Source organism: Bradyrhizobium sp. USDA 4461 (assembly GCF_054055655.1).
This window is the reverse complement of the sequence record NZ_JBSRXM010000001.1, coordinates 1-56,192: the sequence shown is the minus strand read 5'-3', so window position 1 is coordinate 56,192 and position 56,192 is coordinate 1. Positions and strand designations below refer to the sequence as shown.

Here is a 56,192-nt window from a genome sequence, read left to right as displayed (position 1 = left end):
CCCGGCTACTTCTCCTACACCGAGGTGGTGGAGATCGAGCTCGGCAAGGCGCTGGCCGGCCAGACCACGCCGCAGGCGGCGCTCGACGCGATGGCCAAGGAGTGGAACCGGCTGACCGACGAGTTCGGCCGGGCCAAGCAGCTCGCGGCCTATCGCGCGGCGATGGGCCTGCCGCCCAAGAACTAGCTTTCAACCGAGACATCCCGGATGATGCGCAAGTGTCATCCGGGACTTTATCTGCCGTCGACGAAGGGACGGAAAAGGATTCCATGGCGCACGTCGAGATCGAGAACGTCAGCAAGGCATACGGGCCCTACAAGATCATCGAAGGGCTCGACCTCAACGTGGCCGACGAGGAGTTTGTCGTGCTGGTCGGTCCGTCCGGCTGCGGCAAGACCACGACATTGCGCATGATCGCGGGACTGGAGGCCGTCACCGGCGGCACCATCCGCATCGGCAACCGCGATGTGACGCAGCTGCGGCCGGGCTTGCGCAATTGCGCGATGGTGTTCCAGAACTACGCGCTCTATCCGCATATGACGGTCGGCGAGAACATCGGCTACGGCATGAAGGTGCGCGGTGAATCGCGCGTCAGCATCGAGAAGGCCGTCAACGACGTGGCGCGCGTGCTTGACCTCGAGCAATATCTGCAGCGCAGGCCCAAGCAGTTGTCCGGCGGCCAGCGCCAGCGCGTGGCGATCGGCCGCGCCATCGTACGCAGCCCGGATGTCTTCCTGTTCGACGAGCCTTTGTCCAATCTCGACGCCAAGCTGCGCATCGAGATGCGGACCGAGATCAAGGCGCTGCACCGCCGCCTCGCCAAGACCATCGTCTATGTCACGCACGACCAAGTCGAAGCCATGACGATGGCGGACCGCGTCGTGGTGATGAACAAGGGCCGGATCGAGCAGGCGGCCGATCCGATCACGATCTACGAGAAGCCGAGCAATCTCTTTGTCGCGGGCTTCATGGGCGCGCCCAGCATGAACTTCATTCATGGCGAGATTGTCGCCCGCGACGGCGCGCTCACCTTCACCGAGCCGTCGGGTACGGCGTTGCGATTTCCGAAGTCGCGTGAGGCGGCCTATGCCGGCAGCGTCGGCAAGCCGGTGGTGCTCGGCGTGCGGCCCGATCATGTGTTGCGCGAAGGCGCCCCGGCGGGCTCGTCCATCCGCATCCTTGTGAAGGACGTGGAGCCGCTCGGGCCGCACACGCTGGTGATCGGGACGGTCGGCGCGTTCGCGTTCACGGCGCAAATGCCGGTCGGCGTCGCCGCCGCGCCGGATCATGCGATCGACGTCGCGCTCGATCTCGAGCGAACGCATTTGTTCGACAAGGCGTCGGGGATGGCGATTTGCTGATCGGCCTGCCCGCTCAACGGCTCCGGGTGAGGGCTCTTGCTCCCTCGATAGACCATAACCCTCACCCGATTTGCTGCGCAAATCGACCTTTCCCAAGGGAGAGGTGAACTTTCGATGCCGTTGCAGCTCAACCTAATCTCATCATGCGCTAGCTGCTGAACCCTCGCACGCGCCGGACGGTATCGGACGGATATAGGCCGAAAGCCGAGCGGTACACCGCTGCGAAACGGCCCATATGGGTAAAGCCCCACTTCAGGGCGACTTCGCTGACCGGAAGCATGTTCTCCGGTCGCGACAGCTCATCGTGGATTGCCTCGAGGCGAATTTGCCGCAGGTAGGCGACCGGCGTCGTGTCGTGGATCTTGCGGAAACCCAGTTGCAGCAGCCGGCTGCTGACGCCGACCGTCGCGGCAATGTCAGATACCGTCAGCGGCAGATGAGGATTGGCGCGCATATATTCGACCGCCTGCCGGATGTAGCGCGGCGGCGTGTCCAGCGGGTGGCGGTTCAGGCGGTCGGTCAGCCGGTGGGGAACATTCTCGAGGATCAGCTGTATCGCAGCCTCGGACAGCAGCGCGCTGGCCTTCGGGGAGCGCGCCAGGGTTCCGTCGTACAAACCGGTCGCGCTCGTGCGAACCAGTTGAAGAAGCGTTTGCCCGGCTCCGGTGGACACGTCGACGATCGGCGTCAAATTGAGATCTTCGAGCGCTGCGCTCCCGAAAGTCGCAGACAGCACCTTTGTGACGATGCCCGTATGCAGCGTCAGCGTGACGCTTGAGTATCTTCGGTCGACTACTTCGACGCGCTGCGCCTGCATCGTCGGGAGGGGGACGATGGCGATCTCGGACGGGGTTCGCTCGATGCTCTTTCCTGCAATCAGCGTCTCGGCCTTGCCGACATTCAACAGGCCTATTGCGAGCTCTCCGGCGGAGTCCTCGTAGGAGTAGCGCCAATCCCAGCCTGCGGAAAGGTCCGCCCGCACGACGTCGATTTCCGCTCCAATTGCGATATCGGCATGCCAGCGAAACGATTCGTCAGACTGCGGCGAGGAGTGGGCACTGATCCCGTGCGGTCTGAGCATTTCGAGGAGATCTTCAAACGAAGACCCCGATCGTGTGGGGGGTGCAGCGAGTACGTCTTCGACCATTAATCCCAACCAGTTGCTGTGCGCGACATGACCCGATCCATCCGGACCGCGGTCCATCATTCAGGACGCCTGCCACACGCACAACCCGCACGATCACAATAGCACAGCCTTGGGGAATACAGCTCGCGTTCTCTTTTTCTTCTCCCTCAATATCCAATTGCCGAACGGAATATCCAGCACGCGAACATCGAGCCGCGAAAGGTAAGATTTGATCCAATTCCTCGCCTCGATTGACGGCGATGCCGCACCGACCATCGCCCGCCGCGCCTTCGCTGCGGTGCTGATGTTCTGAAGCTCCAGCGAGCGTGACGTGTGAGTGATCACTAGCCGAAATCCGAACGCGCCCATCCGGAATGCGATGGCATCCATGGACTCGTAGCCCATTTGGCCTACATCGTCCCGACCAACTCAAACGGGTTATGAAAGCATGCTTACAAGGATTACTTGCGTATTCGCGCTTACGGTTGTTTCGTCCATACCTGCGCTGGCCGATAGCTGCGCAGATCACGTCCAGAGCACCGGCGTTCCGATGGTATCGGGCATGACGCACAAGACCTGGATGACCTTCCCGTCGGTCAATCCCGGTGTCGCCCTCGACAAGGTGTCGCGCGCCGTTCTGGCGGAGGGCTTTGTCGGTGTGAACGTCGACAAGAAGCTCGGCACGGTGACCACCCAGCAGGAGACCACCGGATCCGGCCGGCCCCAAACCTTGCAAGTCGTCGTCCGCAAGGACGGCAAAGGCAGCCGCGTCGATGCGAGCTTCATCTTGCCGCCGGGACAGCTAGCTCCAGGCGTCGGCGATAATCTCTGCCGCGTCGTGAACGCAGCCGGCCAGTGAACTCCGCCCATCCGTGAAGCTAGGCTGACGCGCGAATCGTAACCGGCCGCGCGTGCAAGGGTGTCGTCCGGTCCCGCACCGGACGAACCATCCATGTTGAGGGAATTGGGACGCCGGTGCCGGCCTGCGCCCACAGCAATGAAGCAGGAGATATGATGCGTAGGGCTCGCTTTCTGAAAGTCGCTTTGACGGCCACCACCGGCGTTATGATGTTGTCCGCCTCCGCGATCTCGGCTCCGCTGCAGCACGGCGCCGGTGTTGCGGCCGCGGTGCCGCCAGCGGCCGAGCAGGTCTGGTGCCGTTACGGGAATTGCTACGACAATGGCGGTGGTGCGGCCGTCGGCGGACTGGTCGGTGGCCTCATCGGCGGCGTCATCGCGGCCGGTGCAGCCAATGCCGCCGCGCAGCAGGAAGCTGCTGCGGCCCAGCAGCACGCGGCGTCTTGCGCGCAGCGCTATCGCTCGTACGACGCCGGATCGAATACCTTCCAGGCAAAGGACGGCCGGCGCTATCCCTGTCAGTAAGTGTTGAAGCTTTAGTCGCGACCATATTGCGTTCGGGCTGCGGTGTGGCACCGCAGCCCGTTTTATTTGTCGGGATCGCCACAAAACAAGCCGTGCGGAGTCAATCCGCCGAGAAGCCGAACGGCACGCTCGAGGTTCTGAAATCGTCGGGCAGAATCTCGCGCCCGATCGGGGGCGCCGACCGCGCCGCGCATCGCGGGCGATGGCAGACCCGGCAGGCGACGCCGATCGGGGTCGGCTCGTCCGCGTTCGGTCCCCGTCCATCGCGGGTGTAGATCAACTGGCTCGCATGCTCGGCGGCGCAGCCGATCGCGATCGCACGCTCGACCCGGATGGCGCCGAACGCGCCGCCGCCGGCGGTCACGGTGCGGGCGATCGAGAAGAATCGCTGACCGTCCGGCAATTCCAGCCATTGCGTGACGATCTGGCGCGGCGTCTTGAAGATATCGTGGACCGACCACAGCGGGCAGGCGCCGCCGTGCTTCGCGAACGGAAATCCGGCGCCATCGAGCAGCTTGGAGACGTTGCCGGCGGGATCGACGCGGATCAGGAAGAACGGCACCTTCTCGAGACCCGGCCGCTGCAAGGTGGTGACGCGGTGCGCGGTCTGCTCGAAGCTGGTGCCGAATTGACGCGCCAGCGCCTCCAGATCGTAGCGCCGCGTCTCGACCGCTTTCGCAAACACCGAGTAGGGCATGATGAGCGCGGCCGCAGCGTAGGCTGCGAGTGCGCGGCGCGCCAGCAATTCGGCGCTCTTGCTGCTGAACTTGCCGTCTTCCACCGCCGCGCTGATCTCGCCTTCGAGTTCCAGATAAGCGAGTTGCTTGGCGAGTTGGAAATTGAGGCCTGCGGTATCGAGCGAGTCCTCGAGCAGCAATTGCCGGCGATGCAGGTCGAGCCGCCTGACCGAACCGAGCATGACGTTCGGCGGCAGGTAGCGGACCTGGAGCTTGTGACGCTCGCGAAGCCGCTCGATGAACCCGGCTGGTCCGGCCGGTTCATGGACGAGACGCTCGGCGGCATCGTCGAGATTGGCGAAATTGTTGCGGCGCGCGGCGAGGAAGCGCCGGACTTCCGCAACGGGATCGTTGGCATCGAAATTCTCGCCCGGCAGCAAGGCCGCACCTGCCAGGTCGGGCGCGCGCCGCTCCGCCAGCGCCAGCTGCTCTTCGCGATAGGCGGTGTAGAGGCGCAGGAACGCCTCGGTCATTCCGGGATAGCTCACCGCGAGGTCGCTGACCTCGAGCGCGGGGATATCGATGTCGGCAAACATCGGTTCCTTCAGGACCGACTGCATCCGCGCGGTGTGATCGGCACCGCCGTCGCCGGCGAGATCGGCCAGATCGATCTTGTAGGTGCGGGCGAGGCGCAGCAGCATGTCCGCCGTCACCGGACGCTGGTTGCGTTCCAGCAGCGCGACATAGGGGGCGGAGATTTCGAGATCGGCGGCCATATCCGCCTGGGTCAGCCCGAGGTCGCGCCGTAGCCGGCGCAGCCGCGGGCCCATGAAAACCGAACGGGCGGTTGAGGTGACCATCGCCTAATCCATGTAAAATTCTTACAACAATACAACGGTTTCTTGTAAGTTATGACAAGTTTTCCGCGCCAGGTCTAGCTCCCGACGGCGCCGCGGGTCACAAACGGTGCAGTTATTTCGTCACCGAAGGGATCACGGACATGAACTTCCAACCGCGCGGGATCAGCGACCGGGCCATCCAGGGACCGGCTTCGTATCAGAGCGAGATCGAGGCGGCCGAGGCGCTCCTCAAGACCAAGGATACCTGGAACGGCGTCACCGCCGAAGCCGTGGCGCGCATGCGCCTGCAGAACCGCTTCAAGACTGGTCTGGATATCGCCCGCTACACGGCTGCGCTGATGCGCGCCGACATGGCCGCCTACGACGCCGACAGCACCAAGTACACCCAGTCGCTCGGCTGCTGGCACGGCTTCATCGCCCAGCAGAAGCTGATCTCGGTCAAGAAGCACTTCGGCAATACCGACCGCCGCTACCTGTATCTGTCGGGCTGGATGATCGCGGCGCTGCGCTCCGAGTTCGGCCCGCTGCCGGATCAGTCGATGCACGAGAAGACCTCGGTGCCGGCCCTGATCGAAGAGCTCTACACCTTCCTGCGTCAGGCGGATTCGCGTGAGCTCAACGACATCTTCCGCGCGCTCGATGCGGCGCGCAAGGAAGGCGACAAGGCCAAGGAAAAGGCGCTGATCGAGAAGATCGACAACTTCCAGACCCACGTCGTGCCCGTGATCGCCGACATCGACGCCGGCTTCGGCAACGCGGAAGCGACCTATCTGCTCGCCAAGAAGATGATCGAGGCGGGCGCCTGCGCCCTGCAGATCGAGAACCAGGTCTCCGACGAGAAGCAGTGCGGCCACCAGGACGGCAAGGTCACTGTGCCGCATGAGGTGTTCATCGCGAAGATCCGCGCCTGCCGCCATGCGTTCCTCGAGCTCGGCGTCGAGGACGGCATCATCGTCACCCGCACCGACTCGCTCGGCGCAGGTCTCACGCAGCAGATCGCCGTCAGCCACAAGCCCGGCGACATCGGCGACCAGTACAACAGCTTCCTCGATTGCGAGGAAGTGACGGCGGCCAATGCACGCAACGGCGACGTCATCATCAACCAGAACGGCAAGATGATGCGTCCGAAGCGGCTGCCCAGCAATCTCTACCAATTCCGTCCCGGCACCGGTGCGGACCGCTGCGTGCTCGACTGCATCACCTCGCTGCAGAACGGCGCCGACCTGTTGTGGATCGAGACCGAGAAGCCGCATATCGAGCAGATCGCCTCGATGGTCGATCGCATCCGCAAGGTCATTCCGAACGCCAAGCTCGCCTACAACAACTCGCCGTCCTTCAACTGGACCCTCAACTTCCGTTGGCAGGTCTACGACGCGATGAAGGAAGCGGGTCAGGATGTCAGCAAGTACAACCGCGCCGAGCTGATGAAGGCGGAGTACGACGACACGCCGCTGGCGAAGGAAGCCGACGAGCGGATCCGCACCTTCCAGGCGGACTCGGCCAAGCGCGCCGGCATCTTCCACCATCTGATCACGCTGCCGACCTATCACACGGCTGCGCTGTCGACCGACAATCTCGCGCGGGAATATTTCGGCGAGCAGGGCATGCTCGGATACGTCAAGAACGTGCAGCGCGCGGAGATCCGTCAGGGCATCGCCTGCGTCAAGCATCAGAACATGGCGGGATCCGACATCGGCGACGATCACAAGGAATACTTCGCCGGTGAAGCCGCCCTCAAGGCGGGCGGTGCCCACAACACGATGAACCAGTTCGGCTAACCGAACGGATCATTCCGATCCTCGGCTGGACAGGCTGGCTTGCGAGCAGCCACCTGTCCGCCGACTTGACGGGGCGATTTCGACCACTGGTCGAGATCGCCCCGCAACGTTTTGCAGAGCCGCTTAGTCGCGATCCGCGGCAGCATTCACCGCTGTCGTCCCTGCGAAAGCTATCAAGTCCGTTATCCTGAGGAGCGCGTAGCGCGTCTCGAAGGATCGACGGCCACCGGCCGCGCATCCTTCGAGGCTCGCCCAGCGGCGCAATCGCGCCGCAAGGCTCGCACCTCAGGATGACGGTCTAGGTCGGCAAGTCGGAGAAGTTCATTCCCCCGCAACGAGGTGGCCGACCGGCTGATGCGCGAGGCGGCGGTGCCTGCGGCGCGACAGATAGAGCAGCAGGCCAGTCACGGCGAACAGCGGCATCATCGCGGCCGCCAGCATGAAGGCGAGCTTGCCCGGCCAGCCCAGGATGGCGCCGCGGTGGATGTCGAGCACGCCTGCCAGCACGCGCTCGCCGAAGGTCTTGTCGGCGTAGCGATCCGAGGAGATGACGCGCCCGGTGACCGCATCGATGCGGAATTCGTCGCGCACGCTCTCGAGCGATGAATCCCGTGGCCATGACCGCACGCGCACCGCCGTGCCTGCGCCGGCCGGCAGGGTCAGCAATGCGCGTCCGTAATCGTTGTTCTCCTGCTGCAGGAACGCTGACCAGACGTGATCGAACACCAGCGGTTTTGCCTCGGCCTTCGCGTGCGCCCCGGCTTCAGCCTTGCCCTCTGCAGCGACCGTGCCGCGTGGTGATTTGGGTTGCACCGCTGCGGCCGTGGCCTGAGGCCGCGCGAACAGCCAGTTGGCGCCGGCCTTGTACCATTCGAACGAATACCACAGCCCAGTCAGCGTCATCACCAGATAGACCGGCAGCGCCCAGGTGCCGATCACGGCATGCAGCGAGCGGTGCAGGCCACGCCCGCGCAGGCCGACATTGGGCTTCAGCCACATCTTCACGCTGCGCGCGCGATGCGGCCAGCGCAGCACGAGGCCGGATATCAGCATCACGATCAGGCAGATTGCGGCCGACCCGGTGATCTTGCGGCCAACGCCATTGCCGTCGCCCGGCAGCAGCAGCCAGCGATGCAGCTTGCGGACGGTGGCGAAGAAGTCCTCAGCCCGCGGCGAACCGAGCACATGTCCGTTGTAGGGATCGACATAGACCGAAGACGGCCGCGCGCCGCCATCGCTGCGGGCAAAGCGGATACGCGCCGCGGCCGACGGATCGCTGGACATGGTGACGGCCGAGACCTTGCCGAAGTCGCCGGCCGCCTGAAGCCGCGCGACCAGTTCGTCCGGCGTCAGCCGCCGGGCGGCGCTGGCGTCGACATGCATCATGTGGCTGTTCAGGCTGGCCTCGATCTCATCCTCAAAGGCCATGGTCGCGCCGGTGAGCCCGACCACGGCCCAGAGCAGGGCCAGCACGAGGCCAACGACGGAATGGACCTGCAACAGCGCGGCCTTGATCGGGCGTCGGAGGTCACTCATCGAATCCGACCTTTCGGATCAGGGCGATCGCGGCCGCTTGATGCGCGGCGATCTCGTCGACAGGCAGTGCATCGGCAGGGAACGATCCGATCCCCTCGACGATGGGCGGCAGCTTTGCGGTCGCAAGGACGGGATATTCCAGCTCGGCAGCGGCAAAGATCGCCTGTGCTTCGGCCGTGACGAGGAATTCGAGGAAGGCGCGCGCGGCGGCCGGATGCGGTGCATGCCGGGCGATCGCTGCGCCGGTCAGGTTGACGTGGCTGCCGCCGTCCGTGAATGCGGTCGGCACCGCCCTCACGGCGTCCGCCCACACGCGCCACTCATTGCCTTCCCGGCCGTCGCGCAGCTGGGCCAGCGCGACCGTGTTGCCGACGCCGATGGCGCAGCGACCTTCGGCGATATCGCGGACCACGTCGTTGTCCTTGCCGGCCGGTTTGCGCGCGAGATTGGCCTTCAGCCCGGCGAGCCAGGTCTCCGTTGCGTCCGTCCCGTGATGCGCAAGATAGGCTGCGACCAGCGCGACATTGTTCTGGTGCGCGGCCGGCCGCATGCACAATTTGCCGCGCCATTTGGCATCGGCGAGGTCCTCATAGGTGAAGGCGGCGAGGGGATCGTCCTTGCGCGCGAACACCACGCGCGGACGGATGGCGAGCGCAATCCATTCGCCGTCCTTGCCGCGCAGGTTCGCCGGCACCGCCCGATCAAGCGTAGGCGATGCAAGCGCCTGCGTCAGCCCGCGCGTCGCCAGTTGCGTCGTCTTGTCGAGACCGATGCTAAGCAGCACATCCGCCGGCGAATTGTCGCCTTCCGAAGTCAGGCGGTTGACCAGGCTGTCTTCGATGAAGACGGTCTTGACCTTGGTGCCGCGCGCGGCCGTGAAGGCCGCGATGACAGGCGCGACCAGATGGGCTTCCCGGGTCGAATAAAGCGTGAGCTCGTCGGCGCGGACGCTGGTGGCGAGCGCGGTCGTGGCCAGGATGGCGAGCAGTCCGATCGCTATCCGACCTGCGCGCATGCTAGAATTTCACCGTCGCCGAGAGCGAGAAGCGCCGCGCGTCGCCCATCGCCACGGCCAGATTGCTGACGGCAGAAGGATAGTAGACGGTGTCGAACAGGTTCTTGACATTGAACTGGTACATCACCGGGAAGCTCTGGACCTTGGTCTCGTAGGTCGCAAACGCATCCGCGACGGTGTAGGCCGGCAGCACGAAGCTGTTCGCGGCATCGCCGGGCCGGTCGCCGACATAGCGCGCACCGCCGCCGAGACGCAGCCGGCCGGGCAGGGTGGTGCCGAAATCGTAGACCAGATAGAGCGAGGCGGTGTTGAGCGCGACGTTCTGCAAGGCGTTGCCGGCGAGCGTCGGATCGTCGGTGACGCGTGCATCGGTGTACGCGTAGCTGCCGATCATGCTCCAGCTATCGGTCAGCCTGCCGGTGACGTCGAGCTCGACGCCGCGCGAGCGAACCTTGCCGGCGGTGCGGTACTCGACGATGCCGGTCGAGGCGTTGAGCTGCGAGACCAGCACGTTCTTCTTGTCGATGTCGTAGAGCGCAAGCGTGCCGGAGATCCGCTTGTTGACGTCGAACTTGACGCCGGTCTCCCACTGGGTGCCCTGTTCGGGCGCGATGTTGGAGCCGATCACGACACCGCCGGTGAGCGGCGCGATGGTCGAGGTCGGCTTCAGCGACTGCGTGAAGCTCGCATATAGCGAGACCTCGTCGGTGAGCTTGAGGATCGCGCCGCCGAGCGGCAGCACCTTGTCCGCCGACACGTTGGTGTTGGTGATGAAGGGCCGGCCCCTGCCGGCGATCTGGTCGTAGTCCATGTAGCGCACGCCGCCGACCAGCGCGAAGCGTTCGGTCAGATGCAGCGTGTCCTGGAAGAACAGCGACCACTGGCCGAGCTTGTCGGTCTGGGCGCTGTCGCTGGCGGAGACCGTGGTGCCCGGCGAGATCAGGCCGTAGACCGGGTTGTAGAAGTTGAAGCTCGGCGTCGCCTGTCGGATCAGATTGTCGCGATAGATCGTGCGGTATTGGCCGTCGCCGCCGAACAGCACCTCGTGGCGGAAGCCGCCGAGCCAGACATTGCCCTGCAGATAGGAGGTGCCGTAGCTGGCATTGCTCAGCGAGCCCTGCGTGCCGTCATTGCTGCGGGTCTCGACGCCGGTCCTGGCGTTGATGCCGGTGATGCGGAGCTGGTTGGCGCTGAAGCTCTCGGAGTTGTAGCTGTAGGCCGCGAACAGCTTCCAGTCCTGGTTCAGGCGGTGCTCGACCGAGGCCTGCATCAGGTCGGAGGTTCCCCACATGTTGTTGAAGGGCTCGTCGAGCCGGCGCGTCGCGGGAATCGCAAGCGGTGCATTGTTGACGAACGCGGTGCCGCGGTCGAACGGCGTGATGAATTCGCGGTGCTCATAGTTGAGCTGCACGGTGGTGTTGTCGCCATACCAGGCCAGCGACGGCGCCACCAGCATCTCGCGATGCCGTCCGAAATTGCGCCAATAGTCCTCGCTGACGCCATAGCCGATGAAGCGATAGGCGAGGCCGCCATCGCCGATCGGGCCGGTGATGTCGACCGTGCCGTCGGCGCCGTTTTTGTTGTTGGCGTAGGTCGAGCCGAGCAGCGTCACCGAGCCGTGCTGGTAGAGTTCGGGGCGCTTGCTGATCGTGTTGACGATGCCGCCGGGATCCATGATGCCGTAGAGCAGCGACGCTGGACCCTTCAAGACCTCGACGCTTTCGACCGCCGCATTGAGGCTGCGGCCCTGCACCAACGGCATGCCGTTGCGCATGATCGAGCCGTCGCGGTTGTCGCCGAAGCCGCGCCGCATCACGGCGTCCTGGGTGCCGGCCAGCGTGTTGCCCTGGGTGACGCCGCTGACATTGGCCAGCGCATCATCGAGATTGCGCGGCAGCTGATCCTTCAACACCTGCTCGGGCACGACGTTGACGGTTTGCGCGGTGTCGAGCGGCGAGGCGCCGCTGCGCAGCGTGGTCGAACTCGGCATCGCGCGGTAGTGCAGCTTGGCTTCATTCAGCACCGCGGCGGCTGCCGCCGCGCGCTGCGAGGGGGTCGGTGCTGTTGGTTGGGCGTTGCGGGCGCGCTGCCGTGCCGCGGCGGCCGCCTGCGTTCGCTGCGCCGACCGCGCCGAACTGGCTGCCGGCTTGCGCTTCTGGGTCGGCTGCTCCACCGTGACCGGCGGCAACGGCACGCTCGATTGGGCGCCTGCCGGGGTCGCCGCGGAGGAGACGTCGGCGAGCAGGAATGCTGCACCGATCAGCACGTGGGTGCGGCCCTTGTCGGCGGCATTTCGACGGTCGCCGACAACCCGGCGATCAGCATTCACAGGCACTCTTGGACTTCCGATTCACGCGAACTCATTCACGCCGCGCCTCTAGCAGTCGGCGCGCGCGAAAAGAACCGGAGCAGACTTGAATCCCTCTAACCGCGGTGGATTTGAATCGTTCTAAGACGCCGCAAGACTCGCGCGTGCGCGAGCCCTGCACCTCATGACTTGGTTGTCGCGATGACTTGGTTGTCGCGTCAGCGCGTCAATTGGTCGCGCGATTGTGGCGAGAGACGACAGTCGTCGTCCTGTCACGCCTCGAGCGTAGTGTAGCCCGTGTGGCGCGATGCGCCTTACGACAATGTCAGGCTGACAGGCGCCTTGCCGACCATTCCCGTGCTGACGCCGTCGCGGGCCATCGATTCGATCTCGCCCCAGTTCTCGCGAAAGATTCGCGCCGCCTCGTTGGCGCTCTCGGCCTGGATCGTCAGGCTGCACGCGCGTCGCGTGCCATTGCTGGCAAGCTGAAAGTAAAGGACATAGCCGGATGAGTCCGCGTTCCGCGCGGCCAACGGTGCCTGCTGCATGTAGGTTTTCCCCAAGTGTTCTTGTTGCGCCACCGGTAGTCAGCATTGGGCCGGGATGCGGCACAGTCGTGGTCGCGATCGAACCAAGCTGAACGTTTGTTCATTTTGTTCGCCGGTGTTGCCGGGATTCAACAGGCGATGGAACCGGCGATGCGCACGGTTGCAACTCAGCCGCGATCACGCCGCCGCGGCTTCAACTCTGGCGGCGTCGCTCACGCATCACCATCACGACGCGCCATCAGGTTCCCTCGATCGATGACAGCCACGGTCCGATCGCTGACACCGCGACCGTGATCGCACGCCCGTTGCCATTTGTGATCTTGCGATCATACCGAAATCGATCTCGCAGCCGGCGAGCGCGACGACGCCTCCGTGGACGGCGCAGATCGCGGCGACCGGCCAGGGGGATTGTCCCTCCGCGCTGGACCGGCGGTTGTGCGCCGTTCGTAAAGCCGCTTGCCGGCCCATGGCGTCCGTGCTATTAGTCGAACGACCGTTCGGACTATTATTAGTGACCGATAAGGCACCGCGGCAAGCGGCTGGCGAGGGAGACGGAGCGATGAACATGATGACCGGCGTCTCGCCATGGGAACGGCTGATCCGGCCCGACCGGGTGCACGGCTCGCTCTATACCGATCCCGAGATCTTCGAGGCCGAGCTGAAGAACATCTGGTACCGGACCTGGGTCTATGTCGGGCACGAGAGCGAAGTCCCTGATGCCAACGACTACGTCGTCAAGTCGATCGGCCCACAATCCGTGATCATGACCCGCGACGAGCAGGGCAAGGTCAATCTGCTGCTCAATCGCTGCTCGCATCGCGGCAACCAGGTCTGCTCGTTTGAGCGCGGCAATGCGCGCTCGTTCACCTGTCCGTTCCACTCCTGGACGTTCGCCAATGACGGCCGCCTGGTCGGCTACGCCTTCCCGGACGGCTACGAGGGCCAGGACAAGGCGCAGCTTGCGCTTGGGCGGGTGACTCGCGTCGAGTCCTATCGTGGCTTCGTGTTCGGCTCGTTCGCGGCCGAGGGGCCGACCCTGAAGGAGCATCTCGGCGGCGCCGCCGAGACCATCGATCGCCTGGTGCGGACTTCGCCGGAGGGCGAGGTCGAGATCACGGCGGGCTTCCTCAAGCATCGCGTCAAGGCGAACTGGAAGTTCATCCTGGAGAACGAGTGCGATGGCTATCACCCGGCCTTCGTGCACACCTCGATTTTCGGCGTCGCTGACAGCATGATCGGCAAGCTCTACGGCGGCGCCTCGACCGCACTGACCCGCGATTACGGCAACGGCCATACCGAGATCGACCTGCGGCCCGAGTTCCGCAAGCGCGATGCCCCGATGAGCTGGTTCGGCACCAGCGAGGAGCGGCTACCTGACTACACCGCGCGGATGAAGGCGGCTTACGGCGACAGCGCGGCGCGCCAGATCATGATCGACGGCACGCCGCATGTGATGATCTTCCCGAACCTGTTTATCGCCGAGATCCAGATGTTCGTGATCCAGCCGCTTGGCGTCGACGACAGCGTGCAGCATGTCACCGCGCTGCAGTTCAAGGGCGCGCCGGATCTGAACCGAAGGCTGCGCCAGCAGACCATGGGCTCGGTCGGCCCGGCCGGCTTCCTGCTCGCGGATGATTCCGAGATGTACGAGCGCTGCCATCGCGGCGTGCTGGCGCGCAATCCGGAATGGATCTTCCTCGGCCGCGGCGAGAAGCGGGAACGGCAGGACGAGCACGGCTTCACCGTCGGCCACGTCACCGACGAGGTGCCGTCGCGCGGCATCTGGACACACTATCGCAAGCTGATGGAGCCCAACTGATGCTGTCGCGCGAGAGCAGCGCCACGTTGATGAGCGCCATCACCGCCTTCCTCTTCCGCGAGGCGCGGTTGCAGGACGAGCATCAATACGAGGCCTGGGAAAGGCTCTGGACCGATGACGGCGTCTATTGGGTGCCGGCCAACGGCGCCGACATCGACCCGGAGCGGCAGATGTCGATCATCTACGACAACCGCTCGCGGATCGCGCTGCGCGTCCGCCAGCTGATGACCGGCAAGCACTTCACCCAGACGCCGCAATCGAATTTGCGCCGGCTGATCTCCAACATCGAACTGATGGACGAGCAGCCTGACGACGGCGACATCGCGGTCGCCAGCAACAGTCTCATTTTCGAGTCGAGCCTGCGCGACGACACGCTGTGGGCGGCGCGCAATGAATACCGGCTGCGTCATGTCGATGGCGAATTGCGGATGGCCAGCAAGAAGGTCGTCCTCGTCAACAACGACAAGGCGATCTACACGCTGTCATTCCTGGTTTAGGGAAGGTCTCGCCATGATCGACAAGGGCCCCGTCCTGCTCGACATCACCGACGGCATCGCGCGATTGCGGCTCAACCGTCCCGATGCGGCCAACGGCATGAGCGCTGAATTGCTCAGCGCACTCTGCGACGCCATCATGGTCTGCCACGGCCATCCGGATCTGCGGGTGGTGCTGCTGAGCGGCGAGGGCGCCAACTTCTGCGCCGGGGGCGATGTCCGTGCCTTTGCTTCCAAGGGCGAGAAGCTGCCGGACTATATCCGCCAGGCCACCGCCTATCTGCAGAATGCGGTGACCGGCTTGCTGCGGCTGGAGGCGCCGGTCATCGCTTCGGTGCAGGGCTTTGCGGCGGGCGGCGGCGGCTTCGGCCTGGTCTGCGCCGCCGACATCGTGATCGCAGCCGAGTCGGCAAAATTCCTCGCTGGTGCGACCCGCGTGGCGATGGCGCCGGATGCCGGCGTCTCCGTCACGCTGTCGCGGCTGGTCGGCTTGCGGCGGGCGATGTCGATCCTGCTGACCAATCCGGTGATCCCGGCGGCGGAAGCGTTGCAGATGGGCATCGTCACCAAGGTCGTGCCCGATGCCGAGCTCGCCGATGCGTCGCTGGCATTGGCGTGCGAGCTCGCGGCCGGCGCGCCGAAGGCGCTGGCGGCGACCAAGCGGCTGGTCTGGGCCGGCACCGGCACCAGCATCGAGCAATGCCTGTCGGAAGAGGCGCGCACCGTCGCCGAGCTCTCGGGGATGGCCGACGCGCGCGAAGGGCTCGCCGCCGTGATCGAGCGGCGCAAGCCGGTCTTCACGGGGCGCTGAAATGGCGACCCTGCCATTCGGGCGCCTCGATGGCCGCCGTGCCTTCGTCTCCGGCGGTGCGCGCGGCATTGGCGCCGCGATCGTGCGCAGCTTTGCCGGGGCCGGCGCCAGGGTCGTGATCGCCGATCTCGATGTCGCCGCGGCGTCCGAGCTTGCGCGCGAGACCGGCGCTGTCGTCGCCGGGCTCGACGTCAGCGATGCCACCGCGGTGCAGTCCGTGATGGTGCAAGATGGTCCGTTCGACATTGTCGTCAACAATGCCGGTGTCGATCAGCACGCCTTCTTCACCGAGACGACGGCGGAGGATTGGACCCGGCTGATCGCCGTCAATCTCACCTCGGTGCTGGCCTGCACCCACGCCGCGCTGCCGGCGATGCAAGCGGCCCGCTTCGGCCGCATCATCAACATCACCTCGGAGGCGGCACGCCTCGGCTCCAAAGGCGGGGCGGTCTATTCCGCGGCCAAGGGCGGCGTGATCTCCTTTACCCGGAGCATCGCGCGGGAGAACGCGCGCTTTTGCATCACCGCGAACGCGATCGCGCCGGGACCGATCCGCACCCCGATGCTGGAGCAGGCGGTCGCGAAGGGCGGCGACAGGATATTGCAGGCGATGACCGGCGCGACGCTGCTTGGCCGGCTCGGCGAACCGGAGGAGGTCGCGGCGGCCGCGCTGTTCCTCGCCTCCGATCAGGCGGCCTATATCACCGGTGAGACGCTCGGCGTGTCCGGCGGCATGGGCATCGGCGGCTGAGATGGCGGACGCGAGCGACGATATCGCCCTCACGCCGGTCGATCGTGCCATCGCGCGCCTGCGGGCGATCTATCGCGGTTGGACCCGCGAGACATCGGCGGCGCAGATGCGCAGCGATTGGGACAATGCTTTTCCTGGCTGCACGGTGCCGGTGACGTGCCGGCCGGTCTCCGACGGCGTCGACGGAGAATGGCTCGTGCCATCGGATGCGCCGCGCGAAAAAGCGATCCTCTATTTCCACGGCGGCGGCTTTCGCATCGGCTCGGTCGCCTCGCACCGTGATCTGGCTGCGCGGATTGCCGATGCATCCGGCTGCCGCGTGCTTTCGATCAATTATCGGCTGGCGCCGGAGCACCGCTTTCCGGCGGCGCCGGACGATGCGCTGATTGCCTATCAATATCTGCGCGACCAGGGACTGCGTCCGGCGGATATCGCCTTCGCCGGCGACTCTGCCGGCGGCAATCTCGTGCTCAGCGCGATGTTGGCGGCGCGCGATCGCGGCCTGCCGCTCCCCGTCGCCGGCGCGCTGATGTCACCGTGGACCGACCTTACTGCTGGCGGCGCGAGCTACCAGAGCCGGGCCAGGGCCGATCCGATCCACCAGCGCGCGATGATCCTGGCGCTGGCGAAGAATTATCTCGGCAGGGATGCCGATGCCCGTGATCCGCTGGCCTCGCCGCTCTATGCCGATCTCGCTGGGCTGCCGCCGCTGCTGGTGCAGGTCGGCGACCGCGAAACCGTGCGCGATGACTCGATGGAATTGGCGGCAAAGGCGAAAGCCGCCGGCGTCGACGTCGAGCTACAGGTCTGGGACGGCATGATCCATGTGTTCCAGATGTTCCCGGAAATTCCGCAGGCTGGGGAGGCGATCGCATCTCTCGCGAATTTTCTGCGCAAGCATCTTCACATCGGCCATCAGAGGGCGCCACAATGAACGTCATGACCTCGGATCCGCGCCAGCTCTCAGAGATCGAATTCCATTTCCCGGAGCAGCCCAACCTGCCCGAAGAGCTGCGCATGCTGCGCGAGCAGGTCCGCCGCTTCGTCGAGAAGGAAGTGGTGCCGCATGCCGACGACTGGGAGCGCGACGGCAAGATCCCGCGCGAGATCTATCGCCGCATGGGCGCGCTCGGTTTCCTCGGCATGCGCCATGCAGCCGAATATGGCGGCACCGACATGGGGCCGCTGGCCTCGATGGTGTTCGCCGAAGAGCTCGGCCGCTCGAGCTTCGGCGGCTTCACCTCGTCGGTCCTCGTGCATACCGACATGTCGGCAGTGCACATCTCCTTGCGCGGCACGCCCGAACAGAAGCAGAAATATCTGCCGGCGATTATCCGCGGCGAGACGGTCTGCTCGATCGCGGTGACCGAGCCCGACGCCGGCTCCGACGTCGCAGGGCTGAAGACGCGGGCGCGGCGCGACGGCGATCATTGGGTGATCAACGGCGCAAAAATGTTCATCACCAACGCGGTCTATGGCGATCTCCTGATCGTTGCCGCGCGTACCGACCCGCACGCCAAGGGCAGCCGCGGCATCTCGCTGTTCATCGTCGAGCGCAATTTGCCGGGCATCACGGCAACCAAGCTCGACAAGCACGGCTGGCTCTGCTCGGACACCGCCGAGCTCGGCTTCCACGATGTGCGCGTGCCGGCGGAAAACCTGCTCGGCGAGGAGAACAAGGGCTTCTATGGCATCATGGAGACCTTCCAGAACGAGCGCATCTGCATCGGCGGGATCTGCGCCGGCGAATCCGCCAAAGCGATCGAGCTGACGACGAACTACGTCAAGACGCGGCAGGCGTTCGGCGGCCCGCTCTGGAACCAGCAGGGCGTGCGGCTGAAGCTCGCCCAGCTCGCCGCGAAGGCGGCCGCCGCGCGCGCATTGGCCTATCAGGCCGCCGAGCTCGCCGCCGCGGGGAAGGAATGTCTCCGCGAAGTGTCGATGGTCAAGGCGCTGTCGCCGGAGGTGCTGCACGAGGTCGTGCATGGCTGCCTGCAGCTGCACGGCGGCTCAGGATTCATGCGCGGCACCGCGATCGAGCGCATGGTGCGCGACGCCCGCGTGCTGACGATCGGCGGCGGCGCCACCGAGGTGATGCTGGAAGAGGTTGCCAAGCGGATGTGAGGGGGCTTTACCTCGCCCCGCTTGCGGCGAGAGGCCGGATCGCATCGTGAGATGCGATCCGGGTGAGGTGGGTACACCACCGGGAGCGGTGAGGTAGGTTTGCGGGAGCTGTTCACTGCACCGGCTTGAAGCTGAGCGTCGCCGCGTCGGCCTGCATGATCTGCAGCTTCTGGTTCGAGAAGCGGACGCCGGGGCCGAAGCTGATCGGTGCCATCACGCCGGTCTCGATGTTCTTGGTCTTCTCCAGTTCTGAGATGGTGCAGGCCCAGGTCGGTTGCTTGCCGCAACGTTCGATCGCCGCGATCAACACTTTCGCCGCGGCGTAGCCGGTCATGGTGTAGCGGTTGATGCCCTTGAACTCGGCCTCCGAGACCAGCGGCTTGGCTTTCTCCAGGAACGCCTTGCCGGCGGAGCCTGCGAACGGCTCGACATAGTCGACCGCATAGATGCCGTCGCCGGCCGGGCCCATCAGCTTCAGCACCGGCTCGATGCGTCCGGGCCAGAAGATGCCGGTCACCGGCTTGATGCTGAGCTTCTCGAGCTCCTTCATCATCGCGATGTTCTCGGCGATGATACCGCCGGCGAGGAACACCTCGGCGCCGGACTCCTTCAGCTGCAGCATGTCGGACGAGAAGTCCTGCTGGCCCTTCTTGTAGTTGCCGCTGTAGACCACGTTGAGCTTCTTGGCCTTGACCACGGAATCGAATCCGTCGCGCACCGTGATGCCGTAATCGTCGTCCTGCGTGATCAAACCCCATTTCTTGCCGGGGTTCTTGTCGGCGAGGAAGTTGACGAGGTGGATGATGCCTTCCTCGTAGGACTGCCCGACCACGAACACGTTCTTGCGCGGCGGCTCCCACAGGAATTTCACCGGCGCGACGTCGATCACGGTCGGGATGCCGGATTTCTCCAGCACCGGCATGACGGCGATCGATTGCCCCGAGCCGGAGATGCCGAGCATCGCAAACACCTTGTCGACGTCGATCACCTTCTTGACGCCCTGGATGGTGCGCGCGGTGACGTAGCCGTCATCTTCCAGCACATATTTGATCTTGCGGCCGTTGATGCCGCCGGCGGCGTTGGCTTCCGCGATCGCGATCTTGTGGCCGATCGAGGCGGCGACGCCAAGCAGCGCCGGCGGGCCGGTCAGCGGCTCGACGTCGCCGATCAGGATCTCGCTGTCGGTGATTCCGGGATCGGCGGCCGCCGCCGGACCGATGGTAAGACAGGCAGTGGTGAGCAGCAGCGCGGTCGCTGCCAGATATTTGATCATTGTCTCCTCCTCATGGTGTTTTCTTCTTTGTTAGTAGCGCAGCGGCCAGTGCACCCAGGTCCGCTTGATGTCGTGCCAGGCGCCGACCAGCCCCCTCGGCTGGAAGCGCAGGAACAGGATGATGACGAGGCCATAGAGCATGCTCTTCAGCTCCTGCGCCCCGGTCGTGAAGACAGCGTCCATCTGCGCGCTGAACAGGCTGAAGACGAGCCGTGTCGCCTCCGGAAGCAGCACGATCAGGATGGTGCCGAGCACGGCGCCGAGCGCCGAGCCGAGGCCGCCGACGATCAGGATCGCCAGCGCCTCGATCGAGAGCAGGAACGGAAAGCCCTCGACGCTGACGAAGGAGAGATAGATGCCGTAGAGCGCGCCGGCGATGCCGGTGATGAAGGCCGAGGTGACGAAGGCGAGCAGCTTGTAGGCGTGCAGGTTGATGCCCATGACGCGGGCCGCGGTGTCGTTGTCCCTGATCGCGACGAAGGCGCGGCCGACCCGGCTGCGGCGGATGTTGAGCGTGGCGAACAGCGTCAGCGCCGCGATCGCGAGGCAGAGATAGGTGAACGCGGCATCGCTCTCGAAGCTGATGCCGAAGATGTCGGGGCGCGGCACCTGGATGCCGCGCGCGCCGTTGGTGAGCCAGCGCATCTCCAGGATCACGGTGTTGATGATGAAGGAGAAGGCGAGCGTGGTGATCGCGAGATAGAGCCCCTTCAGCCGTAGCGACGGCGCGCCGACGATCAGGCTCGCCAGCGCCGGCACCGCGCCGGCGCCGAGGAAGCCGACCGGCGGCGGCAGGTGATATTTCGATACCAGCACCGCATAGGCATAGGCGCCGGTGACGAGGAACCCGACATGGCCGAGCGAGATCAGGCCGGTATAACCGGTCAGGATGTTGAGCCCGAGCGCGCCGGTCACCGTGATCAGGATGATCATCACGAACGACAGCGCGTAGGAGTTCAACACAAACGGCGCTGCGATCAGCGCCAGCAGCAGCACCGCCGACCACAGCCACACCGGCGGGGAATCGATCAGCGCGACCAGCTCGCCATAGCTCTGCTTGTAATCGCCCGTGCGCATCACACCCTCTCGATGTCGCGTTCGCCGAAGATGCCGAACGGGCGCACCATCAGCACCACGATGATCATGGCAAAGCCCGCGACCTCCTTCATGCCGGAGCCGAGATAGCCGCCCGCCAGGTTCTCGGTGATGCCGATCAGGAGGCCGCCGAGGCCGGAGCCGAGCACTGCGTCGAGCCCGCCCAGGATCGTGGCCGGAAACGCCTTCAGCCCGAGCTGGAACATCGCCGGCGACAGGTCGTAGGACAACGCGAAGAACACCCCGCCGATGCCGGCGATCACCGAGGAGGCGGCCCAGGCCAGCGCATGGACCTTCGTGGCGCTGATACCCATCAACAGCGCGGTGCGGTCATCGGCCGCGACCGCGCGCATCGCGACGCCGACCTTGCTGTAACGGAAGAAGGCCCAGATCGCGGCGAGCAGCAAAAGCAGCGTCGCGATCACGGCAATCTGCCCGGTGCGCACGCCGATGCCGCCGAGATGCACGATGCCGCGGCCCATTCCGAGCTCGAGGCCGTGCGGATAGGCGTCCCAGATGAAATTGATGGCCGAGCGCAGGATCACCGCGAGCCCGATCGTCACCATCACGGTCGCGAACACCGGCTCGCCCAGCATCGGCCGCATCACCAGCCGCTCGATGACGAGCCCGAGCACGACCGCGGCGAGGATCGCGCCGATCGCGACCACGACCACATTGCCGCTGACCGTGGTCGAGATGGTCCAGGCGATATAGGCCGTGATCATGGTCATCTCGCCCTGCGCGAAATTGACCAGCCCGGTCGACTTGTAGATCACCGCAAAGCCCATCGCGATCAGGCCGTAGATCGCACCGATCGCGAGCCCCGAGATCAGGAGCTGGATAAGGTACTGCATTCAGCCCTCCGCCCGGTAGATGATCGCGAGCTCGCGCGCGAACTTCTTCTCGATCATGGCGCGGCGCACCTTCTGCGTCGCGGTCAGCTCGCCATCGTCATGGTCGAGCTCCTTTTCGAGGATGGCGAAGCGCCTGATGTTCTCGACCCGGGCAAAGCGCTTGTTGGTTTCGTTGACGACGCGTTCGACCAGCTCGTGCACTTCAGCGAGCTGCGACAGCGACTTGTAGTTGGTGTAGGCCAGCGCCCGGTCGCGGGCCCAGCGGCCGACAGTGTCGTAATCGACCTGGATGATGGCGCCGAGATACTTCCTGGCCTCGCCGACCACGATCGCCTCCTTGATGAATTCGGAATCCTTCAGCGCATTCTCGATCTCGGATGGCGCGATGTTCTTGCCGCCGGCAGTGATGATGATCGCCTTCTTGCGGTCGACCACGGCGATCTCGCCATTGTCTGTTATCTCGACAATGTCGCCGGTGCGCAGCCAGCCGCCTTGTTCCAGCGACGCGGTGGAGGCCTTCTCGTCGAGGAAGTAGCCCTTGAAGACGCCGGGGTTGCGCAGCAGGATCTCGCCGTCGGGATCGAGCTTCCATTCGGTCTGCGGCAGCGGCACGCCGCAGCCGCCGATCCGGTGATGGCTCTCGGTTTGGATGAAGGCGACGCCGCCGCTCTCGGTGAGGCCATAGCCCTGCGACACCGGCCGGCCGATGATGTCGAAGAAGCGCAGCGTCTCCGGCGAGATCGAGGCGCCGGCGCAGAGCCGGTGCCGGCTATGCGCGAAGCCGAGATGGCGCTGCAAATTGCGGAACATGAGCACATAGAGCAGGCCATAGGCCAGGCGATCGAGCAGGTTCTCCTTGCCGGCCTGGCGGCGGTCGGACAGCACGCGGCCCCAGCCGAGGCAGGCCCTGGTGAAGCCCTGCCGCAGCCGGCCGCTCTCGCCGAGCCGGAACAGAAAGCCCTGCTGCAGCTTCTCGTAGATGCGCGGCACGCCGACAAAGAAAGTCGGCGCGATCTCGCGGATGTTGATCGCGACCGTGTCGATCGACTCGGCGAACGAGACGGTGCCGCCGAGCACCAGATGCGTCACCGTGCCGTAGCAGCGCTCGGCGACGTGGCACAGCGGCAGATAGCTCACCGCCTCGAACGGCTTGTCGGCGATCCCCACAGTTTTGGCGTAGGCGTAGGCCGCGTAGACCAGATTGCGGTGGGTCAGCATCGCGCCCTTCGGCGGGCCCGTCGTGCCCGAGGTGTAGACCAGGATGCAGACATCGTCGGGCGCGCCCTGGCTGATCAGCCGGTCGAGGGTCGCGTTGGCCTCCGGGTTCGCCTCGGCATAGGCCTTGCCGCGCGCGCACAATGCATCGAACGCCATCAGCTCGGACTGCCGATAGTGCCGCAGCCCCTTCATGTCGATGCAGACGATGGCCTCGAGGTCCGGCAGGCCGCCATTGTTGGCCATCGCATCCAGCACCTTGTCGGTCTGCTCCTGATCGCCGGTGACGACGACGCGTGCGCCGGAATGCTTGACGATGTATTGCAGCTCGACCCAGGGATTGGTCGGATAGATGCCGACCGCGACCGCGCCGATCATCTGGGCGCCGAGATCGGCGTAAAACCATTCCGGCGTGTTCTCGCCGGCGATGGCGACGCGGTCGCCCGGCTTGATGCCGAGCGAGAGCAGGCCGAACGCGACCGCACGCGCAGTCTCGTAATAGTGCCGCCAGGAATACGGGTTCCAGATGCCGTAATCCTTCTCGCGCAGCGCCAGCGCATCGCCATGCATCGCGGCGCGCTGCCGCAGCAATTGCGGGATGGTGATGGCGGCATCCGCAAGTGCGGCCTGAAGCGCATCGGCGCTTGTCGCCGCCGGGTTGCGCAACGTGCTCGCCTGCAGCGGCGGATGAGCGGTGCGGAGACTGTCCAGCGTCGACATCACGCGCCTGCCTTTGCCATGGCCTCGGCGCGCTGGCCGCCAAGATAGGCCTCCGCCACCGCCGGATCGCGCCTGATCTCGTCGGGCGTGCCTTCGGCGATCTTGCGGCCGAAATTCAGCACATGAATGCGGTCGGAAATGTCCATCACGATCCGCATCTCGTGCTCGATCATCACGACGGTGACGCCGAGCTCGTCGCGGATATCGAGCACGAAGCGGGCGATGTCCTCGGTCTCCTCCTGGTTCATCCCGGACACCATCTCGTCGAGCAGCAGCAGCTTCGGCTCGCACGCCAGCGCGCGGCCGAGCTCGACCCGCTTCTGCTGGCCGTAGGACAGCGTGCCGACCACGGCGTCCCTGATATGCTCGATCTCGAGGAATTCGACGATGTGCTCGACGCGCTGCCGCGCCGCGATCTCCTCGTTCCGGGTGCGGCCGAAGAAGACCACGGCGTCGAGCACGGTCGAGCGCAGATGGGTGTGGCGGCCGGTCAGGATGTTCTCGACCACGGTGCCGTGCTTGAACAGCGCCAGGTTCTGGAAAGTGCGGCCGATGCCGACGGCGGCGAACTTCCACGGCGAGATGGTCGCAAGGTCGATGCCGTCGAAGCTGATGCGACCGCCGCTCGGCCGCAGCACGCCCGAGATCATGTTGAACAGCGTGGTCTTGCCGGCGCCGTTGGGGCCGATCACGCTGCAGATCTCGCCCGGCGCGACCTCAAGGCTGACGTCGGCGACCGCCTGCAGGCCGCCGAAGCGTTTTGAAAGCTTGTCGACCGTGAGCAACGCGGTCACGACAGCCACCGCTTGCGACGCTTGTAGTGCTTGACGTCGCGCAGGCTCTTGCGGCCGCCGGAGGAGACGCCGAGGTAGAATTCCTGGACGTCCTCGTTGGCGGCGAGCTTCTTGGCCGTGCCGTCGAGCACGACGCGCCCGGTCTCCAGGATGTAGCCGTAGTCGGCGATGTCGAGCGCGCGCTGTGCGTTCTGCTCGACCAGCAGCACCGTCATCTTCAGCTCGTCGCGCAGGCGCACGATCACCTCATAGATCCGGTCGATGATCAGCGGCGCGAGGCCGAGCGACGGCTCGTCGAGCGCCAGCAACACGGGATCGGTCATCAGCGCGCGGCCGATCGCGAGCATCTGTTGCTCGCCGCCGGACATGTAGCCGGCGATCTGGTCGCGCCGTTCATGCAGCCGCGGAAACAGCGCGAACACCTTGTCGCGTCGCTCGCGCGCCTCGGCGCCGGTCCTGGTGTAGCCGCCCATTTGCAAATTCTCGTCGATGGTCAGCGCCGCGAACACGCGGCGGCCCTCCGGCACCTGCACGATGCCGCGGCGCACCAGCTCGTCCGGGGCGAGGCGATGCACCTCGTCATTGCGGAAGCGGATGCTGCCGTTCTCGATCACGCCTTCCTCGGTATAGAGGATGCCGGACATCGCCTTCAGCAGCGTCGACTTGCCGGCGCCGTTGGAGCCGAGCAGGGCGACGATGCTGCCTTCGCCCACCGCGATTGAGACGTCGCGGATCGCTTCGATCGCGTTGTCGTAGACGATCCGGACGTTGCGGAATTCGAGCAGGGCATCCTGCGCCGGCGCGGCCTGCGGCGTCGGATGCGGGATCGTGGTCGGCATCCTGCTCAGCCCCGGCCCGCCGCGCGGCGCGGCCGCGCAGCGAGGATCGCATCGGTGACGATCTTGGCGGTCTCGGCGCAAGCTTGCGTGCCGCCATTGCCGTATTGCTTCACCGCGTCGCCGACGCACCACAGGCCCGCGATGCCGGTCTCGCGCGGCAGGTCGTAACCGGCGCAGCTGCGTTGCGCCGGCCAGTCGTCGCGCATCACCCGGATCGACAGGATTTTTGCCTGGTCGAAATTGGCGAACTGCTCGCGCAGATCATCGAGCGCCAGCGCAACCTCGGCATCGCCATCGAAATCGCCGAGCGCGGGCACCGGCACCGCGTAGGCGACATAGAGATGCCAGCCGGGCGGCGCGAGTTCCGGACAGGTGGCGGAGAGGTTGGCCATATTGCACAGCCGGCGGGTCTTGCCGAAGGTGACGATGCCGGGGTGGTTGATCAGCGGCTCGCGGCTCGCGATATTGATGACGATATTGGCGGCCGGGCGAAGATCGCTCTTCACCTTGACGATATAGTCCGCCGGAAAAGCCTCACTGCCGGCGAGCGCGACGGTGGCCTTCGGCCCCGCATTGCTGATGACGAGATCGGTGTCGATCCGCATGTGCTCGCCGTTCCGAAGAACAGTGACGCCCTCGACGCGGCCATTGGACGTGTGGATCGCCGTCGCCGGCGTACCGAGCCAGATGTCGCCGTTGCGCCGGACGGCGCTGCCGAGGCTGTTCCAGACGCCGATCGTGCCCTGCGGGCAGAAGCCGAACTTCTTGAAGGCGCCCTTGCTGGTGAAATAGGTGAGGAAGGCGCGAGCCGGCAGCTCGGCGGCGTTGCAGGCGAAGATCGCCGCGCAGAGGTTGCGGAACAGCGCATGCACCGTAGCGTTGCTGGTGTAGCCCTTCAGCCAATCCTCGGTCGATTGCCGCCCGTCGGGCAGATTGCCGGAGCGCGCATCGGCGAATTTCTCCAGGATCCGCGAGGCCTGTTTTGTGAGCTGCCCGAGCAGCAGCGACCAGCCGCCGCGGCCGACGTCGATCACCTTGCCGTCGATGAAGAACGAGCTCGCGGGCTCCGGCGCGCGAATGTCGAGCGGTGCGCCGACGGTGTGGAAGGTCTCCTCGAACACGCCGCCGAACTCGATCGCGATCGCGCCGATATTGACCTTGAAGCCGTCGATCTCCTCGGTCGAGGCGCGGCCGCCGAGCCGGTCCTTGTCGTCGACAACCAGCGTATGCAGCCCGCCATGGGCGAGGCGCGCCGCCGCGCACAGCCCGCCGGCACCGGCTCCGATCACGACAGCATCGACCTTGTGAGCATCCACGCGCAGCCTCCCTCGATGCCGCCGGGTTGGTCCCGGCGTGCGCAATCCGCTTGCTTGACGGCAGGCACTCTAATATAATCCGACCGGTCGTTCAAATTATTTTTTGACGCAGGTCAATGGACCGGCGCCGCTTGATCGACGAGTTCTGGTGGATGGTGCCCGCAAAGGGGAGGAGGGCGCGCGGTGGCGGTAGTATAGAGAGACGGGTGCCGCCCGATTCCGGCGACGCCGATGGTGCACGAAAGAGACGGGTATGGCGCGGACGCGCTCGGAAAACTACGACGAGATCCAGCAGGGCATTCTCACCACCGCCTGCGGCCTGTTCGCGCGGCAGGGCTATATGCGCGCCTCGATCGCCGACCTTGCCGATGCCTGCAAGCTGTCGCGCGGCGCGCTGTATCACTATTTCGACTCGAAGGAAGCGATCCTGTTCGCGATCCTCGATGCGCATATCCGCGAGATGATCGCCGACGTCGATGCCGCGATGGCCGGCAAGGCGACGACGCTGGAGCAGTTCCGCGCCGCGATCCAGGCCATCGTCGCGCTCAATGCGCGCTCCAGCGACGAGCAGCGCGTGATCCTCAACGACCTCTCGTTCCTCGGCGAGACCGAGCAGGATGCGATCAAGGCGCTGGAGCGTCAGCTGGTCGACACCATCGCCGATCTTCTGGTCAGGCTCGACAAGGAAGGCAAGATCGTCAAGCGGACCAAGAAGATCTACAGCATGATGCTGTTCGGCATCCTGAACTTCAGCCACACCTGGTACGATCCGAAAGGCGGAATCGATCCGACCGAGTTCGCCGACATGGTGGTGGACCTGTTCCTGTACGGTTTCACCATGCCGGTGCCGGCAAAGGATTCCGCCCGCCCGCTGCGCCAGCGTGCGTAGGGCCATCACGGCGGAGCATCACTTCTCCAGGATGTGCACGTAACAGACAGCGCCGACACCGACCATATGCGCAAGCCCGGTCCGCGCGCCGCCATGCTGTCGTGGGCCGGCTTCGCCGCGGAGCTGCATCACGATCTCGCCGATCTGGCCGATCCCGGTCGGGCCGATCGGGTGTCCCATCGCAATCAGGCCGCCGGAGGGATTGATCGCGCATTGCCCGCCGATATCCAGCGCGCCCTCCTTCAGCATGCGAACGCCATGCCCTTCGGGGCAGAGGCCGATGCTCTCGATGTAGTGCAACTCCTCGACCGTGAAGGCGTCGTGCAGCTCGATGACGTCGAGATCCTTCGGCGTCAGCCTGGCCTGCGCCAGAGCGAGGTCGGCGGTCTCCTTGGTGAGCGCCGCGTCGAAACCTGCGCCGGGCGGATAGACCCGCTCGCTGCGGCCGACCGACGCCGTGGTGCGAATGGCGCGGCCGGCGTCGATGCCGAGCCTGCGAATGCCGTCCTCGGATGCGACGATCACGGCGGCGGCGCCTTCACCGATCGGCGTGCATTGCAGAGCCGTCAGCGATCCCGAGACCTTCTTGCCGCCGAGCACTTCATCGAGCGTGCGCTCCTGCTGCCGCTGCGCGTTGCGATTCTTCGCCCCGTTGCGGTGGTTCTTCACCGCGACCAGCGCGATGTCCTCGGCCGACGCATTGTGCCGGACCGCATATTCATTGGTCAGCAGCGCGAAGTGCGTGAACGGGACGATCGCGTCCTCGGCGAGGTGACCGATGCCGGTGTCCGAGCGCCGCACCGGATTGCGCTTGTCGACACCGACCGCCAGCGCAACGTCGGAGATGCCGCTTGCGACCTCGATGCAGGCATGGCGGAACGCGGTCGAGCCGGACGCCGACGCGTTCTCGACATGCATCAGCGGCGCGCCGGTCGCGCCGAGATGGCGCAGCATCGGCCGTCCCGACGCCATGCCGAGCAGCGCGGTCGCGACATAGCTCGATTCCACCGCGGGCCATTCGATCCGCGCATCATCGAGTGCGGCGCGGATCGCGGTGAGGCCGAGCTCCACATAGGGCGTCTCGCTCGGGTTCTGATAGCGGTGCCAGCCGATGCCGACGACGTAGACCGGGCGCAAATGATTGAGTGATCGTGCCATGGTGATCCTCCAAATCAGGATGCGGCGCTGAAGCGGAGATCGAGCACGGTCTCGCCGCTCTCGCTCTGCGTGGTCGGAACGAGCCTGCCGGTCACGCGCTGACCTTGCGCAACCGGTGCGCTGTCGTCGGCCAGCAGGGTGCGGATCACGGGCCCGTCGTCGAGCGCGACCTTGACGATGGTGAAGGGGGCCGGGCGGTTCTTGTCGGCGTGCAGGTGAACGGTCGCTTCCGCAAGCAACACTCCGTTGGTCGACAATTCGCAGGGCGTCAGCGCATCGCCATGGCTGCCGCAGCGCTCGCAGCCATAGGTCTGCATCGGGAAGAATACGTATCCGCAGCGGCAGCGGCCGCCCTTCAGGCGGGCTGTCGCGCCGCCGCATTCGCGTAGCTCCGCGGAATACAGGCCTGGTTTCAATAGCTTGCTCGGTTGCATGCATTTCCTCCAAGATATTTGTTGACTGACCAACAAACATCATTCTAGCTTGAATGCAAGCAAGAAGTCGCCGTGCGGCAAAGGGAGCGAAGCTGAATGGCACGAGCAGTTCGACGCGCGCAGGAGCCGCGAGATGACGCACCGGCGTCACGGCGCACGCAGGTCGAGCGCCGCGACGAAGCGGAGCGGCGGATCCTTGAAGCCGCCGCACTGATCGTCGCCGAGAACGGGCTCGACGCGATCACGCTCGCCGAGGCCGGTGAGCGCGCCGGCTATAGCCGCGGGCTGCCGTCACACTATTTCAAGACCAAGGCCGATCTGTTGTCGGCGCTCGCCACCTACGTGATCGAGTCGTTCATCACGACGCGCCGCGCCGCCGCGCCGGAATTGACCGGCTACGACGGCCTGATCGCGTCGTTCAAATATTACTTCCTGTTGCCGGCGCGGAATCCCGTGATGGGGCGCGCCTTTCACGTCGTGCTGGCGGCTGCGCTCACGGTGCCGCAGATCACGGCTACGGTTGCCAGGCTCAATCGCGAAACGCGCGGCGAAATTGCAGCCGGCCTCAGTGCGGGGATCGCGGCAGGCCGGCTGCGCGCCGACCTCGATCTGGAGACCGAGAGCGCACTGATCCTCGCCACGCTGCGCGGATCGATTGCGCAGTGGCTGGTCGATCCGGAGGGCGTCGATCTCGAGACAATGAGCGCGCGGTTCATCGCGGCGGTCGAAGGAAGGTTGGCGAAATGAGCATCCTGCCGAACAGCGTCGAATACTGGGCCGCCAATCGTCCCGACGATGCCGCCTTCATCGAGGGCGACCGCCGGATGACGTGGTCGGAGCTCAACGATGCGGCGAATCGTGTTGCACATGGCCTGGCGGCCCGGGGCGTGGTCGCCGGCGACATCGTGGTGCTGCGGACCCAGATCCGGATCGAATGGCCGGTTCTGAGCGAGGCGATCGGCAAGCTGCGCTGCTCGCTGCTCGGTCTGAACTGGCGGCTGACGCCGTCGGAGACGCAGTATGTGCTGTCCAACAGCGGCGCCCAAATCGTCGTCTGCGACGACGAGGATCCCGCGGCGCTGCGCCCTGCATTCGAAGGCTTGCCGATCAAGCTCGCGGTCTCGATCGGCACGGCGTCGCCCGGCTTCGTCGCCTTCTCCGAGCTGCTCGACACGCCTGCCGATCCGCCGCTGCATTCAACCAGCCGGCCGCCGCTGATCCTTTATACGTCGGGCACCACGGGCCTGCCCAAGGGCGTGGTCTCGGTGGTGCAGCCGGGCGTGCAGATGGATCAACGCACCAGCGAATATCTCTCCGACGTCGCATCGACCCGGCGCGGCCAGGCCGGCGGCGTCTCGCTGTTGACACTGCCGCTGCATCACGGCGCCGGCCCGTCCCAGGTCTGGGGCGCGATCCAGCTCGGCAATCCGACGATCCTGATGCGCCGCTTCGATCCCGAAGGCGCGCTTCGCCTGATCGCGGCCCATCGCGTCACCAACTGGACCGGCGTTCCGACCATGTATAAGCGCCTCGCGGCGCTGCCCAAGGAGGTGCTCGACGCCTACGACGTCTCGTCGATCCGCGCGCTGTCGATTGGTGCTGCACCGGTGCCCTATGAGCTGAAGCGCTGGATCATCCGGTATTTCGGCAGCGATGTCCTTGGTGAAGGCTACGGCGCCACCGAGGTCGGCATGATCAGCTTCCTGCCGCCCGAGATGCAGGAGCGCAAGCCCGGATCCAGCGGCCGCCCGCACAAGCACGTCGATATCTCGATCCGCGATGTCGAGGGGCGCGAGCTGCCGCGCAACCAGTCCGGCGAGATCTGGATCAGGACGCCCGTGACGATCCGCTCCTATCTGAACGGCAAGCCGCTCGGGACGGACACGCGTGACCACGACGGCTACTTCCGCGTCGGTGATGTCGGGATGCTCGACGACGACGGCTATCTGTTCATCACCGATCGCGCCAAGGACATGATCATCGCCGGCGGCGTCAACATCTACCCGGCCGAGATCGAGGCCGCGATCCTCCGGCATCCGGACGTGCAGGACGTCGCGGTGATCGGCATTCCCGACGACGAGTTCGGCGAGCAGGTCAAGGCATTCTGCGAGCTGAAGCCGGGCCATACCGCTGACGAGACCGCGATCCTCGACTTCTGCCGCGACCATCTCGCCTCGTACAAGCGGCCGAAGACGCTGTCGATCGTCGATGAATTGCCACGCAACACCATGGGCAAGCTGCTCAAGCGCGAACTGCGCGAGCCCTACTGGAAGGGACGGGAGAGAAACGTATGAGTGATATCCTTGATCTGAACGGCAAGGTGACGCTGGTCACCGGTGCGGGCCAGGGCGTCGGGCGCCAGATCGCGCTGCATTTCGCCGCGCACAACGCCGCCGGCATTGTCGTCAACGACTACTTCCTCGATCGCGCCGAGCAGGTCGCGCGCGAAATCAACGCCGGCGGCGGCAAGGCAGTCGCGGTGCAGGCCGACGTCACCGATCTCACATCGGTCAAGGCGATGGTCGGCAAGGCCGAGCAGGCGTTCGGCCCGATCGACGTGCTCGTCAACAATGCCGGCAATGCCGGCGCGACCCCCGATCCGGATGCGCGCAAGCCGTTCTGGGAGACCGGCCCCGAAGTCTGGAACAGCTTCATCGGCGTCAATCTCTACGGCGTCATCAACTGCGCCTCGGCCTGCGTGCCGCAGATGATCGAGGGCAAGGGCGGCCGCATCGTCACCATCATCTCGGATGCCGGCCGTGCCGGCGAGGCGGGCCTCGAGGTCTATTCCGGTGCCAAGGCGGGCGCCGCCGGCTTCACGCGCGCGGTCGCGCGCTCGCTCGGCCGCCACAACATCACGGCGAACTGCGTCGCGATTGCCGCCACCCTGACGCCGGCGATCGAGGCGCGGCTGAAGGCCAATCCCGAGATGCAGAAGAAGATGATGGAGCGATACGTCATCCGCCGCCCGGGCCTGCCGTCCGACGTCGCCAACATGGTGCTGTTCCTGGCCTCCGATGCCAGCGCGTGGATCACCGGCCAGACCTATCCGGTCAATGGCGGTTTTACCTTCGCATTGTGAGGCGTAGCGATGAGGACCGAGAATGAACAGGTCGTTCTGACCGAGCGGCGCGGCCACATCCTGGTCGTGACCCTGAACCGTCCCGAGGCGCGCAACGCCTGCAACGCCGCGCTTGCGCGCGGTATCTCCGATGCGATGGATCTGCTCGACGCGGAGGACGCGCTGTTCGCAGGCGTCATCACCGGTGCGGGCGGCAATTTTTCGGCCGGTGCCGACCTCAAGGCGGTTGCGCGCGGCGAGCGCGGCGTGACCGAACGTGGCGGCTTCGGATTGTTTCGCCGGCCGCCGCGCAAGCCCCTGATCGCGGCCGTCGAGGGCTATGCCGTCGGCGGCGGGCTCGAGCTTTGCCTGTCCTGCGATCTGATCGTTGCGGCGCGCGACGCCAAGATGGGCCTGCCGGAAGTCCGGCACAATGTCGTTGCGATCGGCGGCGGCCTGTTCCGGTTGCCGAAGCGGATCCCCTATCACGTCGCGATGGAGCTGGCGCTGACCGGGCAGTTCAAGGGCGCGGAGTATTTCGAGCGCCTGGGCCTCGTGAACCGGCTCGTCGAGCCCGGGCAAGCACTCGAAGCCGCGGTCGACTTTGCCAATGAGCTCCTCGTCAACGGCCCGACGGCGCTCGCCGCCTCGAAGGAGATCATCTTCCAGGCCGCGAACTGGACCGACGAAGGGGGCTGGGCCGCACAGATGCCGATCGCGGAACGCGCGTTGAACTCCGAGGACCGCGCCGAAGGCCTGAAGGCGTTCGCCGAGAAGCGCAAGCCGGTCTGGAAAGGGCGCTGATCATGCAGGTCGCTGCCCGCCGGAGTGCGTTTCCCGCCGCGATCGCGCAGCGGCTTCGCCTGCCGCTGATCGCAGCGCCGATGCTGCGCGTGTCCGGCGTCGATCTCGTGACGGCGGTCTGCCGCTCCGGCGCGGTCGGCGCGTTTCCAACTGCGAATGCCCGCTCGGTCGAGGAACTCGACGCCTGGCTCACCCGGATCGCGCGCAACGTCGCCGAGCTTGGCCGCCCCGCGGCGCCGCATTGTCCGAACCTCATCATCCGCCAGCCGCGCTTCAAGGACGACCTCGCCTGCCTTGTGCGGCACAAGGTCGAGATGGTCATCACCAGCGTCGGTTCGCCGGCGGCAGCCGTTCAGCCATTGCATGATGTCGGCTGTCTCGTCTTCGCGGACATTGCCTCGCTACGTCATGCCGAGAAGGCGATCGAGGCGGGCGCCGATGGCTTGATCCTGCTGACTGCGGGGGCCGGCGGGCAGACCGGCTGGGCCAATCCATTCGCCTTCGTGCGCGCGGTGCGCGCCATGTTCGACGGTCCGGTCGTGCTCGCGGGCGGGGTGACCGACGGCACCGCGCTCGCCGCGGCGCGGCTGCTCGGCTGCGATCTCGCCTATATGGGAACGCGCTTCATTGCGGCGCGCGAGAGCATGGCGAGCGATGCCTATCGGAATATGCTGGTCGACAGCACGCTCGATGACGTCATGCTGACAAAAGCCTTCACCGGGCTCGATGCCAGCATGCTGCGGCCCTCGATCGTCGCCGCGGGTCTCGATCCCGCAAATCTCGACGAGTCCGTTTCGGAAGCGCGCGCGCGCGAAAAGTTCGGCGGCAAGAATGACGCGGACGGGCCGCGGCGCTGGATCGAGGTCTGGAGCGCCGGTCATTCGGTCTCCGGCGTGCACGCGGTGACAGGCGCCGCCGACATCATCGACGAGATCGCCGCGCAATATCATGCGGCATTCGACAGAGGCGCTGCATAAGGCGCCCAGATCAAGCGGAGGAAACCATGGAGACGATCAGCCGTAGGACGCTGCTCGGGACGATGGCGGCTGGGCTCGCGGCGTCCCTTGGCGGCAAGGCATTTGCCGGCGCCTCATACGATCCCGGCGCCAGCGATGCGGAAATCCGCATCGGGCAGTTCGGGCCGCTCAGCGGCCCGGTGTCGTCGTTCGGCGTGCTTGCCAATGCGATGGATGCCTATTTCCGGATGCTGAACGAGAGCGGCGGCATCAATGGCCGCAAGATCAGGTTCATCAACTATGACGACGCCTACAGCCCGCCGAAATCGGTCGAAGCGGCGCGGCGCCTGGTCGAGGGCGACGAGGTGCTGTTCATCGCGGGCGCGATGGGAACGCCGGGCAACATCGCGGTGCAGAAATACATGAATGCGCGCAAGGTGCCGCAGCTGTTCCTTGCGGCCGCCGCCAGCAAGCTGGCGGACCCGGTGGCCAATCCATGGACCATGGTCAGCGGATCGACCTACGAGATCGAAGGCGGGGTCGTCGGCCGCTACATTGCCGGCTCCACGCCCGACGCGAAGATCGGCCTGCTGTACCAGAACGATGACGCCGGCAAGGCGACGCTGGCAGGCCTGAAGTCCGGCCTCGGCGCCAAGACCGCGCAGATCGTGTCCGAGCTGAACTATGCGGTCGGCGATCCCACCATCGATTCTCAGATCGTCCAGATGAAGCTGTCCGGCGCCGACGTGGTGTTCCTCGTCACCATTCCCAAGATGGCGAGCCAGGCGCTGCGCAAGATGGCTGCGCTCGAGTGGCGGCCGCAGGTGTTCCTCGGCGCCGGCAACGGCTCGGTGCGGGCGACGCTCAAGCCTGCCGGCTTCGAGACTGCGCAGGGCGTTCTCGCCTTCGCGACGCGGATGGATCCCGGCAATCCACTCTGGGCCGACACGCCGGACATGAAGCAATACATGGCGTTCCTCGATGGCTACGCGCCGAACGCCGATCGCGCGGACGATCTCTACGCCATCGGCTACACCGCCGCGGCAACCGCCGCCCACGTCATCAGGCAATGCGGCGACCAGCTGACACGCGCCAATATCCTGCATCAGGCGACCAGCCTGAAGAACTACGCCGCGCCGCTTCTCATTCCCGGCATCACCCTCAACACCACGCCGAGCGACTATGTGCCGATCAAGCAGTTTCAGCTGATGCGGTTCAAGGGCGAGGCCTATGAGAAGGTCGGCGAGCTGTTCACTGCGGCGTGACCCATCACCTCGCCCGCACATCCTTGTGAAGGCCGTGGCCGCGTCCTGCGCGTAACACACGCGCGGCGCGCTGCGTAGTCCTGCCACGAACGCCGCAATAGCGGCCGATGATGGCAACCCAGGGAAGAAACATCCGGATGAATCTGTCGTTCAACATCGCCGAACGAGGCGAGGGGTCTTTTCGTCTGCTCGCGATCCTGCGCTGGGTCATGGTGGTGATCTTCGTGTCGTTCGGCATGCAGAAGTTCACGCTGCAATCGGCGCAAGGCATCGCGCAATTCATCAGCAACAGCCCGTTCGTCTCGTGGCTGTCGGTGTTCGGCCTCCGCGGCGAGGCCTATGTGCTCGGTGTCACCGAGTTCGGCATCGCCGTGCTGCTTGCCGCCGGCGCATTCAACCCGATGCTGTCCGCGATCGGCGCGCTGATGGGCGTGATCACCTTCGCGGTGACGTGGTCGTTCTTCTTCACCACGCCGGGCGTGGTCACATGGAGCCTGTCGACCGATCCGATGGCCTGGAACCTGGCCGGCGAGTTCCTGTTCAAGGACGTCGTGCTGCTCTGCGTCTGCTTCGTGCTGCTGCTGGCGTCGTTGCCGGGTCGGATCATCCGCTCGCGCGCGGCATAGTCGCGTCACTCGAGCGGTCGATGGTTAATCCATGCTTAATCGTGGCATCGCGCGCATCCGGCATCTGGAACAGGACAATTCGTCGCAGACCGCAATGTCTTGTCACTCGAATCCGATGCGGCTATGCAACCCTTGATTGACGAATTGTTGCTAGTAGGAAACGGTCCCCGGTTGGGAGCTGAATGTGACGAAGTCAGACACGTCGACGGTCGGCCCGGCAAGCGTTGGTCTTGCCCATCCGTCGAAGCTTACCCCCGGCATTTTCAAACGCCCCGCATTTTTTGATGTCATTGCAGTTCCCGCGCCGTGGCTGGAGTGGGAGGGCGGTCGCGATCGCGACGTCCGGCAGTGACCGCCGGAACCGCGATCGGGCCGCCCGTTCCCCGGCCGGGGCGGATCACGCTGGAATGCGCGCAATCGTGAATGCGGACCGACCGGTTCCGTCGCTAGGATCGCGATGTCGCCACCTCTTGATGGCTGAACAGGCCCGCCCGCGGGTCACATCGCAACATCGTCCCGATTTCAGTCTTTATGAGACAATGGCTTCTCGTCCGGATCGTCACCGTCCTGCTTGCCGCAGCTGTTAGCGCGCTTGCGACGGCGCGCGCGGATTCCGACATGGATGCGCAGATCAGGGATATCGTCACGACGGAACTCGCGCCGACCGCGACGCCCGCCGATCCCGGAGGCCTTGCCGCGGCGGTCTACGCCGGCGGCCAGGTGACCTTCTTCACCTACGGCCTTGCTGACGTTGCGCGGAAGCAGCCGGTCACCCCGGACACCCTGTTCAACCTCGCTTCGCTGCGCAAGCTGTTCGAGGCGACGCTGCTCGCGCTCGGCGCCGAGCGCGGCGAATTGCGGCTCGACGATCCCGTCGAAAAGTATCTGCCCGAGTTGCACGGCGACTATATCAGCCGCGTCACCCTCGGCGAGCTCGTCAATCATACGTCCGGGCTGCTGCTGCCGACCGATCATCCGCCATGGCCGAACGAGACCTTCGGCCGCGATCAGTTCATTGCGATGCTCAATGCCTGGACGCCGCCTGACGGAGTAGCGCCCGGCAAGCAGCGCATCTACAGCCATGCCGGCTATGTGCTGCTGCAATTGGTGCTGGAGCGGCGCTATGGCACACCGATCGCGACGTTGATCGAAAGCCGCATCCTCACGCCGCTCGGCATGACCTCGACCTTCGTTCCCGAGCGTGCCGAGGACAATCGCGCGGTGCTCGCGCCGGAGATCATGCAGCGCATGGTTCAGGGTTACTCCCACGACGGTACGCCGATCGGGCCGCCCGGCAATCAGCAGAGCTATTATGATTTTGCAGGTACCGGCCAGATGTTTTCGTCGGCGCGCGATCTCGGCATCCTGCTCGGCGCCTGCCTCGACGGCGCGGCGATCGATCCCGAATTGCGTGCGGCATTGCAGGCGACCATGCGCGAGAGTTTTCGTGTCGATGCGAAGTTCGGCCAGGCGATGGCGTGGGAGCATGTGCGGCTCGATGGCGTCACCGTCATCGACAAGCCCGGCGGTCTCAACAATGCCTCGGCCTATATCGGCCTGGTGCCGGCGCGCAGGTTCGGCATCGTGCTGCTCGCCAATCGTGGCGACTATCCGCACGAGATCGCGCGCTACAAGATCCTGCCGGCCCTCGCGCGGCTCTGATCAAACCCTGATTCCCTAGCAACGCCGCGTGCCAATCCGATGACATGGCACGCGCGGCAGCGTAGGGGGCTGCATGCAAAAATTGTCATGGCACGGAACCATGATCGGCTGTATAAGCCGGTAGCTTCTTCTCCATTCTGAAGAGGCTGCTATGACTGATCTGCAAAATTCCGATTTGCACACTCCTGATCTGCACGCTCCTGATTTGCACAACACGGACCTTTACGGTTGGCTTTCGCAACAGCCGCACGGCTTGCGAACCTACCGAACCCTCCAGGACAAACTCGAGACCTTGAGCAGGCATCAGCCCGAGCAACGGGCGATGTGCCGGCTGCTGAGCGGCTTGGTCGGCAATTACATCGAGGCCTTCGATGAGGAGCCATTGCCTGTGGCGGTGGCCGACCGCGCCTATGGCCGGTTGCTCGATCTCGTCGCAAGCCTTGATTTCAAGGGAAATTCCGACCGCCGCCTCGCCGACATCAACCGCATTGCGTCCTGCGACCTGCTGAACTGATCGTGGCCTGAGTTACCTGCGCGCGGCGGCGAGCTCGCGATAGAGCGCGGCGTAGTGGCCGGCGCGATTGCGCCACGACACATCGGTGGCCATGCCGGCCTGTTGCAGCCGGCGCCAGGTCACCTTGTCGTTGAACAGCAGGTTCGCCGTGCGCAAGCCATGGGCGAGCGCTTCCGAGGTGACGGGTGCGAATTTGACGCCGGTTGCGGCACTGCCTGTGACTGCGGCTTCATCGAAGCCCAGCACGGTGTCGGCAAGGCCGCCGACATTGGCGACGACGGGGACGGCGCCGTAGCGCAGCGCGCAGAGCTGGGTGAGGCCGCACGGCTCGAACCGCGACGGCACCGCAAGCGCATCGGAGCCGGCCTGGATCAGATGCGCCAGCGCCTCGTCATAGCCGATCACGACGGCGATCCGCCCGGGATTGTCGTGCGCCAGTGCGGTGTAGCGGTCCTGCAGATCGCGATCGCCGCTGCCGAGCAGCGCGAGCTGAATGCCTTCGCCGAGCAAGGTCGGAATGTTCTCGAGCAGGAGGTCGAGGCCTTTCTGCCACGACAGCCGGCTGATGACGCCGAGCAGCATTGCCTCCGGCGCCGGATCGAGCCCGAAGCGCCGCTGCAGCGCCGCCTTGTTGGCGGCGCGCTCGGCGATCCGCCCGGCGCCGAAGCGTGCCGCGATGTCGGGATCGGTGGCCGGATTCCAGACGTCGATATCGATGCCGTTGAGGATGCCGCTCAGCACGTCGGCGCGTTCGCGGAGCAGGCCGCCGAGTCCCATACCGCCTTCGTCGCTCTGGATCTCCTGCGCATAGGTCGGCGACACCGTGGTGATGCGATCGGCGAATTGCAGGCCGGCCTTCAAGAGACTGATGGTGCCGTAATATTCTACGCCGTGCAGCGAGTAGGCTTGGTCCGGCAGGCCGAAGGCGGCGAGCATGTCCGGCGAGAACTGTCCCTGATAGGCGAGGTTGTGCACGGTCATTACCGTGCCCGGCCGTTTGGGCCCGCCATAATGCAGATAGGCCGGCGCAAGCCCGGCTTGCCAGTCATGCGCGTGCACGATGTCGGGGACGAATGACGGGATCGCACCGCGGCCGATTTCGGCCGCCATCCGCGACAGCGCTGCAAAGCGGATGCCGTTGTCGGGCCAGTCGCGTCCGTCCGGGCCGACATAGGGATTGCCGGGGCGGGCATAGAGATGCGGCGCGTCGAGCGCGAACAGGTCGAGGCCGCCATGGCTGCCGCCGAGCACGCGGATCGGCCCGCCGTAGAATTCCGGCCAATGCAGCAGCGTCTGTGCGGAGGCCACCGCGTCGAGCACGGCCGGATAGCCGGGCACCAGCGTCCGCGTCGCGACGCCATGCCCTTGCAGCGCCGCCGGCAGGGCGCCGACCACGTCGGCAAGGCCGCCGGTCTTGACGATCGGATAGACTTCCGAGGCGACCGCGAGGACGCGCAGCTGCGTCATGTCCCGAGCCTGTCGATCATCGGCTGGGTGATCAGCGTGATGCCGTGCTCGGTGGTGCGGAAGCGCTTGCCGTCGAACTCGGGATCCTCGCCGACCACGAGTCCCTCCGGAATTCGCACGCCGCGATCGATCACGACGTTCCTCAGGCGGGCGCCGCGGCCGACATTGACATAGGGCATGATCACCGCGTTTTCGACATTGGCGTAGGAGTTGACGTGGACGCCGGTGAACAGCAGCGAGCGGCGCAGCGCCGCGCCGGAGATGATGCAGCCGCCCGAGACCAGCGAGGTCACCGCCTGCCCGCGCCGGCCATCCTCGTCATGGACGAATTTGGCCGGCGGCGTGATCTCGGCATAGGTCCAGATCGGCCATGAGCGATCGTAGAGATCGAGCTCCGGCACCACGTCGGTGAGATCGATATTGGCGGCCCAATAGGCATCGACGGTGCCGGCATCGCGCCAATAGGCGCGCGGGTCGTCGCCGGAGCGGACGCAGGAATCGTTGTACTGATGCGCGATCGCGCGGCCGTGCTTCACGATGTAGGGAATGATGTCCTTGCCGAAGTCGTGGGCCGAGTTCGGGTCAGCGGCATCGCGGCGCAATTCGTCGAACAGGAATTCCGAATTGAAGACATAGATGCCCATGCTGGCGAGCGACTTGTCCGGCTTGCCCGGCATCGGCGGCGGGTCGGCCGGCTTCTCCAGGAAGGACTGGATCAGGCCGTTCTCGTCGATATGCATGATGCCGAAGCCGGAGGATTCCGCGCGCGGCATTTCCAGGCAGCCGACGGTGACGTCGGCGCCGCTCTCGACATGCTGCTTCAGCATGATCTCGTAGTCCATCTTGTAGACGTGGTCGCCGGCGAGCACCAGGATGTACTTGGTGCCGTGCGCCTCGATGATGTCGATGTTCTGGTAGACCGCATCGGCCGTGCCGACATACCACATCGTCTCCGAGACGCGCTGGCTTGCGGGCAGGATGTCGAAGCTCTCGTTTCGTTCCGGGCGGAAGAAGTTCCAGCCGCCTTGCAGATGCCGGATCAGGCTGTGCGCCTTGTACTGGGTCGCCACCGCGATGCGGCGGATGCCTGAATTCACCGCATTGGAAAGCGCGAAATCGATGATGCGCGACTTGCCTCCGAAATACACCGCCGGCTTGGCGCGCCTGTCGGTGAGCTCCTGAAGTCTGCTGCCGCGTCCGCCGGCCAGCACGAAGGCGAGGGCGTGACGCGACAATGGTTCATTTACGACGGTTCTCATGGTCATCCTCCCAGAACTTCAGGCGTAGCCCCGCTGCCTCCTCTTGTCTGGAAGGCCTGATCGGGCGCCAACGGGGCCGATTGGGAACGTAGCAAGCGCGCCCCGGTTGAGCAAAGCGGATGATCAATTTTCGTTCCCCTGGCCCCGGCTCGTGAAGATCGGGGTTGCAGGCGGGTTAAGCCTATTGACGAGGCGCGATTTCGCCCTAGAGCAGGTCTGCGCATATCCCGCCCAAGGTCCCGTCCAAGGCCAGCATCTCATGACAGTTTCTTCGGTGACGCCTCAGACCGTCCGTGCAATGCTTCTGCTGGGCAGGGAGATCGCGCTGCTCGACGTCAGGCATGAGGCGGAGTTCGCCACCGGCCATCCGCTGTTCGCCGCCAACATGGCCGCCGGCCGGATCGCGCTCGAAGCCGAGCTGCGCTTGCCGCGCAAGGACGTGCCGATCGTGCTCTATGACAATGGTGAGGGGCTGGTCGCAGCCGCGGCCGAGCAGCTGCAGGCACTGGGCTACGGCAATGTCGCCGCGCTCGAAGGCGGCTTGCAGGGCTGGAAGGCCGCCGGCTACGAGGTGTTCGAGGACGTCAATTCCTATGCCAAGGCGTTCGGCGAGCTGGTCGAGTCACGCAGGCATACGCCGTCGCTGAGCGCCGACGAGGTCGCCGCGCTGATCTCCGAGAAAGCCAACATCGCCATCCTCGATGTGCGCCGGTTCGACGAATACGCCACCATGAACATTCCGGGCTCGGTCAGCGTGCCCGGCGCGGAGCTGGTGCTGCGCGCAGGGCGCGCGGCACCCGATCCCGACACCACCATCATCGTCAACTGCGCCGGCCGCACCCGCTCGATCATCGGCACGCAATCGCTGATCAACGCCGGGCTGCCGAACAAGGTGCGGGCGCTGCGCAACGGCACGATCGGCTGGACGCTGGCGAAGCACCAGCTCGAGCACGGCGCCGGCAAGCGCGGCGCGATCGGGCCGTTCGAGGGCGCCGCCGGCAAGGCGCGCGACGTCGCCTATCGCGCCGGCGTCCGCCATATCGGTCCGGCCGAACTCGCCGCGCTGGAAGGCGACGCGCAGCGCACGCTGTATCGCTTCGACGTGCGCGATGCGGAGGAATATGCCGCCGGTCACCTGGCCGGATTCCGGCATTATGCCGGTGGCCAGCTGGTGCAGGAGATCGATATGGCAGCTCCCGTGCGCGGCGCGCGCATCGTGCTGACCGACGACAAAAGCATCCGCGCCGACATGACCGCGTCCTGGCTCGCGCAGATGGCGTGGGAGGTCTACGTGCTCGAAGGCGGCTATGACGGCCGGCTCGGGATCGGACCGCCGCGCGTGGTGCCGCGGCCCGATCCCGCGCATCGCTATCGGCGCCCTTACGAGGGCACCGGCGTCGCCGAGCAGGAGATGCAGGCCTATCTCGATTGGGAGTACGGGCTGGTCGAGCAGCTCCGTCGCGACGGCACGCATGGGTTTTATGTGATCTGAGGAGCGGCGAGACGCGGTTCGAGCTATGACCGCACCGCCCCTGCGCTTCCTCTCCCCGTTCTTACGACGATCTTACGGGAGAGGGTTGGGGTGAGGGGCGTCTCGCGAGTTCGGTGACAGGCTGAGTTCGCCGAGGCTCCCCCTCACCCGTAACGCATCTGACGATGCGTTACGGCCGCTCCCCGCACGCGGGGCGAGGTGAAGCGGAGCCAGCGGTCCGGTCTCTACTTCGGCAGCGCCACCGGCGTCAGCGTGAACGGACCGGGGTCTTTTCCCTTGTTGTCGCCGATGATGTAGGACAGCTTGCCCTCGGCGATCCAGCCCGTGCCGCCGACCTCGGTCACCGAGACCGGCTCGGCGAGACCATCCTTGATGGTGTCGATGGCGGCCTCGCTGCCCGTCACGGTCACCTTGTCGAGCTTGCCGTTGCCCTCGATCAGCAGGAAGCCGCTGCCATGGGCACGCAGCGCGTCGGCATGATCGAGCGGCCGCGACGGCTTCAGCTCCGTCACCGTGCCCGCCTTGCCGTCCTTGACCTCGACCTTGAACAGCTTCGCGGGAATGAAGGTCGTGACGTAGATATTGCCGTCGGCGCCGATCGCGATGCCGTCGAGCCCGACGCCGTCCTTGGCCGGCGCGAGCTGCGGATCGGTGGCAAAGGTCGCAAGCGCGGTGGCGCCGGGCTTCAGGCTGTAGACGATCGGGGTGAAGGAGTCGCTGACATAGGCGGTGCCGTCGGCGCCGACCGCGATGTCGTTGCACAGCGATTTCGGATCGCTCAGCGCGAAGCTGCCTTTCGGCGCGCCGCTCTTGAGGTCGAAGGTCTTCAGCCAGGCGCCCTTGGTGTCGCTCGGTCCGGCGACGCCGAAGCCGGAGATGTCGTTGGAGCAGACATAGAGCGTGCCGCTCTTCTCGTCGGCCAGCACGCCGAGCGTCGAGCGGCTGTCGGCAGCGCCCGGATTGACCAGCTGCTCGGCCTTGCCGCCCGAAATCTTGGTCACGCCGCCATGGTTGAAGCTGCCGACGTAAAGCGTGCCGTCGGAAGTCGACGTCACGCTCTCCGGAAAGCTCTTGTCGGGCACGCCGACCGGCGCGGTTTCGGCGCGGGCTGCGCCGGTCGGATCGAGTGCAAGGATAAGGGCCGCAGCGCTCGCGAGCGATGCGCGGCGGATCTTGAGCAGGTCTCCCGTTGCGCGCGGATGTCCCGCGTCGCCATTCTTCTTTACCATGATCGCGTTTCCTCGATGATCCCAGTTGGACCAGGCAGGAATTGTTCAGGCGATCGTCTCCGGTCGATAGTTGTTGTGCAGGGTTCCCGACCGGATTGTTCACCCGCCTGCCTTGTCACTATCGATGTATACGATAGTATATAGCGTGAGGAAAGCTCGACGGCTGGAAAGCGGGTTTACGGATGCGTGGGCGTTCGCCTGCAACGAATGCAGCGCGAGCCGGATCGTGGATGCCGCACGGCGCAGGCAGGAAACGGTTCGGCGGAAGTCGTAAGGCGGGATGCTTCCAGTTTCGTCATTGCGAGGAGCGCGAGCGACGAAGCAATCCATCTATCCGTAAGCAACTGGATAGATGGATTGCTTCGTCGTTTCACTCCTCGCAATGACGAAAGTGCGACGGAACTCAATCCGGGCTGAACGCGTCGTACACCAGCTTGCGGAATGCCGGCGTGATGCGCTGGCGCTCGTTCTGGGTCTGCTCCAGCATGATGTAGATCATGTCGAGTTTCGGATCGACGCCGAAATAGGTGCCGCTGCCGCTGTCCCATTTCAGCTCGCCGATCGAGCCGGGCGGCGGCGGCTTGGCGATGCCGGGATCGGTGCGCACCGCGATGCCGTAGCCGTAGCCGAAGCCGTCGCCTGGAAAATACCAGTAGTCGCGGCCGACGCCCGAGCCCGGCCCGATATGATCCGTTGTCATGGTCTTGAAGGCGGCGGGGCTGAGATAGCGCTTGCCGTCGAGCTCGCCGCCGTTGAGCAGCATCTGCGCGAAGCGCGCATAGTCGGTTATGGTCGACACCAGGCCGCCGCCGCCGGATTCCCATTCCGGATGCCCGCGCCGGTCGTTCTCGCCTTCGATCAGGATCGTGTCCGAAGGCAGCGGTTCGGCCAGCCGCGTCCGTTCCGTCTCCGCATCGAGCACGTATCGGGTGTCGGTCATCCCAAGGGGATCGAAGATCCGCTCCTTCTCGAACTGATAGAGCGTCTTGCCGGAGACGATCTCGATCACCCGGCCGAGCACGTCGGTGGAATGACCGTAGCGCCACAGCGTGCCGGGCTGCCGCGACAGCGGCAGCTTGGCCAGCCTTGCTGTGAATTCCTTGTTGTCGAACTTGCCGTCGAACAGATGTCCCGCGCGGTAGATCTTCTGGATCCAGTCGGCGCCGATATATTCGTAGGTGATGCCCGAGGTGTGCCGCATGATGTCTTCGATGGTCACCGGGCGGATCGGCGGCACCAGCTCCACCTTGTCCGGATCGTTGCCGCCGTCGGGTTCGATCGCGACCTTCACGTCGGCGAACGCCGGAATGTATTTCGACAGCGGATCCTGCGGCGACAGTCTGCCTTCGTCGACCAGCATCATCGCGGCGGTGTTGGTGATCGGCTTGGTCATCGAATGCAGCGCGAACATCGTGTCCGCCCGCATCGGCGATTTGGTCGTGACGTCGCGATAGCCAAAGGCTTTCAGATAGACCGGCTTGCCGTGCTGCTGGATCAGGATGACTGCGCCGGGCAGCTTGCCGCTGTTGACTTCATTGTTGAAGAATTCGGTGATGCGGTCGAGCTTCTCCGGCGACGGGGCAGGGGCGTCGGTGGCGCGTACGTCGCCCGATGTGACAAGTGCAAGACACGCGATCGCGGTCGTTACCCCACGAAGTATCCGCACGGCAGGGTGGATCGCCCGATCATATCCACATGACATTGAGAAGCCCGCCCCTGCCTGATGTTCTGAACGCCGCATGTCTAGCGCAGGCGCCCGCGCAGCATAATCATTTTCGAGCGAGTTTATTCCCGAACGATGGTCGAATTTTAGACAATCTGCGTGGCGCCGGCCGGCATACGCACGGCATTCGACAGCACCTGCAGCGCCTGGCTCAGCTCGGCGCGGTTGCGCGCGGCGCCGAGCGAGACGCGCAAGCCACGCGGCGCGGCATCGCCCGCTGCAAAGGCGTCTTCGCCGACGACGGCAAGGCCATTGCGCATCAGATGCGACAGCAAATCGGTGCCGTCGAAATGCTTCGGCAGCGGCATCCACAGATGATGGCTCGCCGGCCGCGCCGCATAGCTGACGCCCTTGAGGAAGCGGGCGGCGAGCTGCTGGCGCGCGGCGGCCTCGTTGCGGATGGCGCGGATGATGTCGGCGGCGACGCCGGAGCGCAGCCATTGCGTCACCAGCGCCACCATCAGCGATGGCAGCATTTGCATGGTGGCCTGCATGCTGGCGCGCATGCGCTGCTCGGCGCTCGCATCGGGCGCCAGCAGATAGGCGACGCGCAAGGCCGGCGCGATGCATTTGGCGATGCTCGCGGCGTAGTAGGTGTGCTCCGGAATCAGGGTCGCGATCGGCGCCATCTGCGGTTCGAGCGGGCCGTAGACGTCGTCCTCGATCAGGACAGAGCCGCGCTTCCGGATGATGTCGGCGATCGCCTTGCGCCGCGCAGTGCCCATGGTCGCGGTGGTCGGGTTCTGCTGCGTCGGCACCAGATAGACCGCCTTCGGCCTGTGCTTGCGGCAGGCCTCGTCCAGCGCGTCGGGCCGCGCGCCCTCCGCGTCCATCGCCACGCCGATCAGGCGGACATCGAGCCGCGCCGCCGCGGCCTTGATGCCGGGAAACGTCAATGCTTCCGTCAGCACCACATCGCCGGGCGATGTCAGCGCCAGCAGCGCGTTGAAGATGATCGCCTGCGAGCCCGGATAGATCACGATGCGGTCGGCGGAAGCGTTCGGCACGCGCGGCTGTAGCCACGCGGCGCCGACCTCGCGCTCGTCGGCAGTGCCGCCGGGACGCGTGTAGCCGAGATAGGCGGAGAACCCGGCGTCTGAGCGGATGGTCGCGAGGCCCTGCGCGATGCGCAGGTCGAGATTGGCCTCGACCGGCTGCGGCGGCAGGTTCATCGACAGGTCGATGTTGACGGGCGCGGATAACTCGGAGGCCGCGCGCGCGGTGGTCTCCGAGACGAAGGTGCCCTGGCCGACGCGTGCGTCGAGCAGTCCGCGCCGCCGCGCCTCGCCATAGGCGCGCGTCACCGTGGTGAGGTCGATGCCGAGCGCGGTCGCCAGCGCGCGATGGGTCGGCAGCCGCTGGCCGCGGACCAGCCGGCCGCTGGCGATATCGGCGGCCAGCGCATCGACGATGCGCAGGAACATCGGGCCGTGCCATTCCGAAACTGTAGGGATCCAATCCATGCAATCCAGCATGTTGTCTTTGATTGTATGCTAATCGAGACATATTGTATGGATCATCAGATCAGGTCAAGGACAACGACCAAGGACGACGACGATGACCGAGACGGTTTCCCTGCCAAAGGCGATGTTGCGCGGATTTTCGATGAAGTGCCCGAACTGCGGGCGCGGCCATCTGTTCGGCCGCTTCCTTAAAGTGGCGGACCATTGCGAGGTGTGCGACGAGGACTTCACCCCGCAGCGTGCGGACGATTTCCCGGCCTATCTCGTCATCGTCGTGGTCGGCCACGTCGTGGTGCCGGCGCTGCTCTGGATGGAGATGACCTACGCGCCGCCGGCCTGGCTGCAGCTCGCGATCTGGCTGCCGGTGACATTGTTCAGCGCGCTGGCGCTGTTGCAGCCGACCAAGGGCGCGATCGTCGGCTTGCAATGGCAACTCGGCATGGAGGGATTTGCGGCGACGCGGCGTGCGGTGGCGACGGTGCGGAACAGCGTGGGCTCTGTAGGGCGGATTAGTTAGCAAAGCGTAATCCGCCGTAGCTCAACGAGCGAAGGCGCAAGCGCGATCGCCACGCCGCCTCCCAAAAGGATGGTGGCCACAGCACGGCTTGAGTGTTGGGTCGCTGTCAGGCATCGTCGGTCCAATGATGCGGGATGCGTCCTGCTTGATGCCGTGACAACACGGACCTTCGGCCAGGTCTGGTCGTTCCGAGGTGGCTGAAAGATGGATGAGCGCCTTCGATCAATCGTTGCCGACTTGCGTACGAAGAGTTCCGGTGAGGCTGCTGACTGGCTGATGAGGCACTATCCCGTCAGCGATACCGGCGTTGGCGAAGCGATAACCGTCATCCAACACCTGTCATGGAAGAAAGCTGATCAGATACGGCTGGCTGAATATTATCTGGGCGGCATGCCGTTCGCTTCGGCCAGGCCCTACGAGGTTTTTGCATCATTCATGCAAACGCATCGTCTGGTCGATGTCATGCGCAAGTACATACCCAATAATGATCGTAGCCAACTGCTCGAATATCATGCTGGGCCAGTGCTGACTCGGGCAGCGAAAACTCCGGAGGATCATGAAGCGGTGCAGAGTTTTCTGGCGGAAGTGAGGGTGAGAGGAGGGAGGCAATATTCTGGATGACCCCATCAGCAACTTTAGGGCGGACTAGCGACTTGTTCGCTGTAGCTCCGCGAGCGAAAGCGCAAGTGCAATCCGCCGCGCTGATCGCGACGAAGATGGTGGGTTATGCCTTCGGCTAACCCACCCTACAAGATCAAATCGGATGATGATGCGGCCGGAACATCCGACCCTTCTCCGTCACCAGCACCAGGGCGAGCGCGGCCAGCGTACACAGGAAGAATCCGGTCGCAAACGGCAGCAGGGTGCCGTCGTAATCCTGGCCGATCGTGGTGCCGACGCCGATCCCGAGCAAGGTCGTGATCGTGCCGTAGAGCGACGACGCGGTACCGGCGATCTTGCCCTGCGGCTCCATCGCCAACGCCGTGAAGTTCGCCATCATCAGCCCGAACGCGAACATCATCAGCCCCGACAGCACCATGAACAGCGGCAGCGACAGCGTGTCGGTCTTCACCGCGAGGAACAGTGCCGCGGCCACCACGGCGAAACCGGTCAGCGCGGCGTGCGAGATCACCCGCATGCCGATGCGGCCGACGATGCGAGAATTGAGGAAGCCGGCGATCGCGACGCCGACCGCGCAGGCGGCGAACGCGACCGGGAAGTAATGCCCGAGCTTGAAGATCTCGGTGAAGATCTGCTGCGACGAGAACACGAAGGCAAACAGCGAGCCCTGCACGCCGCCGGCGGCGAGCGCATAGCCGAGCGTCTGGCGATTGGTGACGGTCTGGCGGAATGCGGACAGCACCTCCGGGATCGCCAGCGACTTGCGCAGCTCCTTCGGCAGCGTCTCCGGCATCCGCATCGCGCTCCAGGCCAGCGCGATCACCCCGTAGATCATCAACAGCACGAAGATGCCGCGCCAGTGCGTCAGCAGCATCACCGCCTGGCCGAATGACGGGGCGATCACGGGGACGGCGATGAACACCATCATTGCCAGCGACATCACGCTCGCCATCCGCCGCCCGGCGTAGCAGTCGCGCACGATCGAGGTCGCGATCACGCGCGTCGCCGCGGTGCCGAGCCCTTGCAGCGCGCGCGCCAAGAGCAGCGTCTCGAACGAGGGCGCCATGATCGCGAGCAGGCCGGCGATGGTGTAGACCGTCATGCCGCCGAGCAGTACCGGGCGGCGGCCGAAGCGGTCCGACAGCGGGCCCATCACGAACTGGCCGACCCCGAAGCCGACCAGGAAGATCGACAGCACCATCTGCGGGCGGTTGGCGTCGGCGATCTGGAATGCGGAGCGGATGTTCGGCAGCGCCGGCAGCATCATGTCCATCGCCAGCGGGTTCAGCGCCATGATGGAAGCGATAACGACGACGAATTCCGGAAAGCCCATCGGGCGGTGGCCTGAGGAGACCCAGGCATCGGCATTGATGTCAGACACTTACGACCTCTTGGAGCGCTGGGATCATAATGCTCTTGCTGCAATGCACAATCGGCGTTTTGGGATGGGAGACCGTCGGCGACGGGTGAGGTAACTGGGTCATGGAACCGGTCGGGCAGGGGGCGGCCCGCGTGTCGGCGTGGCTACACCGTTGCGATTGCAACTATTTTGCTCGTGCTCGGCCGGAAGCTCTGCTATCCCGCTACCAGCACCCGTGCCGGGGCAGGCCATCGCGCTCGAACACGCGCACGGACAAGAACCGCACCTGGGGAGGCCACATGTCCATCGAACTATCCGCGCGGTCGCGCGGCGCTGAACTGTCGGATGAGGAACGCAAGGTCCTCACCGCAACGCTCGTCGGCACCACCATCGAGTGGTACGACTTCTTCGTCTACGCCCAGGCCGCCGGCCTGGTGTTCGGCGCGCTGTTCTTCGCGCCGATGAACGCCAACAATCCGCTGCTGGCGCAGATCGTCTCGTTCGCGACGCTCGGCCTCTCCTTCCTGTTCCGGCCGCTCGGGGCCATCGTCTGCGGTCATCTCGGCGACCGCTTCGGGCGCAAGAACATGCTGGTCGTCACGCTGCTGTTGATGGGCGCTGCGACCGCGCTGGTTGGCCTGCTGCCGACCTATGCGCAGATCGGCGCCTGGGCGCCGGCGCTCCTCATTCTTCTGCGCATCCTGCAGGGCTTCTCGGCCGGCGGCGAGTGGGGCGGCGCGGCGCTGATGGCGGTGGAATCGGCACCCGTCGACAAGCGCAGCTTCTTCGGCTCGTTCCCGCAGATCGGCACGCCGCTCGGCATGATCCTGGCGACCGGCGTGCTGTGGGTGCTGACGGCGATGCTCGGCAAGCAGGCGATGATCGAATGGGGCTGGCGGATTCCGTTCCTGCTGTCGATCCTCCTGATCGTGGTCGGCATCGTGATCCGCCGCACCGTGGAGGAATCGCCGGTGTTCCAGGCGATGCAGCGGCGGCACAAGGAATCCTCCGCGCCGCTGCGCGAACTGATGCGCAATCATGCCAAGGAGATCCTGCGCACCGCCTTGATCTTCATGGCCAACAATGCGGCCGGCTACATCCTGATCGCGTTCATCATCAGCTATGGCGCCAACACGCTGAAGCTGCCGTCGGAGCAATTGCTGCTGATCGGCACGCTGGCGGCAGTGAGCTGGTTCATCTTCACGCTGCTCGGCGGCATCCTCGGCGACAGAATAGGTCGCGTGCGCTGCTTCCAGATCGGCTACACCCTGATGGTGCTGTGGGCGGTGCCGATGTGGTTCTTGATCGACAGCAAGAATTTGCTGCTGTTCTTCATCAGCGCCGTCGGCCTCACCATCGCGCTCGGCCTGTCCTACGGCCCGCAGGCCGCGCTCTATGCCGAGCTGTTTCCGGCCAAGGTGCGCTATTCCGGCGTCTCGATCGGCTACGCGCTCGGCGCCATCTTCGGCGGCGCCTTCGCACCGATGATCGCGCAATGGATCATCGGCACTTACGGCGAGTCCTGGCGGGTCGGCGTCTATATCGGCCTGCTGGCGCTGATCTCGCTGATCACGGTGTCGACGATCAGGGATCCGCGGGGCGTCGATCTGAATGTGAAGGACGCAGGGACGTAGGCGAGGGGAATCCGTAGGGCGGATTGGCCGCAAGGCGTAATCCGCCACTGCCGTTGCGTCGCGGTGGATTACGCCTTCGGCTAATCCACCCTACGCAGCGGCGGCCATTCAGATCCGGGCGCCGCGGTTGTAGCCGTCGACGAGCTGATTGTAATCGCGCATCAGCCGCGCCGGTGAACCTTCCACCATCCAGCCGGCGCCGGCATTGCTCAGCATCATCTTCTCACCGGAGCTGTAGGGCACCTTGTCGCGCATGCGGCGCATCAGCTGCTTGGCCGTGGTGAGGAATGATTTGGCGCTGCCGACGAACATCGAGCCGAGCTTGACGTCGCCGTCCTTGCCCGAGGCGTCCTCCATGGCCTTCACCGTGGCCTCATACTCGCTGAGCCCCTGGGTGATCGCGTCGAGGTCGGGCTTGTCGGCCTGCTCCGCGCGAAGCACGCGTTTGGCCTGGATCATCAGGGCCTCGACATAATAATGCGACTTGCGGCCTTCGCTCGCCTCGATCGCGGCCAGCTGCTCGGCCGAGCGCTTGTCATTGATCGCCTCGACGCCGGCGCGCAGCGCCTTGTCGGCGCCGGCGAATGCATCCCATGCCGCGACCAGGCGCGGATGCAGCGCCTTGCCCTTGGCCATCTTGTCGTCCTTGTAATTCTCCTGGGTGTAGTAGTCGTCCGCCTCCTTCAACAGCGGCTCGAGCGTGGTCACGGCGGCAACATAGGCATTCGCAGCCGATTCAAGCCCGGCGTCGTGCGGGTCCGCCGCATTGGCGGCCGCGACGCTCGTCTTGCAGTCGGAGGTGTCGTAGATCGTGTAGGTGCCGTAGATGATCCGCTCCTTGCCGGTGGGACCGCTCCTGGCGGCCCAGGAAAAGTAGCGGTCGCGGGATTCGTAGGAGCGCGACGACAGACGATTGATTCACCCGACATAGGCATTCATCTTGCGCGTCAGTTGCGCGGAGGCGGCGTTCTCCGATGACGCAGGCGGCGCCTGCTGGGCGACGGCCGGTTCGAGACAGGCAGCGATGGCTGCAATTGCAAAGAAACGGATATTTCGCATCGGGGGTTTGCCCTCATCTCAGCCGCACGTTGCCCGCCCCAGCTTGGAAGGATTGTGTGACGGCAGACGGTGACGTCACACGCGCTTTCGCCGAGGCCGCGCGGCACACTATCGATCAACGTGTTTGTCGGCTATGGGCCAGACGCCACTACCGCCGAAACAATGCGCTGATGGCCGCCTACTTGATTCCGAGCAAAGCCTTCAACTTCAACACCGCGCTGTCGGGCGTCGTCAGCACCTCGCGGCCGGTGATGTCGGCGACGCGCGCGGCGGTTGGGGCCATGCTGTATTGTGCGAGCGCGATCAGGTCGCAGTCGCGCAAATCGCGGCTGGCCTCGATCACGATGCGGTCGTGCTCGGCGCGATCGCCGCGATCGAGTGCGGCCAGCGCGCCGTCGGCGAGCTTGGGCACCAGCGTCACGGACGACGGAAATTCCGGCGGCATCGACACCAGCGTCGGCGGGAAGGTCGAGAGCAGGCCGATGCGTTTTCCCTTGGCGACCGCCTGTTCGATCATCGCCTCGTTCGGCTTCAACACCGGCATCGGCGCGTGCGCGCGCGCCACCGCCTCGATGCACGGGCCGAACGCCGAGCAGGTGAACAGGATGCCCTCGGCGCCGGTGCCGGCTGCATATTGCCCGATGGCAAGGAAGCGCTCGGTCATCCGGTCGGTCAGCTTGCCGTCGCGCGCGAGGTCGGCCGACAGACTGTCGTCGAGCAGGTTCATCAGCCGCGCTTCCGGCCAATGATTTGCGAATGACGCCTCGATCGGCGCGATCGAATGCTTCAGGGCATGAATGAGGGTGATGCGCATGATTTCTTTCTACTCCCTCTCCCCGCAAGTCGTTGAGGTTGGAGGCTATAATCCATCAACTCGTCATTGCGAGGAGCGATAGCGACGAAGCAATCCATCGCTGTACTTGTGGCGCTATGGATTGCTTCGCTTCGCTCGCAATGACGGGAGGAATAGGTTCAAGGCCTATCAGAGGATCATTTGAACGGGATCGCGTACATCAGGCCGCCCTTGCTCCAGGTGGCGTTGAGGCCGCGTTCGAGCTTCAGCGGGCTTGCCTTGCCGACATTGCGCTCGAAGATCTCGCCGTAATTGCCGCCGGCCTTGATCGCCGCGACCAGCCATTTGTTGTCGAGGCCGAGCCGCGAGCCGAGATCGCCGGATGCGCCGAGCAGGCGCTGGATCGCCGGCACCTGCGACTTCGTCATCTCGTCGACATTGGCTTGCGTCACGCCGAGCTCTTCGGCTTCGACCAGCCCGTAATGCAGCCAGGTGATGATGTCGCTCCAGACCTCGTCGCCGTTGCGGGTGAACGGGCCGAGCGGCTCCTTGCTGATGGTCTGCGGCAGCACGACATAGTCGTCGGCCTTCGGTGCCGCGGTTGCGACCGCGCCGGCAAGCGCCGAGGCGTCCTGGGTCATGGCATCGCAGCGGCCGCCGAAGAAGGTCTGGTACATGGTATCGGGACGGTCGAACACCAGCGGCTTCCAGTCGATGCCGTTGGCGCGGCCGTAATCGCCGAGCGTCACTTCATGCGTGGTGCCCTGCGCGACGCAGACGGTGGCGCCCTTGAGGTCCTTCAGCTCCTTCACGCCGAGGTCCTTCTTCACCACAAAGCCCTGGCCGTCGTAGAAATTGACCGGGCCCTGGCGCAGGCCGAGCGTGGTGCCGCGCAGATAGGTCTGCGTCGAATTGCGGTAGAGCACGTCGATCTCGCCGGATTGCAGCGCGGTGAAGCGGTTCTGCGCGGTCAGCGCGACGTAGCGCACCTTGGCTGGATCGCCGAGCACGCCGGCGGCAAGCGCGCGGCAATAGTCGACGTCGAGGCCCTTGAAATTGCCCTGCGAGTCCGGCGCCGAGAAGCCGGCAAAGCCGGTCGAGACGCCGCACACCAGGGTGCCGCGCTGCTTGACGGTGTCGAGCGTCGCCGCGCTCGCGGTCGCGACGCCGGCGACGAGAACGGCTGCAGTAATCAATCCCCTGTACATTTTACACCTCCCTCATGCTTGAGCATGATCTTCTCGGAAAACCGGTGCCCACTTTTCCGGATCATGCTCCGTGACCAACATCCTTCAGCGCGCTGTCGACCGCAGCGCCGAGCCTTTCGACGATCATGTCGATGTCGCCGGGCGTTGCGATATAGGGCGGGGCGAGCAGCACATGGTCGCCGCGCTGACCGTCGGCGGTGCCGCCCGACGGATAGCAGCCGAGGCCGCCGGCAAACGCCGCGGACTTGATCCGCTGATGCAGCTTCAGCTTGGGATCGAATGCCTGCCGCGTGCCGCGGTCGGCGACCAGCTCGATCCCCCAGAACAGGCCGCGGCCCCTGATGTCGCCGACATGGCGGTGATTGCCGAAGCGCTCGATCAGCCGCTGCTCGAGCTGGCGGCCGCGCTCCTTGACCTGGTCGAGCAGCCTCTCCTCGGCGATCGTCTTCTGCACCTCGAGGGCGGCGGCGCAGGCGAGCGGATGCGCCAGATAGGTGTGGCCGTGCTGGAACGCGCCGGAGCCGTTGCGCACGGTATCGACGATCGTGCCGCTCGCGAGCATCGCGCCGATCGGCTGATAGCCGCCTCCGAGTCCCTTGGCAATCGCCTGGATGTCCGGCGAGATGCCTTCCTGCTCCCACGCATGCAGCGTGCCGGTGCGGCCCATGCCGCACATCACCTCGTCGAGGATCAGCAGCGCGCCGTGGCGAGTGCAGATCTCGCGCACCGCCTTGAAGTAACCCTCCGGCGCCGGCACGCAGCCCGCGGTGGCGCCGACCACGGGTTCGGCGATGAAGGCTGCGACATTGTCGGGGCCGAGCCGCTGGAATTCAGCCTCTAATTCGGCGGCGAGGCGGCCTACGAACGCGGCCTCCGATTCATCGTCGCGCTTCTCCTGATAGGCGAAGGCGGGGGTGACATGGCTGAACGAGGGCGACAGCAGCGGGGCGTAGGGCTCGCGGCGCCAGGCATTGCCGCCGGCCGACAGCGCGCCGAGCGTGTTGCCGTGATAGCTCTGGCGGCGGGCGATGAAGCGCGCGCGCTTCGGCTCGCCGCGCTCGATGAAATATTGCCGCGCCAGCTTGATCGAGGCCTCGATCGCCTCCGATCCGCCGCTGACGAAGTAGACATAGCCGAGCCCGCCGGGCTCGTGGCCCACCAGCCGCTCGGCGAGCTCTTCCGCGGGCTCCGACGAGAAGAAGCCGGTGTGCGCATAGGCGATCTTCGATGCCTGCTTGGCGATGGCGGCAAGAATGCGCGGATGCTGATGACCGAGGCACGACACCGCGGCGCCGCCGGAGGAATCCAGGACGCGGTGGCCATCCTCCGCGATCAGCCAGACGCCGTCGCCGCCGATCGCTTTCGGCGGGGTCTCGCGCAGGCTGCGGTGCATCACGCGGCTCTTGTGGGCTGCCATGATACTCATCCTTTCTCGGCAATATATTGCGACATCCTGGCAAGCCGGCCTTCGGTCTCTTCCAGCTTGCGTTTTGCCGCGGCGCCGCCCAGCGTGAAGGCGACCGCGGCAAGCGACTGCGCGACCGCGATCGCGCCGGTGAGGCTCGGGAAGAAGCCGGGCGAGGCGGCGGCCTCGAACAGCAACAGATGATCGGCGCCTTCGGCCATCGGCGCTGTGATCGTGTCGGCGATCGCGATCAGGGCGGCGCGCGCCTGATGCGCCGCACGCGCGGTCTCGACGCTGACTAAAGTGTAAGGCGCAAAGCCGATCACCACCACGGCGTCCTCAGTGCGGAAGGCGCCGTGGTCGAGATCGAACGGGCCGGAACCGCCGACCAGCTGCACGGCGTCGGGACGGAACAGGCGAAGCTGATAGGTCAGCAGTTCCGCGACGCTGCGGCAGCTGCGAAAGCCTGATATCCAGATCCGGTTCGCCGAATGCAGCGCACGCGCGGCGTCGGCGATCGCGTTCGCGGAGATGCGCGCAAGCCCCGCCGCTTCGGCTTCCAGCTTGTCGTGGACCAGTTTGACATCGGCATTCGGCCCGGCGCGGCGGCTCCTGGCGCGGCCGGAGAACGGCGAGCCCTGCGCCGGCCGTCGCGCTTCGGTGAGTGCAGCGCGCAATTCATCCCAGCCGGAATAGCCGAGCGCCTTTGCCAGACGCGTAAAGGAGGCTGGATCGGCGCCGGCGACGGCGGCGAGCTCGCGCATCGAGCGGGTGGTGGCGTCGTAGTCATTGGCTGCGACAAACCGACCGACCTCCTGCAACCGCATTGGCAGCGACGGCAATGCGCTGCACAATTCGTTGAGGGGCGATGGTTTCGGCTGAGCCTGGGCCATGAA

53 protein-coding genes (1 of these 53 running past the window's edge) are annotated in these 56,192 nt (G+C 65.4%); 26 read left to right on the top strand and 27 right to left on the bottom strand.

The window, feature by feature from the left end; all coding sequences use genetic code 11:
* Together ACVINW_RS00265 and ACVINW_RS00260 are read left to right on the top strand one after the other, a co-directional pair.
* Window positions 1–186 carry the 3' portion of an extracellular solute-binding protein gene (locus ACVINW_RS00265; RefSeq protein ID WP_456756259.1) on the top strand. It extends 1,254 nt beyond the left edge of the window, so 186 of the gene's 1,440 nt are visible here — the last part of the coding sequence; its start codon lies off the left edge, out of view; the stop codon is at window positions 184–186.
* An 83-nt stretch (window positions 187–269) separates the two neighbouring features.
* Window positions 270–1,361 (top strand): ABC transporter ATP-binding protein, encoded by a 1,092-nt coding sequence (locus ACVINW_RS00260; RefSeq protein ID WP_456749471.1) that lies wholly within the window; start codon window positions 270–272, stop codon window positions 1,359–1,361.
* 148 nt (window positions 1,362–1,509) lie between these two features.
* Here ACVINW_RS00260 and ACVINW_RS00255 read toward each other — a convergent pair whose 3' ends face one another.
* Entirely contained in the window at window positions 1,510–2,568 is a 1,059-nt protein-coding gene (locus ACVINW_RS00255; protein ID WP_456749470.1) for a helix-turn-helix transcriptional regulator, read from the bottom strand.
* A gap of 33 nt (window positions 2,569–2,601) precedes the next feature.
* Window positions 2,602–2,892, bottom strand: coding sequence for a hypothetical protein (locus ACVINW_RS00250; protein WP_456749469.1), 291 nt, complete (start codon window positions 2,890–2,892; stop codon window positions 2,602–2,604).
* 157 nt (window positions 2,893–3,049) lie between these two features.
* Here ACVINW_RS00250 and ACVINW_RS00245 point away from each other — a divergent pair, with 157 nt between their 5' ends.
* Both ACVINW_RS00245 and ACVINW_RS00240 read left to right on the top strand, forming a co-directional pair.
* Window positions 3,050–3,346 carry a hypothetical protein gene (locus ACVINW_RS00245; protein ID WP_456749468.1) on the top strand — a complete coding sequence of 99 codons (297 nt, stop codon included), beginning with the start codon at window positions 3,050–3,052 and terminating at the stop codon, window positions 3,344–3,346.
* Window positions 3,347–3,501: 155 nt separating this feature from the next.
* Window positions 3,502–3,870 (top strand): BA14K family protein, encoded by a 369-nt coding sequence (locus ACVINW_RS00240; RefSeq protein WP_456749467.1) that lies wholly within the window; start codon window positions 3,502–3,504, stop codon window positions 3,868–3,870.
* Between the two features lie 100 nt (window positions 3,871–3,970).
* Here ACVINW_RS00240 and ACVINW_RS00235 read toward each other — a convergent pair whose 3' ends face one another.
* A complete protein-coding gene (locus ACVINW_RS00235) occupies window positions 3,971–5,407 on the bottom strand; it encodes a helix-turn-helix domain-containing protein (RefSeq protein ID WP_456749466.1) in 1,437 nt (478 codons plus the stop codon).
* 140 nt (window positions 5,408–5,547) lie between these two features.
* Here ACVINW_RS00235 and ACVINW_RS00230 point away from each other — a divergent pair, with 140 nt between their 5' ends.
* On the top strand, window positions 5,548–7,185 hold the full coding sequence (locus ACVINW_RS00230) for an isocitrate lyase (RefSeq protein WP_456749465.1): 1,638 nt from the start codon (window positions 5,548–5,550) through the stop codon (window positions 7,183–7,185).
* A gap of 321 nt (window positions 7,186–7,506) precedes the next feature.
* On the opposite strand, the gene ACVINW_RS00225 is transcribed toward ACVINW_RS00230, so the two are convergent.
* The 4 genes from ACVINW_RS00225 to ACVINW_RS00210 all read right to left on the bottom strand — a co-directional run bounded on the left by ACVINW_RS00225 (window position 7,507) and on the right by ACVINW_RS00210 (window position 12,592).
* Window positions 7,507–8,721: a PepSY-associated TM helix domain-containing protein gene (locus ACVINW_RS00225; protein WP_456749464.1), complete on the bottom strand. Its 1,215-nt coding sequence runs from the start codon at window positions 8,719–8,721 to the stop codon at window positions 7,507–7,509.
* The gene (locus ACVINW_RS00220; protein ID WP_456749463.1) at window positions 8,714–9,736 is read right to left on the bottom strand and encodes an extracellular solute-binding protein; all 1,023 of its coding nucleotides are present in this window, start codon (window positions 9,734–9,736) and stop codon (window positions 8,714–8,716) included. The genes ACVINW_RS00225 and ACVINW_RS00220 overlap by 8 nt, the downstream gene beginning before the upstream one ends.
* Window position 9,737: 1 nt before the next feature.
* Window positions 9,738–12,065, bottom strand: coding sequence for a TonB-dependent siderophore receptor (locus ACVINW_RS00215; protein ID WP_456756258.1), 2,328 nt, complete (start codon window positions 12,063–12,065; stop codon window positions 9,738–9,740).
* Window positions 12,066–12,358: 293 nt separating this feature from the next.
* Window positions 12,359–12,592 (bottom strand): hypothetical protein, encoded by a 234-nt coding sequence (locus ACVINW_RS00210; protein WP_456749462.1) that lies wholly within the window; start codon window positions 12,590–12,592, stop codon window positions 12,359–12,361.
* A gap of 559 nt (window positions 12,593–13,151) precedes the next feature.
* Between ACVINW_RS00210 and ACVINW_RS00205 the strand changes: the two genes are divergently transcribed.
* Genes ACVINW_RS00205 through ACVINW_RS00180 form a run of 6 tightly spaced genes read left to right on the top strand, consistent with a single transcriptional unit; the run spans window position 13,152 to window position 18,591 of the window.
* Complete coding sequence (locus tag ACVINW_RS00205; RefSeq protein WP_456749461.1) at window positions 13,152–14,411, top strand: aromatic ring-hydroxylating oxygenase subunit alpha; 1,260 nt, start codon at window positions 13,152–13,154, stop codon at window positions 14,409–14,411.
* On the top strand, window positions 14,411–14,908 hold the full coding sequence (locus tag ACVINW_RS00200) for an aromatic-ring-hydroxylating dioxygenase subunit beta (RefSeq protein ID WP_456749460.1): 498 nt from the start codon (window positions 14,411–14,413) through the stop codon (window positions 14,906–14,908). The genes ACVINW_RS00205 and ACVINW_RS00200 overlap by 1 nt, the downstream gene beginning before the upstream one ends.
* Before the next feature lie 13 nt (window positions 14,909–14,921).
* Complete coding sequence (locus ACVINW_RS00195) at window positions 14,922–15,716, top strand: enoyl-CoA hydratase/isomerase family protein (RefSeq protein WP_456749459.1); 795 nt, start codon at window positions 14,922–14,924, stop codon at window positions 15,714–15,716.
* A gap of 1 nt (window position 15,717) precedes the next feature.
* The gene (locus tag ACVINW_RS00190; protein ID WP_456749458.1) at window positions 15,718–16,467 is read left to right on the top strand and encodes an SDR family NAD(P)-dependent oxidoreductase; all 750 of its coding nucleotides are present in this window, start codon (window positions 15,718–15,720) and stop codon (window positions 16,465–16,467) included.
* 1 nt (window position 16,468) lies between these two features.
* Complete coding sequence (locus tag ACVINW_RS00185) at window positions 16,469–17,401, top strand: alpha/beta hydrolase (RefSeq protein WP_456749457.1); 933 nt, start codon at window positions 16,469–16,471, stop codon at window positions 17,399–17,401.
* Window positions 17,398–18,591, top strand: a complete 1,194-nt coding sequence (locus ACVINW_RS00180) for an acyl-CoA dehydrogenase family protein (protein ID WP_456749456.1) — start codon at window positions 17,398–17,400, stop codon at window positions 18,589–18,591. Before ACVINW_RS00185 ends, ACVINW_RS00180 begins: the two co-directional genes overlap by 4 nt.
* Window positions 18,592–18,703: 112 nt before the next feature.
* On the opposite strand, the gene ACVINW_RS00175 is transcribed toward ACVINW_RS00180, so the two are convergent.
* The 7 genes from ACVINW_RS00175 to ACVINW_RS00145 are packed head-to-tail and all read right to left on the bottom strand — an operon-like array spanning window position 18,704 to window position 26,697.
* Window positions 18,704–19,864 carry an ABC transporter substrate-binding protein gene (locus ACVINW_RS00175; RefSeq protein ID WP_456749455.1) on the bottom strand — a complete coding sequence of 387 codons (1,161 nt, stop codon included), beginning with the start codon at window positions 19,862–19,864 and terminating at the stop codon, window positions 18,704–18,706.
* A 30-nt stretch (window positions 19,865–19,894) separates the two neighbouring features.
* A complete protein-coding gene (locus ACVINW_RS00170; protein WP_456749454.1) occupies window positions 19,895–20,941 on the bottom strand; it encodes a branched-chain amino acid ABC transporter permease in 1,047 nt (348 codons plus the stop codon).
* Complete coding sequence (locus ACVINW_RS00165; RefSeq protein ID WP_456749453.1) at window positions 20,941–21,813, bottom strand: branched-chain amino acid ABC transporter permease; 873 nt, start codon at window positions 21,811–21,813, stop codon at window positions 20,941–20,943. Before ACVINW_RS00165 ends, ACVINW_RS00170 begins: the two co-directional genes overlap by 1 nt.
* A complete protein-coding gene (locus tag ACVINW_RS00160; RefSeq protein WP_456749452.1) occupies window positions 21,814–23,748 on the bottom strand; it encodes an AMP-dependent synthetase/ligase in 1,935 nt (644 codons plus the stop codon).
* On the bottom strand, window positions 23,748–24,542 hold the full coding sequence (locus ACVINW_RS00155; RefSeq protein ID WP_456749451.1) for an ABC transporter ATP-binding protein: 795 nt from the start codon (window positions 24,540–24,542) through the stop codon (window positions 23,748–23,750). The genes ACVINW_RS00160 and ACVINW_RS00155 overlap by 1 nt, the downstream gene beginning before the upstream one ends.
* A complete protein-coding gene (locus ACVINW_RS00150; protein ID WP_456749450.1) occupies window positions 24,539–25,381 on the bottom strand; it encodes an ABC transporter ATP-binding protein in 843 nt (280 codons plus the stop codon). The genes ACVINW_RS00155 and ACVINW_RS00150 overlap by 4 nt, the downstream gene beginning before the upstream one ends.
* A 5-nt stretch (window positions 25,382–25,386) precedes the next feature.
* Window positions 25,387–26,697 (bottom strand): phytoene desaturase family protein, encoded by a 1,311-nt coding sequence (locus ACVINW_RS00145; protein WP_456749449.1) that lies wholly within the window; start codon window positions 26,695–26,697, stop codon window positions 25,387–25,389.
* 253 nt (window positions 26,698–26,950) lie between these two features.
* Between ACVINW_RS00145 and ACVINW_RS00140 the strand changes: the two genes are divergently transcribed.
* Window positions 26,951–27,586 carry a TetR family transcriptional regulator gene (locus ACVINW_RS00140; protein ID WP_456749448.1) on the top strand — a complete coding sequence of 212 codons (636 nt, stop codon included), beginning with the start codon at window positions 26,951–26,953 and terminating at the stop codon, window positions 27,584–27,586.
* Between the two features lie 18 nt (window positions 27,587–27,604).
* Here ACVINW_RS00140 and ACVINW_RS00135 read toward each other — a convergent pair whose 3' ends face one another.
* Entirely contained in the window at window positions 27,605–28,744 is a 1,140-nt protein-coding gene (locus ACVINW_RS00135) for a thiolase family protein (protein ID WP_456749447.1), read from the bottom strand.
* Between the two features lie 14 nt (window positions 28,745–28,758).
* Window positions 28,759–29,178, bottom strand: a complete 420-nt coding sequence (locus ACVINW_RS00130) for a Zn-ribbon domain-containing OB-fold protein (protein WP_456749446.1) — start codon at window positions 29,176–29,178, stop codon at window positions 28,759–28,761.
* A gap of 96 nt (window positions 29,179–29,274) precedes the next feature.
* On the opposite strand from ACVINW_RS00130, the gene ACVINW_RS00125 reads away from it, so the two are divergent.
* The 10 genes from ACVINW_RS00125 (at window position 29,275) to ACVINW_RS00080 (ending at window position 38,066) form a co-directional block, all read left to right on the top strand.
* The gene (locus tag ACVINW_RS00125) at window positions 29,275–29,925 is read left to right on the top strand and encodes a TetR/AcrR family transcriptional regulator (protein WP_456749445.1); all 651 of its coding nucleotides are present in this window, start codon (window positions 29,275–29,277) and stop codon (window positions 29,923–29,925) included.
* Window positions 29,922–31,472, top strand: a complete 1,551-nt coding sequence (locus tag ACVINW_RS00120) for a class I adenylate-forming enzyme family protein (protein ID WP_456749444.1) — start codon at window positions 29,922–29,924, stop codon at window positions 31,470–31,472. Before ACVINW_RS00125 ends, ACVINW_RS00120 begins: the two co-directional genes overlap by 4 nt.
* Window positions 31,469–32,260: an SDR family NAD(P)-dependent oxidoreductase gene (locus ACVINW_RS00115; protein ID WP_456749443.1), complete on the top strand. Its 792-nt coding sequence runs from the start codon at window positions 31,469–31,471 to the stop codon at window positions 32,258–32,260. Before ACVINW_RS00120 ends, ACVINW_RS00115 begins: the two co-directional genes overlap by 4 nt.
* A 9-nt stretch (window positions 32,261–32,269) precedes the next feature.
* Entirely contained in the window at window positions 32,270–33,043 is a 774-nt protein-coding gene (locus ACVINW_RS00110; RefSeq protein WP_456749442.1) for a crotonase/enoyl-CoA hydratase family protein, read from the top strand.
* A 2-nt stretch (window positions 33,044–33,045) separates the two neighbouring features.
* On the top strand, window positions 33,046–34,020 hold the full coding sequence (locus ACVINW_RS00105; RefSeq protein ID WP_456749441.1) for an NAD(P)H-dependent flavin oxidoreductase: 975 nt from the start codon (window positions 33,046–33,048) through the stop codon (window positions 34,018–34,020).
* Between the two features lie 26 nt (window positions 34,021–34,046).
* Entirely contained in the window at window positions 34,047–35,264 is a 1,218-nt protein-coding gene (locus ACVINW_RS00100) for an ABC transporter substrate-binding protein (protein WP_456749440.1), read from the top strand.
* A gap of 137 nt (window positions 35,265–35,401) precedes the next feature.
* A complete protein-coding gene (locus ACVINW_RS00095) occupies window positions 35,402–35,890 on the top strand; it encodes a DUF417 family protein (RefSeq protein WP_456749439.1) in 489 nt (162 codons plus the stop codon).
* 184 nt (window positions 35,891–36,074) lie between these two features.
* Window positions 36,075–36,242, top strand: a complete 168-nt coding sequence (locus ACVINW_RS00090) for a hypothetical protein (RefSeq protein ID WP_456749438.1) — start codon at window positions 36,075–36,077, stop codon at window positions 36,240–36,242.
* Between the two features lie 179 nt (window positions 36,243–36,421).
* Window positions 36,422–37,552, top strand: a complete 1,131-nt coding sequence (locus tag ACVINW_RS00085; protein WP_456749437.1) for a serine hydrolase — start codon at window positions 36,422–36,424, stop codon at window positions 37,550–37,552.
* Window positions 37,553–37,703: 151 nt separating this feature from the next.
* Entirely contained in the window at window positions 37,704–38,066 is a 363-nt protein-coding gene (locus ACVINW_RS00080; protein WP_456749436.1) for a hypothetical protein, read from the top strand.
* A gap of 12 nt (window positions 38,067–38,078) precedes the next feature.
* Here ACVINW_RS00080 and glgA read toward each other — a convergent pair whose 3' ends face one another.
* Both glgA and glgC read right to left on the bottom strand, forming a co-directional pair.
* Window positions 38,079–39,533, bottom strand: a complete 1,455-nt coding sequence (gene glgA / locus ACVINW_RS00075; RefSeq protein WP_456749435.1) for a glycogen synthase GlgA — start codon at window positions 39,531–39,533, stop codon at window positions 38,079–38,081.
* Window positions 39,530–40,792, bottom strand: a complete 1,263-nt coding sequence (gene glgC, locus ACVINW_RS00070; protein ID WP_456749434.1) for a glucose-1-phosphate adenylyltransferase — start codon at window positions 40,790–40,792, stop codon at window positions 39,530–39,532. Before glgC ends, glgA begins: the two co-directional genes overlap by 4 nt.
* Before the next feature lie 259 nt (window positions 40,793–41,051).
* On the opposite strand from glgC, the gene ACVINW_RS00065 reads away from it, so the two are divergent.
* A complete protein-coding gene (locus ACVINW_RS00065; RefSeq protein WP_456749433.1) occupies window positions 41,052–42,284 on the top strand; it encodes a rhodanese-like domain-containing protein in 1,233 nt (410 codons plus the stop codon).
* A 224-nt stretch (window positions 42,285–42,508) separates the two neighbouring features.
* Here ACVINW_RS00065 and ACVINW_RS00060 read toward each other — a convergent pair whose 3' ends face one another.
* From ACVINW_RS00060 to ACVINW_RS00050, 3 genes are all read right to left on the bottom strand, one after another.
* A complete protein-coding gene (locus tag ACVINW_RS00060; RefSeq protein WP_456749432.1) occupies window positions 42,509–43,513 on the bottom strand; it encodes a hypothetical protein in 1,005 nt (334 codons plus the stop codon).
* Between the two features lie 403 nt (window positions 43,514–43,916).
* Window positions 43,917–45,215: a serine hydrolase domain-containing protein gene (locus tag ACVINW_RS00055; RefSeq protein ID WP_456749431.1), complete on the bottom strand. Its 1,299-nt coding sequence runs from the start codon at window positions 45,213–45,215 to the stop codon at window positions 43,917–43,919.
* 107 nt (window positions 45,216–45,322) lie between these two features.
* Entirely contained in the window at window positions 45,323–46,699 is a 1,377-nt protein-coding gene (locus ACVINW_RS00050) for an aminotransferase-like domain-containing protein (RefSeq protein WP_456749430.1), read from the bottom strand.
* Between the two features lie 94 nt (window positions 46,700–46,793).
* Between ACVINW_RS00050 and ACVINW_RS00045 the strand changes: the two genes are divergently transcribed.
* Both ACVINW_RS00045 and ACVINW_RS00040 read left to right on the top strand, forming a co-directional pair.
* Window positions 46,794–47,216, top strand: a complete 423-nt coding sequence (locus tag ACVINW_RS00045; protein WP_456749429.1) for a DUF983 domain-containing protein — start codon at window positions 46,794–46,796, stop codon at window positions 47,214–47,216.
* A 204-nt stretch (window positions 47,217–47,420) separates the two neighbouring features.
* On the top strand, window positions 47,421–47,837 hold the full coding sequence (locus ACVINW_RS00040; RefSeq protein WP_456749428.1) for a hypothetical protein: 417 nt from the start codon (window positions 47,421–47,423) through the stop codon (window positions 47,835–47,837).
* Window positions 47,838–47,970: 133 nt separating this feature from the next.
* On the opposite strand, the gene ACVINW_RS00035 is transcribed toward ACVINW_RS00040, so the two are convergent.
* Entirely contained in the window at window positions 47,971–49,170 is a 1,200-nt protein-coding gene (locus ACVINW_RS00035) for a multidrug effflux MFS transporter (RefSeq protein ID WP_456756257.1), read from the bottom strand.
* Window positions 49,171–49,496: 326 nt separating this feature from the next.
* On the opposite strand from ACVINW_RS00035, the gene ACVINW_RS00030 reads away from it, so the two are divergent.
* The gene (locus ACVINW_RS00030; RefSeq protein ID WP_456749427.1) at window positions 49,497–50,831 is read left to right on the top strand and encodes an MFS transporter; all 1,335 of its coding nucleotides are present in this window, start codon (window positions 49,497–49,499) and stop codon (window positions 50,829–50,831) included.
* 108 nt (window positions 50,832–50,939) lie between these two features.
* On the opposite strand, the gene ACVINW_RS00025 is transcribed toward ACVINW_RS00030, so the two are convergent.
* From ACVINW_RS00025 to ACVINW_RS00005, 5 genes are all read right to left on the bottom strand, one after another.
* Window positions 50,940–51,740: a YiiG family protein gene (locus tag ACVINW_RS00025; RefSeq protein ID WP_456756256.1), complete on the bottom strand. Its 801-nt coding sequence runs from the start codon at window positions 51,738–51,740 to the stop codon at window positions 50,940–50,942.
* Between the two features lie 328 nt (window positions 51,741–52,068).
* Window positions 52,069–52,704 carry an aspartate/glutamate racemase family protein gene (locus tag ACVINW_RS00020; protein ID WP_456749426.1) on the bottom strand — a complete coding sequence of 212 codons (636 nt, stop codon included), beginning with the start codon at window positions 52,702–52,704 and terminating at the stop codon, window positions 52,069–52,071.
* A 176-nt stretch (window positions 52,705–52,880) separates the two neighbouring features.
* Window positions 52,881–53,891, bottom strand: coding sequence for an amino acid ABC transporter substrate-binding protein (locus ACVINW_RS00015; protein ID WP_456749425.1), 1,011 nt, complete (start codon window positions 53,889–53,891; stop codon window positions 52,881–52,883).
* A 61-nt stretch (window positions 53,892–53,952) separates the two neighbouring features.
* Entirely contained in the window at window positions 53,953–55,308 is a 1,356-nt protein-coding gene (locus ACVINW_RS00010; protein WP_456749424.1) for an aspartate aminotransferase family protein, read from the bottom strand.
* A 5-nt stretch (window positions 55,309–55,313) separates the two neighbouring features.
* The coding region (locus tag ACVINW_RS00005) for a MurR/RpiR family transcriptional regulator (protein ID WP_456749423.1) at window positions 55,314–56,192 on the bottom strand (879 nt) is incomplete at its 5' end.

What these genes read in the sequence shown, in the direction of transcription:
- ACVINW_RS00260 (WP_456749471.1), top strand. Translation starts at nt 270, where the DNA reads ATGGCGCACGTCGAGATCGAGAACGTCAGCAAGGCATACGGGCCCTAC.
- ACVINW_RS00255 (WP_456749470.1), bottom strand. Translation starts at nt 2,568, where the DNA reads ATGATGGACCGCGGTCCGGATGGATCGGGTCATGTCGCGCACAGCAAC.
- ACVINW_RS00250 (WP_456749469.1), bottom strand. Translation starts at nt 2,892, where the DNA reads ATGGGCTACGAGTCCATGGATGCCATCGCATTCCGGATGGGCGCGTTC.
- ACVINW_RS00245 (WP_456749468.1), top strand. Translation starts at nt 3,050, where the DNA reads ATGACGCACAAGACCTGGATGACCTTCCCGTCGGTCAATCCCGGTGTC.
- ACVINW_RS00240 (WP_456749467.1), top strand. Translation starts at nt 3,502, where the DNA reads ATGCGTAGGGCTCGCTTTCTGAAAGTCGCTTTGACGGCCACCACCGGC.
- ACVINW_RS00235 (WP_456749466.1), bottom strand. Translation starts at nt 5,407, where the DNA reads ATGGTCACCTCAACCGCCCGTTCGGTTTTCATGGGCCCGCGGCTGCGC.
- ACVINW_RS00230 (WP_456749465.1), top strand. Translation starts at nt 5,548, where the DNA reads ATGAACTTCCAACCGCGCGGGATCAGCGACCGGGCCATCCAGGGACCG.
- ACVINW_RS00225 (WP_456749464.1), bottom strand. Translation starts at nt 8,721, where the DNA reads ATGAGTGACCTCCGACGCCCGATCAAGGCCGCGCTGTTGCAGGTCCAT.
- ACVINW_RS00220 (WP_456749463.1), bottom strand. Translation starts at nt 9,736, where the DNA reads ATGCGCGCAGGTCGGATAGCGATCGGACTGCTCGCCATCCTGGCCACG.
- ACVINW_RS00210 (WP_456749462.1), bottom strand. Translation starts at nt 12,592, where the DNA reads ATGCAGCAGGCACCGTTGGCCGCGCGGAACGCGGACTCATCCGGCTAT.
- ACVINW_RS00205 (WP_456749461.1), top strand. Translation starts at nt 13,152, where the DNA reads ATGAACATGATGACCGGCGTCTCGCCATGGGAACGGCTGATCCGGCCC.
- ACVINW_RS00200 (WP_456749460.1), top strand. Translation starts at nt 14,411, where the DNA reads ATGCTGTCGCGCGAGAGCAGCGCCACGTTGATGAGCGCCATCACCGCC.
- ACVINW_RS00195 (WP_456749459.1), top strand. Translation starts at nt 14,922, where the DNA reads ATGATCGACAAGGGCCCCGTCCTGCTCGACATCACCGACGGCATCGCG.
- ACVINW_RS00190 (WP_456749458.1), top strand. Translation starts at nt 15,718, where the DNA reads ATGGCGACCCTGCCATTCGGGCGCCTCGATGGCCGCCGTGCCTTCGTC.
- ACVINW_RS00185 (WP_456749457.1), top strand. Translation starts at nt 16,469, where the DNA reads ATGGCGGACGCGAGCGACGATATCGCCCTCACGCCGGTCGATCGTGCC.
- ACVINW_RS00180 (WP_456749456.1), top strand. Translation starts at nt 17,398, where the DNA reads ATGAACGTCATGACCTCGGATCCGCGCCAGCTCTCAGAGATCGAATTC.
- ACVINW_RS00175 (WP_456749455.1), bottom strand. Translation starts at nt 19,864, where the DNA reads ATGATCAAATATCTGGCAGCGACCGCGCTGCTGCTCACCACTGCCTGT.
- ACVINW_RS00170 (WP_456749454.1), bottom strand. Translation starts at nt 20,941, where the DNA reads ATGCGCACGGGCGATTACAAGCAGAGCTATGGCGAGCTGGTCGCGCTG.
- ACVINW_RS00165 (WP_456749453.1), bottom strand. Translation starts at nt 21,813, where the DNA reads ATGCAGTACCTTATCCAGCTCCTGATCTCGGGGCTCGCGATCGGTGCG.
- ACVINW_RS00160 (WP_456749452.1), bottom strand. Translation starts at nt 23,748, where the DNA reads ATGTCGACGCTGGACAGTCTCCGCACCGCTCATCCGCCGCTGCAGGCG.
- ACVINW_RS00150 (WP_456749450.1), bottom strand. Translation starts at nt 25,381, where the DNA reads ATGCCGACCACGATCCCGCATCCGACGCCGCAGGCCGCGCCGGCGCAG.
- ACVINW_RS00140 (WP_456749448.1), top strand. Translation starts at nt 26,951, where the DNA reads ATGGCGCGGACGCGCTCGGAAAACTACGACGAGATCCAGCAGGGCATT.
- ACVINW_RS00135 (WP_456749447.1), bottom strand. Translation starts at nt 28,744, where the DNA reads ATGGCACGATCACTCAATCATTTGCGCCCGGTCTACGTCGTCGGCATC.
- ACVINW_RS00130 (WP_456749446.1), bottom strand. Translation starts at nt 29,178, where the DNA reads ATGCAACCGAGCAAGCTATTGAAACCAGGCCTGTATTCCGCGGAGCTA.
- ACVINW_RS00125 (WP_456749445.1), top strand. Translation starts at nt 29,275, where the DNA reads ATGGCACGAGCAGTTCGACGCGCGCAGGAGCCGCGAGATGACGCACCG.
- ACVINW_RS00120 (WP_456749444.1), top strand. Translation starts at nt 29,922, where the DNA reads ATGAGCATCCTGCCGAACAGCGTCGAATACTGGGCCGCCAATCGTCCC.
- ACVINW_RS00115 (WP_456749443.1), top strand. Translation starts at nt 31,469, where the DNA reads ATGAGTGATATCCTTGATCTGAACGGCAAGGTGACGCTGGTCACCGGT.
- ACVINW_RS00110 (WP_456749442.1), top strand. Translation starts at nt 32,270, where the DNA reads ATGAGGACCGAGAATGAACAGGTCGTTCTGACCGAGCGGCGCGGCCAC.
- ACVINW_RS00105 (WP_456749441.1), top strand. Translation starts at nt 33,046, where the DNA reads ATGCAGGTCGCTGCCCGCCGGAGTGCGTTTCCCGCCGCGATCGCGCAG.
- ACVINW_RS00100 (WP_456749440.1), top strand. Translation starts at nt 34,047, where the DNA reads ATGGAGACGATCAGCCGTAGGACGCTGCTCGGGACGATGGCGGCTGGG.
- ACVINW_RS00095 (WP_456749439.1), top strand. Translation starts at nt 35,402, where the DNA reads ATGAATCTGTCGTTCAACATCGCCGAACGAGGCGAGGGGTCTTTTCGT.
- ACVINW_RS00085 (WP_456749437.1), top strand. Translation starts at nt 36,422, where the DNA reads ATGAGACAATGGCTTCTCGTCCGGATCGTCACCGTCCTGCTTGCCGCA.
- ACVINW_RS00080 (WP_456749436.1), top strand. Translation starts at nt 37,704, where the DNA reads ATGACTGATCTGCAAAATTCCGATTTGCACACTCCTGATCTGCACGCT.
- glgA (WP_456749435.1), bottom strand. Translation starts at nt 39,533, where the DNA reads ATGACGCAGCTGCGCGTCCTCGCGGTCGCCTCGGAAGTCTATCCGATC.
- glgC (WP_456749434.1), bottom strand. Translation starts at nt 40,792, where the DNA reads ATGAGAACCGTCGTAAATGAACCATTGTCGCGTCACGCCCTCGCCTTC.
- ACVINW_RS00065 (WP_456749433.1), top strand. Translation starts at nt 41,052, where the DNA reads ATGACAGTTTCTTCGGTGACGCCTCAGACCGTCCGTGCAATGCTTCTG.
- ACVINW_RS00060 (WP_456749432.1), bottom strand. Translation starts at nt 43,513, where the DNA reads ATGGTAAAGAAGAATGGCGACGCGGGACATCCGCGCGCAACGGGAGAC.
- ACVINW_RS00055 (WP_456749431.1), bottom strand. Translation starts at nt 45,215, where the DNA reads ATGTCATGTGGATATGATCGGGCGATCCACCCTGCCGTGCGGATACTT.
- ACVINW_RS00050 (WP_456749430.1), bottom strand. Translation starts at nt 46,699, where the DNA reads ATGGATTGGATCCCTACAGTTTCGGAATGGCACGGCCCGATGTTCCTG.
- ACVINW_RS00045 (WP_456749429.1), top strand. Translation starts at nt 46,794, where the DNA reads ATGACCGAGACGGTTTCCCTGCCAAAGGCGATGTTGCGCGGATTTTCG.
- ACVINW_RS00040 (WP_456749428.1), top strand. Translation starts at nt 47,421, where the DNA reads ATGGATGAGCGCCTTCGATCAATCGTTGCCGACTTGCGTACGAAGAGT.
- ACVINW_RS00035 (WP_456756257.1), bottom strand. Translation starts at nt 49,170, where the DNA reads ATGGGCTTTCCGGAATTCGTCGTCGTTATCGCTTCCATCATGGCGCTG.
- ACVINW_RS00030 (WP_456749427.1), top strand. Translation starts at nt 49,497, where the DNA reads ATGTCCATCGAACTATCCGCGCGGTCGCGCGGCGCTGAACTGTCGGAT.
- ACVINW_RS00020 (WP_456749426.1), bottom strand. Translation starts at nt 52,704, where the DNA reads ATGCGCATCACCCTCATTCATGCCCTGAAGCATTCGATCGCGCCGATC.
- ACVINW_RS00015 (WP_456749425.1), bottom strand. Translation starts at nt 53,891, where the DNA reads ATGTACAGGGGATTGATTACTGCAGCCGTTCTCGTCGCCGGCGTCGCG.
- ACVINW_RS00010 (WP_456749424.1), bottom strand. Translation starts at nt 55,308, where the DNA reads ATGGCAGCCCACAAGAGCCGCGTGATGCACCGCAGCCTGCGCGAGACC.